This window comes from Rhizobium sp. BK512 (assembly GCF_014194915.1).
Classification (GTDB): Bacteria; Pseudomonadota; Alphaproteobacteria; order Rhizobiales; family Rhizobiaceae; genus Rhizobium.
Window position 1 is genome coordinate 854771 of the sequence record NZ_JACIAS010000003.1, and the last position, 56956, is coordinate 911726.

Annotated in this window: 53 protein-coding genes and 1 pseudogene (2 of these 54 cut by a window edge); 26 read left to right on the forward strand and 28 right to left on the reverse strand. The window is 59.5% G+C overall.

Annotated features, from left to right (window positions below; all coding sequences use genetic code 11):
- A protein-coding gene (locus tag FHX06_RS14865) for an ABC transporter ATP-binding protein (protein ID WP_113014342.1) crosses the window boundary here: on the forward strand, positions 1-1028 show its 3' portion. Its footprint begins 43 nt before the window's first position; the window shows 1028 of its 1071 coding nt (coding positions 44-1071); the start codon falls outside the window, past its left edge; its stop codon occupies positions 1026-1028.
- A gap of 120 nt (positions 1029-1148) precedes the next feature.
- Here FHX06_RS14865 and FHX06_RS14870 read toward each other — a convergent pair whose 3' ends face one another.
- The 3 genes from FHX06_RS14870 to FHX06_RS14880 all read right to left on the reverse strand — a co-directional run bounded on the left by FHX06_RS14870 (position 1149) and on the right by FHX06_RS14880 (position 4219).
- On the reverse strand, positions 1149-1340 hold the full coding sequence (locus tag FHX06_RS14870) for a hypothetical protein (RefSeq protein WP_162710117.1): 192 nt from the start codon (positions 1338-1340) through the stop codon (positions 1149-1151).
- Positions 1341-1446: 106 nt separating this feature from the next.
- Entirely contained in the window at positions 1447-3057 is a 1611-nt protein-coding gene (locus FHX06_RS14875; RefSeq protein WP_113210364.1) for a DHA2 family efflux MFS transporter permease subunit, read from the reverse strand.
- Between the two features lies 1 nt (position 3058).
- Positions 3059-4219 carry an HlyD family secretion protein gene (locus tag FHX06_RS14880; RefSeq protein WP_113210380.1) on the reverse strand — a complete coding sequence of 387 codons (1161 nt, stop codon included), beginning with the start codon at positions 4217-4219 and terminating at the stop codon, positions 3059-3061.
- A gap of 144 nt (positions 4220-4363) precedes the next feature.
- On the opposite strand from FHX06_RS14880, the gene FHX06_RS14885 reads away from it, so the two are divergent.
- Positions 4364-4807 (forward strand): DUF2231 domain-containing protein, encoded by a 444-nt coding sequence (locus FHX06_RS14885; protein WP_113210363.1) that lies wholly within the window; start codon positions 4364-4366, stop codon positions 4805-4807.
- Complete coding sequence (locus tag FHX06_RS14890; protein WP_183879944.1) at positions 4807-6150, forward strand: PQQ-dependent sugar dehydrogenase; 1344 nt, start codon at positions 4807-4809, stop codon at positions 6148-6150. The genes FHX06_RS14885 and FHX06_RS14890 overlap by 1 nt, the downstream gene beginning before the upstream one ends.
- A 306-nt stretch (positions 6151-6456) precedes the next feature.
- Here FHX06_RS14890 and FHX06_RS35595 read toward each other — a convergent pair whose 3' ends face one another.
- On the reverse strand, positions 6457-6690 hold the full coding sequence (locus FHX06_RS35595) for a DUF6894 family protein (protein ID WP_112970285.1): 234 nt from the start codon (positions 6688-6690) through the stop codon (positions 6457-6459).
- A gap of 119 nt (positions 6691-6809) precedes the next feature.
- On the opposite strand from FHX06_RS35595, the gene FHX06_RS14895 reads away from it, so the two are divergent.
- From FHX06_RS14895 to FHX06_RS14905, 3 genes are all read left to right on the forward strand, one after another.
- Entirely contained in the window at positions 6810-7529 is a 720-nt protein-coding gene (locus FHX06_RS14895; RefSeq protein WP_183879859.1) for a Crp/Fnr family transcriptional regulator, read from the forward strand.
- 46 nt (positions 7530-7575) lie between these two features.
- The gene (locus FHX06_RS14900; RefSeq protein ID WP_112545292.1) at positions 7576-7797 is read left to right on the forward strand and encodes a hypothetical protein; all 222 of its coding nucleotides are present in this window, start codon (positions 7576-7578) and stop codon (positions 7795-7797) included.
- A gap of 141 nt (positions 7798-7938) precedes the next feature.
- The gene (locus FHX06_RS14905) at positions 7939-8241 is read left to right on the forward strand and encodes a hypothetical protein (RefSeq protein WP_112545293.1); all 303 of its coding nucleotides are present in this window, start codon (positions 7939-7941) and stop codon (positions 8239-8241) included.
- Between the two features lie 5 nt (positions 8242-8246).
- Here FHX06_RS14905 and FHX06_RS14910 read toward each other — a convergent pair whose 3' ends face one another.
- Complete coding sequence (locus FHX06_RS14910; RefSeq protein WP_113114326.1) at positions 8247-8489, reverse strand: DUF6074 family protein; 243 nt, start codon at positions 8487-8489, stop codon at positions 8247-8249.
- A gap of 225 nt (positions 8490-8714) precedes the next feature.
- Here FHX06_RS14910 and FHX06_RS14915 point away from each other — a divergent pair, with 225 nt between their 5' ends.
- Complete coding sequence (locus tag FHX06_RS14915; RefSeq protein WP_113202019.1) at positions 8715-9494, forward strand: DUF1194 domain-containing protein; 780 nt, start codon at positions 8715-8717, stop codon at positions 9492-9494.
- Positions 9495-9510: 16 nt separating this feature from the next.
- On the opposite strand, the gene FHX06_RS14920 is transcribed toward FHX06_RS14915, so the two are convergent.
- Positions 9511-10431, reverse strand: coding sequence for a TIGR03571 family LLM class oxidoreductase (locus FHX06_RS14920; protein ID WP_183879861.1), 921 nt, complete (start codon positions 10429-10431; stop codon positions 9511-9513).
- 639 nt (positions 10432-11070) lie between these two features.
- On the opposite strand from FHX06_RS14920, the gene FHX06_RS14925 reads away from it, so the two are divergent.
- Positions 11071-11217, forward strand: a complete 147-nt coding sequence (locus FHX06_RS14925) for a DUF1127 domain-containing protein (RefSeq protein WP_112545296.1) — start codon at positions 11071-11073, stop codon at positions 11215-11217.
- Positions 11218-11955: 738 nt separating this feature from the next.
- Here the strand turns inward: FHX06_RS14925 and FHX06_RS14930 are convergent.
- Positions 11956-12876, reverse strand: a complete 921-nt coding sequence (locus tag FHX06_RS14930; protein ID WP_113114323.1) for a lytic transglycosylase domain-containing protein — start codon at positions 12874-12876, stop codon at positions 11956-11958.
- A 101-nt stretch (positions 12877-12977) separates the two neighbouring features.
- Positions 12978-13241, reverse strand: coding sequence for a DUF982 domain-containing protein (locus FHX06_RS14935; RefSeq protein WP_112545298.1), 264 nt, complete (start codon positions 13239-13241; stop codon positions 12978-12980).
- Between the two features lie 317 nt (positions 13242-13558).
- Here FHX06_RS14935 and FHX06_RS14940 point away from each other — a divergent pair, with 317 nt between their 5' ends.
- The 3 genes and pseudogenes from FHX06_RS14940 to FHX06_RS14950 form a co-directional block, all read left to right on the forward strand.
- Complete coding sequence (locus tag FHX06_RS14940) at positions 13559-14329, forward strand: siderophore-interacting protein (RefSeq protein WP_183879863.1); 771 nt, start codon at positions 13559-13561, stop codon at positions 14327-14329.
- A gap of 132 nt (positions 14330-14461) precedes the next feature.
- Positions 14462-14644: a hypothetical protein gene (locus FHX06_RS14945; RefSeq protein ID WP_183879865.1), complete on the forward strand. Its 183-nt coding sequence runs from the start codon at positions 14462-14464 to the stop codon at positions 14642-14644.
- Between the two features lie 41 nt (positions 14645-14685).
- A pseudogene (locus FHX06_RS14950) lies at positions 14686-14910 on the forward strand (DUF2934 domain-containing protein); the annotation flags it as partial.
- A gap of 18 nt (positions 14911-14928) precedes the next feature.
- On the opposite strand, the gene FHX06_RS14955 reads toward FHX06_RS14950, so the two are convergent.
- The 7 genes from FHX06_RS14955 to FHX06_RS14985 all read right to left on the reverse strand — a co-directional run bounded on the left by FHX06_RS14955 (position 14929) and on the right by FHX06_RS14985 (position 21944).
- Complete coding sequence (locus tag FHX06_RS14955; protein WP_112545301.1) at positions 14929-15303, reverse strand: hypothetical protein; 375 nt, start codon at positions 15301-15303, stop codon at positions 14929-14931.
- A 65-nt stretch (positions 15304-15368) separates the two neighbouring features.
- On the reverse strand, positions 15369-15587 hold the full coding sequence (locus FHX06_RS14960; RefSeq protein ID WP_183879867.1) for a hypothetical protein: 219 nt from the start codon (positions 15585-15587) through the stop codon (positions 15369-15371).
- 171 nt (positions 15588-15758) lie between these two features.
- Entirely contained in the window at positions 15759-17762 is a 2004-nt protein-coding gene (locus FHX06_RS14965) for an aldo/keto reductase (protein ID WP_183879869.1), read from the reverse strand.
- Between the two features lie 36 nt (positions 17763-17798).
- On the reverse strand, positions 17799-18884 hold the full coding sequence (locus FHX06_RS14970) for an ABC transporter ATP-binding protein (RefSeq protein WP_183879871.1): 1086 nt from the start codon (positions 18882-18884) through the stop codon (positions 17799-17801).
- A gap of 11 nt (positions 18885-18895) precedes the next feature.
- Positions 18896-19732, reverse strand: coding sequence for a carbohydrate ABC transporter permease (locus tag FHX06_RS14975; RefSeq protein ID WP_112545305.1), 837 nt, complete (start codon positions 19730-19732; stop codon positions 18896-18898).
- Complete coding sequence (locus FHX06_RS14980; RefSeq protein WP_112970297.1) at positions 19729-20589, reverse strand: carbohydrate ABC transporter permease; 861 nt, start codon at positions 20587-20589, stop codon at positions 19729-19731. Before FHX06_RS14980 ends, FHX06_RS14975 begins: the two co-directional genes overlap by 4 nt.
- Positions 20590-20669: 80 nt before the next feature.
- Positions 20670-21944, reverse strand: coding sequence for an ABC transporter substrate-binding protein (locus tag FHX06_RS14985; protein ID WP_112545307.1), 1275 nt, complete (start codon positions 21942-21944; stop codon positions 20670-20672).
- 85 nt (positions 21945-22029) lie between these two features.
- On the opposite strand from FHX06_RS14985, the gene FHX06_RS14990 reads away from it, so the two are divergent.
- The gene (locus tag FHX06_RS14990) at positions 22030-22938 is read left to right on the forward strand and encodes a helix-turn-helix domain-containing protein (RefSeq protein ID WP_112545308.1); all 909 of its coding nucleotides are present in this window, start codon (positions 22030-22032) and stop codon (positions 22936-22938) included.
- A 92-nt stretch (positions 22939-23030) separates the two neighbouring features.
- On the forward strand, positions 23031-23315 hold the full coding sequence (locus tag FHX06_RS14995) for an acylphosphatase (protein ID WP_183879873.1): 285 nt from the start codon (positions 23031-23033) through the stop codon (positions 23313-23315).
- 2 nt (positions 23316-23317) lie between these two features.
- Here the strand turns inward: FHX06_RS14995 and FHX06_RS15000 are convergent, their stop codons facing one another.
- The 5 genes from FHX06_RS15000 to FHX06_RS15020 all read right to left on the reverse strand — a co-directional run bounded on the left by FHX06_RS15000 (position 23318) and on the right by FHX06_RS15020 (position 29734).
- Positions 23318-24298 (reverse strand): ABC transporter ATP-binding protein, encoded by a 981-nt coding sequence (locus tag FHX06_RS15000; RefSeq protein WP_113210353.1) that lies wholly within the window; start codon positions 24296-24298, stop codon positions 23318-23320.
- Positions 24299-24301: 3 nt separating this feature from the next.
- Positions 24302-25126: a carbohydrate ABC transporter permease gene (locus tag FHX06_RS15005; protein WP_113210352.1), complete on the reverse strand. Its 825-nt coding sequence runs from the start codon at positions 25124-25126 to the stop codon at positions 24302-24304.
- Positions 25123-25986, reverse strand: a complete 864-nt coding sequence (locus FHX06_RS15010; RefSeq protein ID WP_112545311.1) for a carbohydrate ABC transporter permease — start codon at positions 25984-25986, stop codon at positions 25123-25125. The genes FHX06_RS15005 and FHX06_RS15010 overlap by 4 nt, the downstream gene beginning before the upstream one ends.
- 64 nt (positions 25987-26050) lie before the next feature.
- Entirely contained in the window at positions 26051-27331 is a 1281-nt protein-coding gene (locus tag FHX06_RS15015; RefSeq protein WP_409564401.1) for an ABC transporter substrate-binding protein, read from the reverse strand.
- Between the two features lie 69 nt (positions 27332-27400).
- Complete coding sequence (locus FHX06_RS15020) at positions 27401-29734, reverse strand: alpha-L-rhamnosidase (RefSeq protein ID WP_183850358.1); 2334 nt, start codon at positions 29732-29734, stop codon at positions 27401-27403.
- A gap of 142 nt (positions 29735-29876) precedes the next feature.
- On the opposite strand from FHX06_RS15020, the gene FHX06_RS15025 reads away from it, so the two are divergent.
- Positions 29877-30896, forward strand: coding sequence for a LacI family DNA-binding transcriptional regulator (locus FHX06_RS15025; protein ID WP_113210349.1), 1020 nt, complete (start codon positions 29877-29879; stop codon positions 30894-30896).
- Positions 30897-30924: 28 nt separating this feature from the next.
- On the opposite strand, the gene FHX06_RS15030 is transcribed toward FHX06_RS15025, so the two are convergent.
- On the reverse strand, positions 30925-31344 hold the full coding sequence (locus FHX06_RS15030) for an RrF2 family transcriptional regulator (protein ID WP_113210348.1): 420 nt from the start codon (positions 31342-31344) through the stop codon (positions 30925-30927).
- Positions 31345-31447: 103 nt separating this feature from the next.
- Here FHX06_RS15030 and FHX06_RS15035 point away from each other — a divergent pair, with 103 nt between their 5' ends.
- The 3 genes from FHX06_RS15035 (at position 31448) to FHX06_RS15045 (ending at position 42231) form a co-directional block, all read left to right on the forward strand.
- Positions 31448-32134, forward strand: coding sequence for a DUF1971 domain-containing protein (locus FHX06_RS15035; RefSeq protein ID WP_113210347.1), 687 nt, complete (start codon positions 31448-31450; stop codon positions 32132-32134).
- Positions 32127-33341, forward strand: a complete 1215-nt coding sequence (gene hmpA, locus FHX06_RS15040; RefSeq protein ID WP_113210346.1) for an NO-inducible flavohemoprotein — start codon at positions 32127-32129, stop codon at positions 33339-33341. Before FHX06_RS15035 ends, hmpA begins: the two co-directional genes overlap by 8 nt.
- A 394-nt stretch (positions 33342-33735) precedes the next feature.
- Entirely contained in the window at positions 33736-42231 is an 8496-nt protein-coding gene (locus FHX06_RS15045) for a GH36-type glycosyl hydrolase domain-containing protein (RefSeq protein ID WP_183879875.1), read from the forward strand.
- Positions 42232-42294: 63 nt separating this feature from the next.
- Here the strand turns inward: FHX06_RS15045 and FHX06_RS15050 are convergent, their stop codons facing one another.
- The 4 genes from FHX06_RS15050 to FHX06_RS15065 all read right to left on the reverse strand — a co-directional run bounded on the left by FHX06_RS15050 (position 42295) and on the right by FHX06_RS15065 (position 44970).
- Complete coding sequence (locus tag FHX06_RS15050; RefSeq protein ID WP_183879877.1) at positions 42295-43353, reverse strand: adenylate/guanylate cyclase domain-containing protein; 1059 nt, start codon at positions 43351-43353, stop codon at positions 42295-42297.
- A gap of 104 nt (positions 43354-43457) precedes the next feature.
- The gene (locus tag FHX06_RS15055) at positions 43458-43904 is read right to left on the reverse strand and encodes an SRPBCC domain-containing protein (RefSeq protein ID WP_112545319.1); all 447 of its coding nucleotides are present in this window, start codon (positions 43902-43904) and stop codon (positions 43458-43460) included.
- 150 nt (positions 43905-44054) lie between these two features.
- Positions 44055-44420 (reverse strand): c-type cytochrome, encoded by a 366-nt coding sequence (locus FHX06_RS15060; protein ID WP_246715549.1) that lies wholly within the window; start codon positions 44418-44420, stop codon positions 44055-44057.
- A 7-nt stretch (positions 44421-44427) separates the two neighbouring features.
- A complete protein-coding gene (locus FHX06_RS15065) occupies positions 44428-44970 on the reverse strand; it encodes a DUF4334 domain-containing protein (RefSeq protein ID WP_409564408.1) in 543 nt (180 codons plus the stop codon).
- Between the two features lie 252 nt (positions 44971-45222).
- Here FHX06_RS15065 and FHX06_RS15070 point away from each other — a divergent pair, with 252 nt between their 5' ends.
- A complete protein-coding gene (locus FHX06_RS15070; protein ID WP_113202003.1) occupies positions 45223-45411 on the forward strand; it encodes a hypothetical protein in 189 nt (62 codons plus the stop codon).
- A 445-nt stretch (positions 45412-45856) separates the two neighbouring features.
- Here the strand turns inward: FHX06_RS15070 and FHX06_RS15075 are convergent, their stop codons facing one another.
- On the reverse strand, positions 45857-46486 hold the full coding sequence (locus FHX06_RS15075) for a glutathione S-transferase family protein (RefSeq protein ID WP_183879881.1): 630 nt from the start codon (positions 46484-46486) through the stop codon (positions 45857-45859).
- A gap of 106 nt (positions 46487-46592) precedes the next feature.
- Positions 46593-47009: a DUF2000 domain-containing protein gene (locus tag FHX06_RS15080; protein WP_112970308.1), complete on the reverse strand. Its 417-nt coding sequence runs from the start codon at positions 47007-47009 to the stop codon at positions 46593-46595.
- 132 nt (positions 47010-47141) lie between these two features.
- Here FHX06_RS15080 and FHX06_RS15085 point away from each other — a divergent pair, with 132 nt between their 5' ends.
- From FHX06_RS15085 to FHX06_RS15120, 8 genes are all read left to right on the forward strand, one after another.
- Complete coding sequence (locus tag FHX06_RS15085; RefSeq protein ID WP_112545486.1) at positions 47142-47609, forward strand: Lrp/AsnC family transcriptional regulator; 468 nt, start codon at positions 47142-47144, stop codon at positions 47607-47609.
- Between the two features lie 370 nt (positions 47610-47979).
- On the forward strand, positions 47980-49674 hold the full coding sequence (locus FHX06_RS15090; protein WP_183879883.1) for an ABC transporter substrate-binding protein: 1695 nt from the start codon (positions 47980-47982) through the stop codon (positions 49672-49674).
- Positions 49675-49693: 19 nt separating this feature from the next.
- Positions 49694-50674, forward strand: a complete 981-nt coding sequence (locus FHX06_RS15095) for an ABC transporter permease (protein ID WP_113202000.1) — start codon at positions 49694-49696, stop codon at positions 50672-50674.
- Positions 50674-51576, forward strand: a complete 903-nt coding sequence (locus tag FHX06_RS15100; RefSeq protein WP_113114307.1) for an ABC transporter permease — start codon at positions 50674-50676, stop codon at positions 51574-51576. Before FHX06_RS15095 ends, FHX06_RS15100 begins: the two co-directional genes overlap by 1 nt.
- Entirely contained in the window at positions 51573-52388 is an 816-nt protein-coding gene (locus FHX06_RS15105; protein ID WP_183879885.1) for an ABC transporter ATP-binding protein, read from the forward strand. The genes FHX06_RS15100 and FHX06_RS15105 overlap by 4 nt, the downstream gene beginning before the upstream one ends.
- Positions 52385-53311, forward strand: coding sequence for an ABC transporter ATP-binding protein (locus FHX06_RS15110; RefSeq protein ID WP_183879887.1), 927 nt, complete (start codon positions 52385-52387; stop codon positions 53309-53311). The genes FHX06_RS15105 and FHX06_RS15110 overlap by 4 nt, the downstream gene beginning before the upstream one ends.
- 14 nt (positions 53312-53325) lie before the next feature.
- Positions 53326-53796, forward strand: a complete 471-nt coding sequence (locus tag FHX06_RS15115; RefSeq protein ID WP_183879889.1) for a GNAT family N-acetyltransferase — start codon at positions 53326-53328, stop codon at positions 53794-53796.
- Between the two features lie 30 nt (positions 53797-53826).
- Positions 53827-55848 (forward strand): beta-N-acetylhexosaminidase, encoded by a 2022-nt coding sequence (locus FHX06_RS15120; RefSeq protein WP_113210333.1) that lies wholly within the window; start codon positions 53827-53829, stop codon positions 55846-55848.
- A 52-nt stretch (positions 55849-55900) separates the two neighbouring features.
- Here the strand turns inward: FHX06_RS15120 and FHX06_RS15125 are convergent, their stop codons facing one another.
- Positions 55901-56956: the 3' portion of an ROK family transcriptional regulator gene (locus tag FHX06_RS15125; protein ID WP_112545331.1), read on the reverse strand. 147 nt of this gene lie beyond the right edge of the window; only the last 1056 of its 1203 coding nucleotides appear in the window; its start codon lies off the right edge, out of view — the gene reads right to left on this strand; its stop codon occupies positions 55901-55903.

The window sequence follows — 56956 nt, forward strand, 5'->3', positions numbered from 1 at the left end:
GCGCCTTCCATGCCTTGAAGAATATCGACCTTTCCATCGCCAAGGGCACCTTCGTCGCACTCGTTGGCCCTTCCGGCTGCGGCAAGTCGACCCTGCTGCGTTCGCTCGCCGGACTGGAGACCATTTCCGATGGCAGCCTGAAGATTGCCGGCGAGATGATGAACGGGGTGCCGCCGCGTAAACGCGATGTTGCCATGGTATTCCAGTCCTATGCGCTTTATCCGCATATGACCGTTGAGGAAAACCTCACCTACAGCCTGCGCATGCGTGGCGTTGCAAAGGCGGAGGCGAAGAAGGCGGCCGAGGAGGTCGCTGCCACCACAGGCCTTTCGCATCTGCTGAAGCGCTATCCGCGTGAGCTTTCCGGCGGTCAGCGCCAGCGCGTTGCCATGAGCCGTGCCATCATCCGCCACCCGAAGGCGTTCCTTTTCGACGAGCCCCTGTCAAACCTCGATGCGGCGCTGCGCGTCCATATGCGCAAGGAGATCCGCGCGCTGCACGATCGTCTGCACGCGACCTCGGTCTATGTAACGCATGACCAGATCGAAGCGATGACCATGGCCGATCACGTCGTCGTCATGCGCGACGGCATCATCGAACAACAGGGCCGTCCGCTTGATCTCTATGACAGGCCTGCCAACAAATTCGTCGCAGGTTTCATTGGTTCACCTGCGATGAACTTCATTCCGGCCGTGGCCGGCGAGGATGGAAAAAGCCTGACGCTCGATCTCGGTTCGGTCAGGCAGCAGATTGCCATCGATCATCAGATCCAGCCGGGCCGCAAGGTTACCGCCGGCATCCGGCCTGAGCATATAGGCATCACCAATCAGGGGCAGGGGAGCTTTGACGTGCCGGTCGCGGTCGTTGAATCCACGGGCTCATCGACCTTCATCACCGCGGCTACGACACCTGAAATGACGATCGTCGAAACGGGCAGGGGATCGGTTCAGCCGGGCCAGACAATCGGCGTCACTGTCGATCCGGTACAGGTGCATCTCTTTGATGAGACGAGCGGCATCAGAATTTGATGTCGCACTCGGGCAAGGTCCCGCAGCTATCCACTGCGGGATCCTGCTTGGCCATGATTTATCAGCGACAAATCTGAATGCTCTCGGCGGCCATGTGCGTCGGCCGAGCCATCGCGATGCTTATTGAGCGAGCGAAGCTGTCGCGGCCTTCTTGGCTGCAACTTCCGTATCATGCGGTCGTTCGCTGGAGTTCGCCCATACAGCCACAGCAAGTCCTGCAACGATGAAATAGGGCAGTTTGCTTGAAAGCTTCAGCTTGCCGGAAACGGCATTGCCGCGGGTGCATTCAAAGCCGGACATTTCTGGGGTCATCAGTACCTGTCTCGTGTGAATATCACGTCGCATACATAGTACATGCGGTGATTCGAATGAACCCCCAGATTAGGGGATATACACGAGGTTGTTGATGTCGGGCAGATCAATGCCCGCTCGGGTGGCTTGAGCCCTCACCGAGGTCGATCTTGCGCAGAATGAAGGCGAGCGGCAAAACTGCCAGCGACAGCCACATCAACGTGTGAAAGACGTCGATATAGGCAAGATAACTTGCCTGGATCTGCACCTGTTGACCGATCCAGCCCATGGCCTGCGATTGTGCATCGATCGCTCCGTTTCCTCTGTCGGCAAAATATTGAGTCGCCCCCTGCAGCGCATGATTGTAGGCGGGGTCGGAGGGGATGATGTGTTCGACCAACCGGCTTTGATGCCATTGTTCGCGATGGGCAAGCACGTTCGATGCGATTGAAACACCAATAGAGCCGCCGGTATTGCGCGCCGCATTGATGAGGGCCGATGCCTGGTCGGTCTGGTCCGGCCTGAGGCCGTCATAGGAAGCTGCGGTCATGGGAATGAAGATCAGCGGAAGGCCGAAGCCGAGATAGATGCGCGACCAGACGAAGAAACCGAAGTTCAAATCGGCATTGAGGCGCGTCATGTCGTACATTGCAGCTGCAATGATCGCCGTGCCGATCGCGATCAGATATTTCGGCTGGACCTTGTTGGAGATCCGGCCCGCCACGAACATCATGAACATCGTGACCAGGCCACCGGGCGAGAGCGCAAGGCCGGCCCAGGTCGCTGTATAGCCGAAATTCTGCTGCAGGACCTGCGGAATGAACTGGGTTGTGGCGATCAGGATCGCGCCCGTTGCCAGCATGACGATGAAGCAGGAACCGAATTGCCGGCTTGCCAGCAAGTGCAGGTCGACGACGGGGCTGGTCGCTTTCATCAGCCATGGGATCGCAAGAAGAAGAGCTGCGATGCAGATTACCGTCGCACCAATGATGAAGTTCGAGTCGAACCAGTCCTCCGTCTGACCACGGTCGAGAACCAATTCGAGCGCGCCGAGAAAGGTCGCGACCAGCAGGAAGCCGACAATATCGAAGCGCACGCCCTTCCGGCGCATCCGCGCGCGTTCCTGACGCAGCGAGTCCGGTTCGTCCACGAGGAAATAAACGAGGATGAAGGCAAAGAGGCCGACGGGTCCGTTGATCAGGAAGCACCAGTGCCAGGAAAAATTGTCCGAGAGGTAGCCGCCGAGCGTCGGGCCGACGACGGGAGCTACGACAACGGCAACGCCGAAGAGTGCAAATGCCTGGCTGCGCTTCGATGGCGGGAAGGAATCGGCGAGGATCGACTGGGAGATCGGAACCATGCCGCCGCCTGCGAAGCCTTGGATCATGCGAAAGATCAGCAGGGATTGCAGGTTCCAGGCGAGGCCGCAGCAGAGAGAGGCAATGGTGAAGGTCGCAAGGCACAGAAGATAGAAGCGCCGTCTCCCGTAGCGCTTGGCAATGAAACTGCTGGCGACGAGAATGATGGCGTTGGACACGAGATAGGTGGTGACGACCCATGACGCTTCATCGGCGCTGACGGCAAGGCCGCCGGAGATGTAGCGCAGCGCCACGTTCGCAATCGTCGTATCCAGAACTTCCATGAAGGTCGCGAGCGAAACGACGAGCGCGATCAGCCACGGATTGGCGATCCTGGCACCAGATGCCGGCGTGCCATCGGCTGTCGTGGCTTCGGTCATGTCAGTTCCTCGGGCGCACGGTTACCGTTGGCACCACGGACATGCCGGGACCGATGGCCACGTCCTTCGGCCAGTTGTCGACGACGATCTTGACGGGCACGCGCTGTGTGACCTTGACATAGTTGCCGGTCGCGTTTTCAGCCGGAAGCAGTGAAAAGGCAGTGCCCGAACCGGGCTGGACGGAATCGACACTGCCGCGAAGCGCATGATCTGGATAGGCGTCGATCGTCACATCGACGGGCTGGCCCGGCCGCATGTCCGTCAGCTGGGTTTCCTTGAAATTGGCCGTCACCCAGATCTCGTCGGGCACGAACATGGAGACTGCCTGCCCAGCCTGGACATATTGCCCTTTCGAGCCACTGAGCTTGACGACACGGCCGGGCTGCGCGGCCGTGATCGTCGTGTAGCTCAGATTCTGTTCGGCCGCTTCAACCTGGGCTTCCGCCTGATGCAGATTGGCGACGGCGCTGGCCCGTTGCGCTTCGGCAGCTGCCTTGTTCTTGATGGCCGAGGTGACGCTTGCCTGCGCTTGAGCGGTACTTGCTCTGTTTTGCCTCAATGTTGAGGCTGCCTGCTGTGCGGCCTGTTCCGAACCGGCGCCGCTTTTGACCAGCTGCTGCTGCCGGTCGTTTTCATCCTGTGCATATTGAAGGGCCGCTTCTGCGGAGGTTTGCTGTGCCTTGGCCTCGTCGATCGCTGCGGCTGCCGCTGCAATCTGCGCTTCGGCGTTGGAGATTGCTGCCTTTGCGACACCGACCTGGCCGTGGGCCTGATCCAGTGCGATCTGATAGTCGCGGGGGTCGATCTTGGCGATGATCGCGCCGGCGTCGACATGCTTGTTATCGGAGACGGGAACATCCGAGACATAACCCGATACCTTGGCAGCGACCGAGAAGCTGCGGGCATCGACAAAGGCATCGTCCGTCGTTTCGTAGGGATGAAAATAGATGAGCCAGATGAAATAGCCGACGGCAGCAAGAACGATCAGGGCAAGAACGACAAGTATGGTCGCTATCGGATGGCGCCGGATGATGGAGGGACGCTTCTCATCTTCCGTTTCGTTCTTGACCTCCCGGTCCGGGGCTTCGTTTTTTGCAGGACCGGAGGACTGATCTTGCCCGGCGGCGGCGCGCTGGTTCTGGGGCACGGCAATGTCTTTCATTATGAAAACCTGAAACCAACGCCGGATCATCGGCTTCGGTTCCGGTCAAAATGCCGCAAGACCTCCTAGAGCAACTGTAGCTGAGGAACAATTCCAGGTGGCGAAGGTTAAGCCAACGCCGGGCGACCTCTATGGATCAAGAACATGACCTATTCGACCACACGCGCCTACATCTCGATCGTGGCGCCACCTCTGCGCTCGATCCCGCTTCATTGTTCAGCCGGCTGCTTTATCGGGGCTCTGCTGACGGACATCACCTATTGGCGAACGGCAGAGATGATGTGGACCAATTTTTCCGCCTGGCTCCTGGCATCGGGACTGTTGCTCGGTGGACTGGCCGCCCTCGCCGCGCTCGTTGACATCTTCATCGGCCGGCTGCCGCTACGCGGTGTGGGATGGCTTTATGTCATCGGTAACATCGCAGCTTTCCTGGTGTCGCTGTTCAACGCCTTCATTCATAGCCGCGATGCCTGGACATCCGTCGTGCCGACAGGGCTGATGCTGTCGGTCGCTGCAACCGCGCTGATCGTCATCAATGCCTGTCTCGGCTGGGTTGTTCTGCGCCAGCGCATCGGAGGGCTCGAATGATGACCCGGTCTCTTGCCCCTTCCTGTTCCGGCGCTTTGGCCTTGTTTCTTATGTGCGGCAGCTGCGTTCTTACGGCCTGCAGTGACAATGAACCGAATCCGACGAGCGAAATCGGCCCAGGTCCAAAGCTGCCGGAGCAGTCGCAATATCTCGTCCCACCGATGCATGTCGCTTCGGTCATCGGATGGAAGGAAGGCGAAACGCCGAAGGTCGCGGACGGGCTGCAGATCAAGGCGCTGGCAACGGATCTGAAGCATCCGCGCTCGGTCTATGTGCTACCGAATGGTGACGTCCTGGCAGTCGAGTCCATTGCGCCTCCGGCTGCATCGATCAAGCGGCCCAAGGATCTTATCATGGGCTGGATCGAATCCATGGCGACCTCGGGCGGTGGTTCCAGCAACGAGGGCAGCAATCGCATTACGCTGCTGCGCGACGCCGATGGAGATGGTATTGCCGAGGTCAAGGACATCTTCCTCGACCATCTCAATTCGCCCTTTGGCGTGGCCCTCGTCGGCAACGATCTCTATGTCGCCGATACCGATGCCATCAGGCGTTATCCCTATCAGCAAGGCGAGACGAAGATCACCGAACCCGGCGTCGTGCTGACCGAGCTCCCCGGCGGGCCGATCGACCATCACTGGACGAAGAGCCTCCTCGCCAGCGAAGACGGCAACACGCTCTATGTCGGCGTTGGTTCGAACAGCAATATCACTGAAAATGGCATCGAGGCAGAGAAGAACCGCGCCGCCATTCTGCAGGTCGACCGCCAGACTGGCAGATTCAGGATATTCGCCGATGGGCTGCGCAATCCCAATGGCCTCAGTTGGGAGCCACAGACCCATATGCTCTGGACGGTCGTCAATGAAAGGGATGAACTTGGCCCCAATCTTGTTCCCGATTACATGACATCGGTCAGGGATGGCGGCTTCTATGGCTGGCCATACAGCTATTACGGCCAGAATATCGATCCGCGTGTCATGCCGCAGAGGCCAGATCTCGTGGCCAAGGCGATTGCCCCCGATTATTCACTGAGCTCGCATGTCGCACCGCTCGGCATGGCCTTTTATACGGCTGACAACCTCCCGGCCGAATATCGAGGCGGTGCTTTCGTCGGCGAGCATGGAAGCTGGAACCGCCACGAATTCAATGGCTACAAGGTCGTTTTCGTGCCTTTCCAGAATGGTAAGCCGAGCGGCAATCCGCAGGATATCGTCACCGGCTTTCTTCAAGGGGAGGACCAGGCACATGGCAGGCCCGTCGGCCTTGCCGTCGACAGATCCGGCGGGCTGCTGATTGCCGATGATGTCGGCAACACCGTCTGGCGTGTGACTGCAGCAAAGTAGGTCGCCGAATAAACCTCTTCTCACGGGGGCGGCCTCGCCGTTCACAAGGCCGGCGATATCCGAAATGCCCTCGCGCATTCGGCGGGACAGGAGGCAATACGGTCTTGCGAAGACGGTCCAGGGATATCGCAAGTCGTTCAGCTGACATCTCGAAGCGGTGGTCGGTTGTGTCAAATTTAAATGCTGGCAAATAGACCGCCAGCTATGGTCCTGCCTCATGCATCGTCTTGCATGTCATGTCAGGGGCGCAAGTTTGGCACGTTCGATCAGTTATTCACCGGCTATCCGGCTTGATTCAGGGTGGGGTCAATCCAGCCATTCGTTTGAAAAGGCGAGGCTTGCAACGGAAATTGGCCGCCCTTCGGACCGGACCGTCAATGATATGATCGTTCTCTCTCCGGCTGGCAGTTCATCACGTGCGATATCCACCAGGATTCGCGCCATTTCCCTGACTACCTCAGCTCGCGACGCAAGTTCCGTTCCCTCATTGTCCCGGATCGGGCCGTCACCATTGTGAAGGTCAAAAAAATATCGGGCCATCTGCTCCCACCATCAGAATATTTCACCATGAAGTGCCGGCTGTCCAATTTGTTCCCCTTTTCTACCCTGTTGGAATATAATCTGTTTTCAGTCGCCGGCTCGAAGAGGGGGAGCCGTTCGTGATCGAGCCGCTCCTTCTCAATCTTGAAAGTCACGATGTCCTCTCTGCTGCCGAAATCGAGCTCTTGCGCTCTATTTTCGGTCGCGAAAGATCCGTGGCCGCGGGCGAAGACCTCGTCTCCGAAGGAAGCCGACCCAATCATTCCACGCTGCTCCTCGACGGATTTGCCGCCAGGTATAAGGTTTTGGAGGACGGCACCCGGCAGATCACCGCGCTGCAAGTAGCCGGCGATTTCGTCGATCTTCATGCCTTTCCGCTGAAGGTCATGGACCACGGCATTCTCGCGATTTCGAATTGCCGTGTTGCATCGGTGGATCACCAGGAACTCAAGGCGATAACCGAGACCAATCCGCATCTGACACGGCTGCTATGGCTTGATACGCTTGTCGACGGCGCGGTGCACCGCGAATGGATTGTTGCGATGGGCCGTCGCTCGAAGAAGGCGCATATCGCCCATCTTATCTGCGAGCTCTATGTTCGGCTGCGAACGGTAAACAGAACGAATGGGCCGAGCTTTCAGCTACCATTGACACAGAACGCCATGGCGGATGTTCTGGGCGTTTCCCTCGTTCACCTGAACAAGACGCTGCAATCGCTGCGGAAGGAGAGGGCCTTCACGTGGGAGGGCAGAGTGATTACCATCATCGACTGGGACAAGCTGCAGAAGATTGCCGGCTTTGACGCCGGCTATTTGTCGCTGTCAATCGAAGCGCGGTAGAAATGTCTTTATTGACGACGTGTCAGGTCCAACATGGGAACGCATCATGATCAGCCGCCACATCAAACCTCGCGACGAAGCGTTGACATCGGATGATCTCGCCACATGCCAGAAAGTGCTGGATATTGTGAAGGCCGAATTCGGGCTTGCTGACGACGATGAGGAAGTGAGCCGGTCGGCTGCCATTATCATCGAACTCTACCGCCAGGGCGTTCACGACGAAGAACAACTGAAGACGTTGGTCTTTGCGACACGCGGCAAGATCTAAGGCCGGCACGTCTTCAATGTGGATGGATAGATCTGGTTTGCCATCCGCCCAAATCCTACCTTTATGGCGCGACATAGGCGCCAGTTTTTGTGATTGAAGCCCGTAGGTGCTGTTGCCAACCCGCCCGCATCAGGAGGTCTTATGAGAAGTTTGATTTTAGCGGCTGCCCTCTTGCTCCCTACGGCTGCCTTTGCGCTGGACGCCGTAGAGGTCAACGCGCGCGACCATTCCTGCCGCGAGCTTGCACAAATTATCCAGCAGAAAAAGGCCGTGTTCGTTCGCATGGGCCTTGGAGGCCGGAGCTTCCGTTCCCCGCCGGCGCGATGCCAGCTGGGCGACAAATACAGCGTGGCCAGAGTGCGCGCAGCTAACGGGGAAATGTGCGTCCTCGACTACGAGTGCGTCTACGACCCGCAATCCTTCTACAACCGCATTCCCAAGTAGTGTTTTTATCGCTCTGCTGCTGCAGCGTAGACGACCTGAAGCTCCATCTGTATCGCATCCATGAACAGGGCGGCCTGCCGCGAGAGTTCAGCATCGCTGCAGCCCTGTTCTCTCAAATTGGCTGCGAACCCGGCCATCTCCGTCCGCCAGAAGCGGTTGGCGGCCTCGCCGTGAAGGTTCTGAAGGGCCTCGGCACAGCGCCTGATATCGGCTGTGCGTCGGTCGGCGGGAAACTGCAGAAGCGGCATGCTATCTCCGTCATTGCTGGGCGAATCGCCAAGTGTCCCGCAGAATGGCTATGAGTTCTTCACAAGTGGTGAAGCCGATCGCGGAGACATGACTCCTCAGATACTGTTCGATTATCGCATGGCACCCGACATCACTGAAAATTGACAGGATGCAATCTGACGGCAGTCGCGGCCACGCCAGGCTATGTTAGAGTTCTCGACATAACGCAGTGATGGGAAGTGATCATGCTGACGACACTTGCGATGCTCGCGAGCCTGTCCGGCGCTGCCGCCACGATCGCGCAATCAAGCCAAAACGAAGTCGACGTCGAGTTGGTGCTGGCCGTCGATACCTCGCGCTCGATGGATTACGAAGAAGTCCGCATCCAGCGCGAGGGTTATGTCGAGGCGCTGCGGCATAAGGAGTTCCTCGACGCTGTGAAAGGAGGGCTGACCGGGCGGATCGCCGTCAGCTATTTTGAATGGGCCGGGTATGTCGTGCCCGGTTCCGTTATCGACTGGCAGGTGATCGAGACGGAAAAGGATGCGATGGATTTTGCCGACAAACTGGAGGCGCGGCCGATTGCCACCCAGCGCCGCACATCCATATCCGCAGCGATCGTTCAAGGCGCAACGATGCTTGCGGCGAGCCCCTATAAGGGAAATCGTGAGGTGATCGACGTTTCCGGCGACGGTCCCAACAATTCCGGCGATCCCGTCACACCTGCACGCGATGCTGCTTTGAAGGCGGGCATCATCATCAATGGACTGGCCATCATGTTGCGGCCATCTGACGTGCCCGAAGGGCTCGACAAATATTATGGTGATTGCGTGATCGGCGGCCCCGGCTCCTTCGTTCTGCCGGTCCACAAGATCGAGGATTTCGCCGTTGCCGTCCGCCGGAAGCTCGTCTGGGAAATAAGCGGACTCGGGCCACCAGCACAGATCCGCAGAATTGCCATGAACCAGCCGACAACGGATTGCCTTGTTGGCGAAAAGCTTTGGCAGAATTTCTTCGACCGCTAGTCGCTCACTCCGCAGATCATCGCGACGCCTGCAGTTCTGTGGCCTGGTTCAGCCGCGGCAGAACTTCCCGTGCGATGGTCTCGAGATCTGCGAGAGCCTTGCGCCCATTGACCAGCAGGTTGAATGCGACGTGGTGAACGCCGAGATTGCGCAGGGCTCGGAGTGCGGCGAGCAATCCTTCTGGTCCGGTTCGATATCCGAGTGCGATCTCGTCGACATGGTCTGATGAGGCATCCACAAGATCGAGGGCCATCGCCTGACCCATGCCACGGAATTCGGTGGTCGTGCGATGCACCGCTCCATGCCACAGTGCTATCCGGTCTTTCTGAGCGCTAAGGGGGCGATGGTAGGTCATCCAGGCGCCGGCGTTTCTGGCAATCCATTCGAGCGATTGCGAGGACGAACCGACGGCCACCAGCGGCACGCGCCGCCCGCTGCGCGGGCGGATCTCGAACTGGTCCTCGCCGGTCTGTGAGCCGGCATGGCCCTCAAGCGCATCGCTGAGTACGGCCCAGTTGGACCGAAACAATTCGCGCCGGTCGTCAACATTGCGGTCGAATGCCGCAAACTCTGACGGACGGTCGCCGGAGCCAAATCCGAGAACGAACCTGCCCGATGACAGTACTTCCATCGACAGGGCCGCTTTGGCGATATGAAGCGGATGACGCAAGGGCAGGACGATCGCACCGGTAGCCAACGCGATAGAGCGGGTAGATGCCGCCAGTGCACCAAGCAATACCCACGGATCGGAATGACCGACGGGATCCGGATAGGTCGGACTGTTCAAGGGGACGTCGCGGACCCAGATTGCGGAGAAGCCAAGCTCATCGGCGCGACGGGCAAGCTCCAGCTGAAGGCCGAAGTCGATGTCGCCCCGTTCTCGCTCCTGCATGGGGAGTACGACACCAATTGTCAGTCGTGAATCTTCAAAGAGCATCGGTCATATCCAGCGCTACCTGCCTGCACTTGGGTAATGCCGACGAGCTTTGCAACAGGACGTGATGTTGCGGCTACCAGAGGGCGGCGGGTGCGTTTGCAAAAAACTGCTCGAGAGCGGAAGCGACCGCGGGGGCGACGGCCACGATCTCCTCGTGAGCGGCGAAGACAAGCAGCCCCAGCATTGAAATCGCCGATCCGACTTCCAGGGCAGATATCGGGTTGGCCGGGAATACTGGAAGGCTGGTCGTTAGAGTGACAACAGATGGCCGGATCGCATTTTTTATATTGTCGTTTGCGGGATGGTGCAGGCGGAGAGGACGTGGGTATGCGAGGCGGGATTTACTGCATATTCCGGGGTAGGTTTCGCAGACTGAGCTAGACATCGATTTGCCCCTGAGCGGCTTTGAAGGATCGTGAGTTCACGTGGGGCTTCGGCGAGCCTCCTTCAACTATACTCATGGATAGGAAACTGCCTCATAAGCAGCCAATGCGCTGCCTATCTATGCGTTTTATGCATGGGTGAGCTGTAGTCTGAACGCTACTCATTTTCGCGGCCCCATATTATATATTCCTCATCAAAGCGAACGAAGCGCCGATACCTGGCAGCTGTCGCTGGACCCACGGAAAGGGGATTGTAATGAGCATCGCACGCACCTTCAATAACTGGCGCAAGTATCGTCAAACGGTTGCTGAGCTTGGCCGTATGTCGAGCCGTGAACTGAACGACCTGGGTATCGCTCGTGGCGATATTCGTGACGTCGCACGCGCGGCTACTGGCCGCTAAGACCCAGTTTTCGATTGATGTCAAACGCGCTCGCCGGATGAAGGCGGGCGCGTTTTTGTATCATATAAGCTATTCTTCTAACGCATAGCGCATGGCAGCTTTGCAAATATATGCCTAGAAGGCCGGCAGCGATCGGCCTATATTCAAACTCAACGAAGCGATGAAACTCCTCCCTCGTCGCTTTGTCCTAGACGCGGCTTACCTCCTCCCGAGCCAGCATCTACGTGGCGGCATCCTCCTCCCGTCGCCACGCGTGATAAGGGCGTCTGCTGGATCTCCTCCCCCGGCAGACGCCTTATTGTTTTCGGGCGATAGCACACTCCCCAATAGTCTCAACAAGCTCAGTGCTTTGCAGGCATCATGCACGATCCGTGCAGTCGCAGGCTGCATTGCAGCAACTGGGGATGCACTCATTTTTTGGCTTGGAAGCGGCTGGCTCCTGGACCGATACTGGTGGTTGTCGATCACGTCCCGTCAGTTGGAGGGACATCCTTTGGCGGTTGCCGCGACGGGCGACCGGGTGCGATCGGATCGCTTGCCGGGAATGTTTCCTCGAGCGATTCCTCGAGATATTCGTCCTGCTCCTGTGCGGATGTATCTGTCCTGTTATGCTTGTTGGCAGTTTCGACAGGTCTGATCATTTCAATCCCCTTGATGCGTAATCTCACCAACTTAGCAAGCCTGGCGGTAGGTCGGCACTAAACTGTCGGATAGGGGCGAGCTGTAATGTGCTTCGGATCAGCGATTCCGGAAGACTGTGCAGGCAACACCGGCCGAGCGGATCGTGCTGCAAAGCTTGGTCGCTTCGGCTCGTGTCTCCCGACCGATTCTCGCGGCATAGCGTGGACGATAGCCGAAGTTTCCGCCCCTCTGGCGCACGATCAGGGCGCGTTCGGCGTTCAGCGGTTCCGGAAGCTTTGCCAGCGATATGGTGAAGAGCCGGTCAGCCACGGACGGGTTGTAATGGGCGGCAAGCTGTACGCCCCATGGCGCCCAGTCGGCCGATCCCGTCAGGACCGGCTCGTTCATCTGCCGCGTCTCGGCAAGCGCCACACATGCCTCGCGGAACGCCATCCCGTCGCGCAGCTCAGGCGCAGCGGCCTCCGGAGGGCTGTCCCGCCAGGTCTCGACGGTCTGTCCGGTAATTGCGAACACATAGTCGCGGGTCTCGATCGGCAGGCGGCCGGAGGAAAGAAACCGGCTGAGGCCGGATTCTCCGGCATTGTAGGCGGCAGCGGCAAGTCCGAGATTGCCGAAACGAAGCCTGAGTTCGTCAAGGTAGGCGGATGACGCTTTGAGCGCCTGGACGACATCGAAGCTGTTTTCCAGCGCTCGCATTCGGGCTGTGCCGGGCATGAATTGCGCGATGCCCTCTGCACCCTTCGGACTGACCGCTTCCGGGCGGAACAGGCTTTCGCGCCAGATCAACCGGGCAAAGAAGGCAGGCGGAATGTTATGGGTTGCTGCGAAACGGTCCATGACGGCGCAGAGATCGGCATTGAAGTGATCTTTTCGAATGCAGAGCGTCTGCCCGTCCTCGGCGTTGCCCCGGTAAAGGCAAGCCGGTTCGGGAACGGATGGCTCGGCCGCGCTGACCGCAGACGCCATGATAACCCACACGGCAGAAACCAGCGCCGTTGCCGTCAGGCCTATGCCCATCTCATCATCGCCAAACCTTGCCTGACAGCATCGTCGCGGTTTTCGGGCGAGACGGCAAGCTTCCTTTGTCAGCCCGCGGCCTAGGCCACGGGCGACGGGTTTCAGTGCACGACCGTCAAGATCGCAATGCCGGCTTCAGCCGCCGCACGGCGAATGGCGTCCTGCAGCTCACCGACATCGATCTGTCCCGTGATCGCATCGACGCAGGCCTTGACGGCCACGACATATTCCTCACCGTCCTCGGACGGCCAGTCCGCTATCAAAACCTCAGCGGCGTCTCTCAACGTCCTGAGGACCCTGTATTTTTCCCGGCCACCCAGCATCAGCACCAGTGGGGGAAAGCGTTCGTATGTGTTCCATTCCATTACACTTGGTCTCCCCAACGTAAGGATATTGGTAACGTTGCAAGAACCATACCGATCGCGTGTGAAAATCGTGCATCCGACAGATTTAGGGTTGTGGGTCGAATTTGACGTGTGGATCATGCACAAAATGGAGCGTGAAACTCAAGTTTTTATTGCGTCCCGTTTTCGCCTTCGCTAAACAGGGATCGTTATTGGCCGAAGATGATCCGGCCACGTAAGCGTTAACGTCACTCAACGCGTATGATCGAACGGCTTTGCGGCTTCGATCTGCGCGACTGTGTCCTGCGGATCGTTTCCCGAAGCCCCGGAAGGACAAAATGGATAACAAACAATCCGCACATCACCCGTTTCCAGCACCCACTATCGAGCGGGTACGCCATGAATTGCGCCGCCGTTCGCTGATTGTCGAGAGTGTGGCCGATATCACGCCCGGCATGCGGCGCATCGTGTTGAAAGGCGATGATCTTGCCGATTTCACCAGCCTTGCACCGGATGATCACATCAAGATCATCGTGCCCGGCGTCGGCGGCGCCGAGGAACGTCGGGACTATACGCCGCGCAGCTATGATAACGCCGCCCGCAGCCTGACGATCGACTTCGCCCTGCACGAGGCGGGTCCGGCCACGCAATGGGCGGTCGACGCCCAGCCCGGCGCGCCTCTTGAGATCGGTGGCCCGCGCGGCTCCGCCGTGGTTGCCGGCAGCGTGAAGAGATGGCTTCTGATCGGCGATGAGACGGCGCTGCCCGCCATCGGCCGGCGGATCGAAGAGAGCGGTGCCGACACGACCATAACGGCAATCGCCGCTGTCGCAGATTCGGGAGAACAGCAATCCTTCCAGACATCAGCGGCACTCACGATCCGCTGGATCTACCGTCCTCTTTCCGATGCAACGAATGCCGAACCGCTGATTGCTGCTCTGGCCGGGATCGACATCCTTCCCCAGACATTCGTCTGGATTGCAGCAGAGGCGTCGGTGGTGCGGGCAATCCGTGCCTATCTTGTCGAAGAACGCGGCTATCCGCTGAGCTGGATCAAGGCCTCAGGTTACTGGGTCAACGGCAAGGCCGATACGACCGAAAAGTTCTGATAGCCGAGAAAATCCTCGGCTCCGCCATATCGCTCCCGCCAGTCGGCCGGAGCGGCCTGGCAAGACCCTCATTTGAACTCTGCGGCGGAACCTCGAACGAATGCCGGTGTTTTCTGAAAAAGGAGATGCGTCATGGGCACGAAGGACACCAACGCCAAAGCCGAACAACGCCGTCCGAGGGATGTCGGACCGATTGCGGAAACAGCGGATCGTGCAGACAGGGAGTCCATTGCCCCGCCGACCATCCAGCCGCCAGGCGCAAGGGATGAAAGCGAGCGGCCGATCGTCGATCCGATCACCGGCGTTGCTCACTGACGAGAAGACGCCGGCAGATTGGAGCGGTTGGAGGTAACAGAATGGCTAGGGACAAAGAAGAAGCAATTCGGCAGCGCGCCTACGAGATTTGGGAGCAGGAGGGCCGACCGGAAGGAGCGGCGCTTCGGCATTGGCTCCAGGCATCCGACGAATTCAGCGACGACGACGAACACGAGACGATGCAGGAATTGATCGATGAGGACGATCGCGACGATGCTGCTTTGCTCCAAGGCGCCGGTGAGAGCGGAGACATTCATACGCGCCGCTAGTCGCGCATAGGTAGATTACTTCTCGGTTCGCTCCAGTAGAATTCGGGCTTCCTCGAAGCGGCGCTTTCGATCGGCATCATCTTCACTCGGCGAATAACAGGTATTCGACACGCAGAACCGCGCGAGATGATGCGGCTTGTCGGCTTTGTCGAATTCGCACTCGAACTCGTCGGTCATCTCTCCCGGTGCGGTCCCCGGTCGCGTCGAATAGGTCATGCGGACGCCGGGTGGCTTGAGTTCCGGGAAAGATTGAACGGTGCCGATCAAAAGCTGATCGCTCATGAAGAAGCCTTTGGCGACTGACTGACATGTCGCCTCCAGATCCGGAGATTGCGCGAAAGCTGCCGCTGGAAACAGGATAATGCCGAATAATACTAGATGTTTACGCAAGCGCGTCTCCTCATTGTATCGTTCTGAGTGAGGTAGCGCCGATACGGCAAAAACAAGTGGGGCCATCAGACGGCGCCGGAAAAATCTTCCGACAGCAGGCCGAGCAATTCACCGCGATCGCGCACACCGAATTCGAACCAGTCGACCAGCGCTTTCGCCTTTGCCATTCCGAGATTGCTGCTACGGACGCAACGCGCGGCCGCACACCATTCCTGGTGAATGCCGTCAAGAAAATTCATCGTCTCCGACGTCAGGACTTCTTTCGGCCAAACCGTTCGCGTCATTGCCTTGCTCCCTGGTGCGGGGCACACACTAGATGACCTATGGTTGAGGGCAATGGCGAGAATGCAACACTGACGGATTAGTTGTCGTCGGCCCGTGCGCCGTCGCGCAACAGAAAAGCGGCAGGCGCTGAGGCCTGCCGCTTATCGTAACGCGTTCTCCGTGAGAGGCTATCAGGCTTCCAGCCATTTCACCTGTTCGGGCGAAAGCTTGATGTCCAACGCCGAAAGGCTGTCTTCCAGTTCGGCGATCGTGCGCGGCCCGATCAGCGGAATGACCGGGAAGGGTTTGGCGATGACATAGGCAAGTGCGATATGGATCGGATGCCGGCCAAGCTCCTTGGCAAGCGCGATCGCGCGGTCACGCCGTTCGAAATTGCGATCCGAATACCAGCAGCGCACGATCTCCTCGTCGCCACGCTTGTCGCGGCCGGCCCGGTCGGTGAAGAAACCGCGGCCCTGGCTCGACCAGGCAAAGTTCGGGATCTGCTTTTCGTTCAGCCACTTTTTCCACTCGTCATCGGAGGCGGCAACACAGCCGGCCCAGATTGGATCGAGCATTTCGGCAAGCGAGAAGTTGTTGGAAAGCGCGGCGGGCGCTGCCTTGCCGTTCTTCTTGGCATAGGCAATCGCCTCGTCGAAGCGCTCGCGCGTCCAGTTCGAGCCACCGAAGATGCCGCGGATGCGGCCGCGCTTGACCTCGGCATCCATGGCATCGACGAATTCACCGACAGGTACATCGGTATTGTCGCGATGCATGAAGTAGATATCGACATAATCGGTCTTCAGGCGGTTGAGAGACTGGTCGAGTTGCTTGCTGATGACATCAGGATAGCAGAGCGGCGAATGGGCGCCCTTGCCGATCAGCACGATCTCCTCGCGTGGTACCTGCCGGCTTGTATGCCAGTCGCCAAAAATGCTCTCCGTCTTGCCGCCGCCATAGACGAAGGCCGTATCGAAGACATTGCCACCGGCTTCATAAAAGGTGTCGAGCGTCAGAGAGGCGGCTGCGAAACTCGGGAAGAATTCGAAACCGAGGGTGACGACCGAAGCGGGCTTGGAAATGCCGGGGATCTGGCGCTGCGGAATGGAGTTGCCGCGCCGGACGGCGTCGCCGGCAATGTTCACGGTGCGCTTGGCGGCTTTCTCGACACCATATTCGAGGCCAACCGAAGCGCGCCATTGGTCGAGCACCTTCAGATTGTTGATCGAGTCCGCCCAGCTCATGCCGGGTGAGCGGAATTCCTTCTCGCCGGCGCGGATCGCGTCACCGGCAGCATCCGCTTCGAAGGAGTAAAGCCAGCGGTCTTCCTTGACTTCGATTGTTTCCTGCTCGCCATTCTTGAAGATCTCGATCTTGCCGACCCCGCCCTTGTGACCGGAGGCGAACCAGAAATCCTTCACCTCGATACGGCCCTGCGAGCCAATGATGCGCAGCACATTGTCCTGCTGCGCCATGATCGAGCATGAGACCTCGGCTATGATTTCGTTGGGGAATTTGAGTACGGCCGACGCCCATTCATCGACACCGGACTGGCCGAGATGGGCCACACCCGAAACCTTTTCCGGATCGAGGAAGGGTTTGTCCGCCGCCGCACCCGCGATCAGCCGGGCCATGGAAACGGGATAGCCCCCGACATCCAGAATGCCGCCGCCAGCCGTTTCATTGGCAAACAGGCGGTGTTCCGGCCTGTATGTCCCCATGCTGAAGCCGAAGCTCGAGCGGATGATGCGGATTTCGCCGATCACGCCGCTCTTGACGAGTTCTACCAGCTTTTCGGTCTGCGGATGGACGCGATACATGAAGGCTTCACCGGCAAAGACGCCGGCCTTTTTCGCCTCATAGTAGATCGCCTCGGCATCATAGGCTGAGAGAGCGATCGGCTTTTCGACCAGCACATGCTTGCCGGCGCGGATCGCCTTGATGGCCCATTCGGCGTGGCCGGTATGCGGCGTGGCGATATAGATCGCGTCGACTTCGTTGTCCCCTAGCAGTGCTTCGTAACCATTGACGATACGCGCGCCAGGAAAGCCGTCGGCGAGGCCCGGCTTATCGGGGTTGCGGGTCGCGATGGCCACGAGCTTGCCGGTGCGTGAATGCGCGACGCCATCGGCAAAGGTGCGGGCGATAGTGCCGGGGCCGATAATGCCCCAGCGGATCGGATTATCTGAAGTCATGACTATCCTCTTTCGTATTTCAGTCTTGGGATCACGTTATCGAAGCCGCTTGCCGGCGGTATCGAACAGGAAGGTGCGGGCGGCGGACAGCGACACCGTCAGCCGCTCGGTCTTGCCGAGGTTGCGGGATTCTGGCTGTTCTATGATGAGCTGGTCGCCGCCGAAGTTTGCGTAGATGTAGCTGGTGTTGCCGAGGTGCTCGGCGACATCGACGGCAACCGTCAGGTCCGCTTCGCCCCGACCTGCCTCACCGAAATGCTCCGGCCGAATGCCGAGTGTGACCGATGTCCCCGATGTGATGGACGGGTCGCGCAATGGTACCTCGAGGCGCACCATTCTGTCGTCCACAAGCACGATTGTCGCCTTGCCCGCCTGTATCTCGGCCACCTCGGCCTTGAGGAAATTCATCTTCGGCGAGCCGACGAAGCCGGCGACGAACTGGTTAGCCGGATCGTCATAGAGATCGAGCGGCGCGCCGATCTGTTCGATATTGCCGGCGCGCAGAACGACAATCTTATCGGCGAGCGTCATTGCCTCCGTCTGGTCGTGCGTCACATAGATCATCGTCGTGCCGAGCTGCTTGTGCAGCCTGGAGATCTCGACGCGCATCTGCACCCGCAGTTCCGCGTCGAGGTTCGACAATGGCTCGTCGAAGAGGAAGACCTGTGGTTCGCGCACGATGGCCCGGCCGATTGCGACGCGCTGCCGCTGGCCGCCGGATAGCTGCTTCGGCCGGCGTTTCATCAGTTCAGTAATCTGCAGGATCTCTGCGACATGGCGCACACGCCGTTCGGTATCTGCCTTCGGATTGCCATTCATACGCAGGCCGAAGCTCAGGTTCTCCTCGACGGTCAGATGCGGATAGAGCGCGTAGGATTGGAAGACCATGGCGATGCCACGGTCGGCCGGCTCGACGTCGTTGACAACACGGCCGCCGATCTTCAGTTCACCGCCGGTAATATCCTCAAGGCCGGCGATCATGCGCAAGAGCGTGGACTTGCCACAGCCGGAGGGGCCGACGAAGACGACAAATTCGCCGTCCTTCACGTCGAGGTCGGCGCCGTGAATGATTTCAAGCGCGCCGTAGCGTTTGACGATATTGTTGAGTGAAAGCTCTGCCATAGGCACCTCGATTATTTGATTGCGCCGGCCGCAATGCCGGCGATGAAGTGACGCTGCAGAGCCACGAAGACGACGAGGATCGGTGCCGTCAGAAGCACTGCACCCGCCATGATGCCGCCCCAGGAAACCTTGGTGAGGCCGATCAGCACGCCGAGTGCGACAGGAGCCGTCATCATGCCCGGCTTCGAATTGATCAGCAGCGGCCAGAGATAATTGTTCCACGAGGCGAGGAAGAGGATGATCGCCAGTGCCGCCATGGTCGGGCGCGCCAGTGGCAATGCAATGCGCAGGAAGATCTGCCACTCCTTGACGCCCTCGACGCGGGCCGCATCGAAAAGATCATTCGGCATCATGGAAAAGGATTGCCGCATGAAGAGCACGCCGAGCGAATTGAAGAGCGGCGGCACGATGAGTGCGATCCAGGTATTGGCGAGCTTGAACTCACGCGCCACCATGATGAATTGCGGAATGACCACGACGAAATAGGGAAGCGTGATCGTGCCGAGAATGATGGCGATGACAAGTGACCGGCCGACGAAGCGGTAGCGGGCGAGCGCCCAGCCGGCCATGGAGGTCAGCATCACCGACAGAACGGTATAGACGGTGGCGACGACGATTGAGATCATCATGGCGCCGATGAAGTTCGTGTCCGCCTGCAGGTTCTGGAAGTTCGCGACAAAATTGGTTGAGGGCCAGAGTACGATCTGCGGGCTGAAAATGCCGTAGTCCGGCATGGTCGAGAAGACGAACATCATCCAGAGCGGAAAGAGCCAGATGATCGCCAGCGGCAGAAGGAAAGCGTGCAGGGCAATCTTGCGCAGGAGAAGCGATTGCGACTTGGATCTCATTTCGGTTCCCTCCCGACCCAGAGATTGAGAAGCGAGATCACCACTGCGAGTGCTGCCATCGTATAGGCAATTGCCGAAGCGTAGCCGAAATTCAGCGAGGTGAAGCCCTGGCGATAGAGGAGCAGGCCCAGTGTCTCGGTGCCGCCGCCTGGACCACCGCGATTGGTGATCAGGAAGGGCTCGGCGAAGAGTTGCATCGTGCCGATGACCGACAAGACCACGCAGAAGAGGATGATCGGCTTCAGGAGGGGCAGGGTGATGTGGAAGAATTGCTGCAGCTTGCTGACGCGATCGAGTGTTGCCGCCTCATAGACATCCTCGGGGATCGATTGCAGGCCAGCCAGAATGATGATGGCGTTGTAACCCGCCCATCGCCAGGTAACGGCGATAATGATGACGACCATGGCGGCATTGGCATTGTCGAACCAGGAAACGGGGGCAAGACCGGCTGCCCCGATCAGCTTGTTGATGATGCCGAAATCGAGATTGAACATCAGCCTGAACACCGCTGCATAGGCGACCTCGCCAACCACGACCGGCGCAAAAAAGGCGAAACGGAACAGGGCGCGCGCTTTCAGAAGCGGCGAATTGAGCAGTACGGCCATGATGGTTGCCAGCGTAATCATGACCGGCACCTGAATGACCAGGATGATGAGCGTGTTATAGACGGCGTTATAGAAGGCCGGGTCGGCGAAGAGGCGCCCCCAATTGGCCTGCAGGCTGAATTTCCACGGATTGATGCGTGTGTTCTGGAACGAAATCAGAAATGAATTGATGATCGGCCACACCCAGAAGGCGGCGAAGACCAGAAGATAGGGCGCTAGGAACGCATAGGCGCTCCGGTTTCTGATCGGCATGGTACCTCCTTACCGAAACGAATGCGCCTGCCGCCTCCCGCGGCAGGCGAGGCCGGGCGCTTAGGCACCCGGCTTGCCATTCATTGAGCGATAGGAAGACCCGTCGCCGAGGCGATCTGTTTGGCGGCGTCGTCGAGAGCCGCCTTCGCATCGGGATAGCCGCCGGCGAAATACTTCGTCTGCGTCGTCTTGTAGATTGCGTCCGCGTCAGTCTGGAAGGCCGTGCCGCGGCTCGGCACGATCTTCGGCAGGGTAGCGAGGATGTCGGCCCAGATCTTCTGGCCGCCCCAATAGGGCTGTGGCTCGTTGACGAAGGGATCCTGCACGGCCGAGAGCAGCGACGGCACGAGGCCGAACGACTTCAGCATCGTGACCTGGCCCTCATTGGTGGTGAGTGCGTATGTCAGATACTTGAAGGCTGCTTCCTTGTTCTGCGAATTGGCATTGATGGCGAGCGAGGAGCCGCCGAGGTTGGCAGCATGCGGGCTGTCGGCGCTCATGCCGGGCATGGCGTAGACACCCCACTTGCCCGACAGATCGGGAGAGCCGGAACGGATCGTGCCTTCATACCAGCCGCCGAAGACCTGGCTTGCGACTTTGCCGGCGGTGTTGGAGGAGATCTTTTCGTCCCAATTTGCTGCCGTCAGCGTGCCGGCATCCTTCATCGCCTTGACTTTTTCCAGCGTCTGGACGCAAGCCGGCTGGTTGACGGTGATCGACTGGCCGTCGGTCGAGAAATAGCCGCAGCCCTGTTCGTTGGCGAGCATGCGGAACCATTCGCTGTCGCCGTTGAAATCGGCCTGGCCCATCACGACGCCGGGATTGGCTGCCGAGATCTTCTTGCCGGCGGCAATGAAATCGTCCCAGGTTGCAATCGACTTCGGATCGACACCGGCCTTTTCGTAGTAATCGCGACGATAGAAGACGGTAACCGGACCGGAATCCCACGGCATGGCATAGGCGACATCGCCGATCTCAAGCTCGGTGCGCTTGAAGTCAGGGAATTTCGACTGCATGTCGGCGTTGTAACCGAGATCCTTCAGATTGGCGAAGCAATCCGGGAAACGGCTCCAGAAGATTTCCGCCTCGAAATTCTCGATCGTCACGATATCGGGAAGGCCGTCGCCGCCGGCGGCGCAGGCGGCGAGCGTCTTGTCGAAGACCTGCTGGTTGCCGAGATCCTGGACATCGACCTTGATGTCGGGGAACTGCTTGTTGAAGCCCTCGATCGTCGATTTGAGAGCGGAAGCTGCGACGTTCCAGCTCCAGATGGTAAGCGTAGCGGATTGCGCATAGGCAGATCCGGATGCAAGCAGCACGAGCGCTGTCGTTGCCGTTATGAGTTTAGAGCGCATGAAAATCCTCCCTTTTCAATTGCTGTCGCTGAGCGAACAGGGCTAATCTAACGCGGCGGAAACGGCTGTCTCATAAAAAGGGAATATCGAATTGGCGGAAAGTAAGGTCGTCGGCAAACCTGTTTACCAGCCTGGTGCGAGCACCATTGAAGGCATGCCGATGGCGCTTCAGATGTTTTACGCCCATCCGCCGGTCATGGCGATGCCGCACTGGCATGCGCAGGTCGAGGTCAATTATATCATGCGTGGCGACGTTCACTACCGCATGAATGGCCATGAAGTCAGCCTCAAGGCCGGTCAGATGTGCCTGTTCTGGGGCGGGCAGCCGCATCAGATGGACGAATCCTCAGATGATTCTCTCTATGCCGGCGCGCATTTGCCGCTCGTTTATTTCTTCAAGATGCGCCTGCCTCCGACCATAGGCACCCGTCTGATGAAGGGGGAGATCCTGCTGACATCTGCGACCGATGCGGCCGACGAGGCAAATTTTCCGCGTTGGTATGACTATGCCAGGTCCGGCGACCCGCGGAAAACGCAGCATGCCGTTGACGAATTGCTTCTCCGCATCGAGCGGATTGCCTTGGATTCCTACTCAATGACGCCCGACGATAGCGCCGACGAACTTGAGCAGCCCAACGCACATTTGTCCCGCAGCGTTGCTCGCATGTGCGACTTCATCGCGAGCAATTTCCTGCAGGATATCGATACGGTCGAGATTGCCCGCGCGGTCGAGCTCCATCCGAAATATGCGATGAACCTGTTCAAGAAAACGACCGGCATGACGATCAGCAAATATCTCAATCTGCTGCGTCTTTCGCATGCCCAGGCACAGTTGATGGGCGAGGGCTCGAATGTGCTTCAGATCGCGATGGATAGTGGGTTCGGGTCGATCAGTGCATTCAACAAGTCGTTCCGGAATATTGCCGGCATGTCCCCATCCGACTTCCGGCGCGATATACGCTCAGTGATAGGAAACATCTCCGTCGCCGGTTGAGATGCCGTTCGATCTGCCTCTCGGAACCGTTTGCGCGATTGGAACGAGCGACAGCCTGGAATGACTACCCGGATGTCAGAGAGGACTTCAAAATGACAACCAGCCAGGATGCTTTTCGTGTACGCATTACCGGCGGGGTGCAGGGCGTCGGTTATCGCGCCTGGGCCCGCGATCAGGCCCTGCAGCTCGGCTTGACCGGCTGGGTGCGGAATGAGGCCGACGGCTCGGTCAGCGCTCTGATTGTCGGCTCTCCAGCCGCCACCGGTTCCATGCTTGAGCGTTTCTGGAGCGGTCCCGCCGGTTCCTCCGTATCGGAGGTGAAAACAGAGGAGGCCGCGCTCGACGAGGTGCCGAGCGACTTTCGTATCGTCCGGTAAGATCAGGAGAACCTGTGTTCCTTCTCGGCGAGTGGCGAGGCGAATTGCATTTCTCCGATCTTGATCGGCCGGTCGCCATCCGTTCGTACGACAAGCGTCTGCAATTCCGGTACATCGAGATAGACTACCGTGTCGGCACCGAGCCGCTCGATGTGACGTACCTTGCCCTGCCACTTTCCTTCGATCGATGAGAGCGCGATATGCTCCGGCCGGATACCGTAGGTCCGGCAATTCTCCCGCGCAGCGATCTCTCCGTCGAACAGGTTCATCTTCGGAGAGCCAATGAAGCCGGCAACGAAGGGGCTCGCCGGATTGTTATAGAGCGTCATCGGCGTCCCGACCTGCTCGATCTGGCCGCCGTTCAGAACGACGATCTTGTCGGCCATCGTCATCGCCTCGACCTGGTCATGGGTGACGTAGATCATCGTGGCACCGAGCTTGGCATGAAGCTCGGTCAACTCGATGCGCATCTGCGAACGCAGCGACGCGTCGAGGTTCGAAAGCGGCTCGTCGAACAGGAAGACCTTGGGGTTGCGGATGATCGCCCTGCCGATTGCGACGCGTTGCCGTTGTCCACCCGAAAGCGCCCTTGGTTTGCGATCGAGCAGATGCGAAAGCTGCAGGATATCGGCGGTCTGCTTCACCCTTTCGGTGATTTCCGCCTTTGGGCGCCTGGCAAGCGAGAGGCCGAAGCCGATATTTTCCGCCACGGTCAGATGCGGGTAGAGGGCATAGGACTGGAAGACCATGGCGATACCGCGCTCGGATGGCTCGGCATCGGTCACGTCCTTGCCGTCGATGAAGACCTGCCCCGATGTTGTCGTCTCCAATCCCGAGATGATGCGGAGCAGCGTCGATTTCCCACAGCCGGACGGGCCGACGAAGACGCAGAACTCACCCGGCTCAACAGTGAGATCAATGCCCTTCATGACTTCCAGGCTGCCAAAATTCTTGCGGACACTTTCGAGAACAACTGATGTCATGGCCTATCCCTTGACTGCGCCGGCAGTCATGCCTGCAACGATCTGGCGGTTGAAGAAGATGAAGACGATCAGGGGCGGAATGGTTACCAGGAGGATGTTCATGAACAGCAGGTTGAACTGGGTCTGGAACTGGCCCTGGAAGTTATAAAGCGTCAGCTGCACAGTCACGTTCTCGCGGCCCGGCAGATAGTAGAGCGGGTTGGTGAAATCATTGAAGATGGCAATAGACTGGACGACAATGACAGTCACGGTGACGGGCTTCAAAAGTGGCAGAATGACGCGAAAGAAGATTTGGAACGGCTTTGCCCCGTCGATGATCGCTGCCTCATCGAGATCCCGCGGAATGGTTGCGATGAAGCTGCGAAACAGCAGAACCGTGAAGCCGAGGCCATAGGCGACCTGGATGAGCACCATGCCCGACAGTGTCTTGAAGAGGCCGAGCAGCTGCAGTACCCAGATGGTCGGAACAATGGCCGGCGGGATCATCAGGCCGGCGAGCACACATCCATAAATGACCGTATTCCAACGCGAGGGGCGGCGCTGCAGCACGTAGCCGACCATCGCGCCGAACAATACCAGCAGGCTGACGGCCGCCACGGTGATAACGGTCGAATTGAAATAGGCGAGCAGCAGCATGTAGTTGCGGGTCTGCACGACCTCCATGAAATTCTGCCAGAGCTGCCACTCGGCCGGCCAGCTGAATTTCAGCGCAGCCGCATCCTGTTTCGTCTTGGCCGCCGTTACGAAGATGAAGAGGAAAGGCAGCACGAAGATCACGCTGCAGGCGGCCAGTGCCGCAATCCCGGTATAAAGCTGGCGGCGGCTCATAGATCCACCTCCTTGCGATTGAACCAGGCCGTCAGTGGCAGGACGATGAGGCCGATGAGCAGGAAGAGGATCACGTTACCGGCCGTCGAAAGGCCATAGAAGCCTGCCTGGTATTGTTTGTAGATGACGCTTGCGAGAACATCAGAGGAAAAGCCCGGCCCGCCGCGGGTCATTGCCCATATCAGGTCGAAACTTCTGAGCCCGCCGATCAGCGAGAGCGTCACGACCGTCACTGTGGCGGGCCGCACCAGCGGGACCGTGACACGGAAAAACATCTGCGTACGGGTCGCGCCATCGATACGGGCGGCTTCATAATAGTCCGGGCTGATTGAGGCGAGCCCGGCAATATAGATCACGGTCGCAAGGCCGATGCCTTTCCAGAGATCGACGAAGACGATGGAGTAGAGCGCAAGAGCCGGATCGGTCAGCCAGCCGGGGCCGTGGATGCCAATGGCTGCAAGCGCGACATTGATCAGCCCGCGGGTCGGATGCATGAGCACCGAGAAGGTGATGCCGACGCCGATCGTCGAGACGAGAACCGGAAAGAAGATCACGGTGCGCAGCAGACCTTGTCCCCACAGGCCTGAGGTCAACAGCACTGCGAGGAGGAGACCGAGGACGGTTTTCGTGCCCGACGTCAGAACCGCGTAGATGATGGTGTTGACCAGGCCCTGGATCAGGAAGGGCTCGCGGAAGAACTGCCGGTAGTTCTCGAGACCGATAAACTGCGTGGTGAAGAGATCCCAACGTGTGAGACTGAACCAGAACGATGCGATCGTTGGCACCAGGAAGAGGACGGTGAATATCACCGCCGCCGGCAGTACGAACCAATAGGGATAAGGCGACTTGCGTGTTGTCATGCGGACACCGTGAAGCGTCCCCCACTCAGAGCTCGACGCGGTGAGCGGGGGAGCGGCTGGAAGGTTACCAGTTCGGCAGGCCAAGCTGCTTGGCCTGCTTCTCGACATCCTGATCGTAGAGAGCGGCTGCGTCCTTGGCAGAGCGTATGCCGGTCCCGACCTCGACGGTAATCTGCTCAAGCGCCGGTCCCTTCACCGGCGACAGGAATTCGAGTGCCGGACCATTGTGCCCGTCAGCATTGAAGTAGGGCAGCATGTCGGAAACGACCGGCGGAATATCCTTCGGAAGTTCGCATCCCTTGACGAGATAAGGACCTGAGGGAACGGCTTTCGCCATCAGATCGCAGGCTTCCTTGGAGCCGACGAAATCAAGGAATTTCTTGGCCTCTTCCAGGTTTTCGGACTTGGCGGAAGCATAGAGCGCCGAGGGCATCCAGACGGTCAGGCCGTTCTTGGCAGCGTCCGTCCCGGGTTGGGCAAAGAAGCCCAGGTCCTTCAGGTTGTCAGGGAAATTCTGCTGGATGGTGCCGATGCCGAAGGTGAGATTCGGATAGTGCGCGGCTTCTCCCGTGGCCACCATCCGCATACCGTCGTCAAAGGTGGCCGCGCCGAAGTCCGCATTGAGGAACCCGCCTTTCGCAACCTCCTCGAGATGTTCGAAACCGCGCAATGCGGCAGGTGTGGTGGCATATTTGATCTTGTTGGCGGTGTAGTCGCCCGCGAAGTTCGGAACCTCGGCCTGAACGTTATAGAAATCCGCCAGCACGAAGAGCTGCGACGTCCAGGTCGTGCCGTAAGTCTGGGCCACGGCTACCTTGCCGGCTGTCTTGATCTTCTCGTTGTTGCTCATGAACTCCGCCCAGGTCTTCGGCGGGGTGAGGCCGAGATCGGCGTAGATCTTTCTATTATAGAAGATGCCGCCGCCCATGGCGGGACCAAAAGGAAGGCCGCGAACGTGGCCGTCGGGGCTGGTGACGACCTTCTTGAAACTGTCGAGAATGCCGGCTTCAGACGGAAGGTCGGAAAGATCTGCGATCGTCTCCTGCGGCTTCAATGCCTGGAAGAGTGAACCGCTATTATACTGAAAAATATCAGCCATTTCGCCCGTAGCAAGCCGGGTCTTGATGATGTTATCACCCTCAGAGCCACCGGCACGCTGTTCGACGTCGAATGTGACGTCCGGATGCTTTTCCATATAGGCTTTGGAAACGGCATCGAACGAGGCAATGGATTCCGGATTGGTATCGATCAGCACGCTGAGGGTCACATCTGCATGTGCCACTCCAGCGGCAAGAGCCATGATGCTGGCTGCAAGGATGCTGCACTTCGTCATTCGCATAGTCATTTCCTCCTCTTGAAGACCGGAATGCGTTGGGCTGATTGCCCGCGGATCGAAAACCCGCGGGCAATCGCATCAGATGGAAAACGTAATCGTATGTTCTCCTGCATCGAGCCTGGTCTCCTCACCTTGCTCGATCGGGGCGCCATTTGCCTGCAGCGACTTGCGATCGCCTCTCCCTTGCAGACGCGCGGTCACGCCCTGCGGCAGCACCAGGCGGCATGTGACGGTTCCCTCCTCCAGGGTCCATCCAGCTTCGATGCGACCGAAGCGCGTGTCATGCCAGGCCGAAACCGGCGAGAGAGCAGGCAGAATCGCGGGGTCGAAGGCCACTTCCTCGAAGCCGGGCTTGTCTTCCAGCGGCTTGATGCCGGCAACATCTTCGAAGAGCCATTGGCACACCGCGCCGTAGGCATAGTGGTTATAGCTGTTCATATCGGGATCATAGATCGTGCCGTCCTCGGCAAGCGCATCCCATCGTTCCCAGATCGATGTCGCGCCGCGTTCGACCTGATAAAGCCAGCCTGGGACCTTCCGGTTGAGGAACATCTTTTCGGCAAGATCCAGCATGCCGAGCCGCGTTAGCGCCGGCAGCAGGGCAGGGGTACCAATGAATCCGGTACCGATGACGCCGTCGGTCTCTTCTGCCACTCTGCGGAAATAGCCGCGAGCGGCTTCCTCATATTCGGGTGGGACAAGGCCATGGAGGAACGCCAGAGACCAGGATGTCTGGTCGTTATGGGCAATGCGGCCGGAGGGCGAAAAGAACTCGTTCCTGAATGCTGCCCTGATCTCGGCGGCACGCTTTTCCAGCCGAGCGGCCTCGCCAGTCTCTCCGAGAATGTGGGCGATTTTTGCTGTCAGCTGCGTTGAAATGAAATGGTAGAGGGTGGCTGCGCAATCATCCGCTACGGTCGGCCGTGGCTTCCTGTTGTCGCCAACCGGCTGGAGCCAGTCACCGAAGGTAAAGCCATGCTCGCCCCAGACGGCGGGCGGGCGTATGATCGGTCCGTCCGAAATTCCCCAGAGATACTCGAGCCAGCCCAGCATCGCCGGGAAGCATTCTTCCAGCACTGCGCCATCGCCGTAATGCAGGTAGAGCTGCCAGGGAATGATGACAATCGCGTCGCCCCAGCCGGTCGAGCCAGCCCAGTCGCCCCGTCCGTCGATCGGGTGTAATCGAGTGGGATCGGGTGAAAAATGCGAAACGGCGCCATTGGCGCGCTGGTCGTGGATCACATCGCGAAGATATTTCTTGAGGAAGGACTGGCTGTCGGCAAGCCAGCAGGACGCTCCGGCGAAGACCTGCGCATCGCCGGTCCAGCCGAGGCGTTCGTCGCGCTGCGGGCAATCGGTGGGCACTTCGATAAAATTGGAGCGCTGCGACCAGATGGTGTTGTCGACGAGCTTGTTGACGGCGGCAATGCCTGATGTGAAACCGCCGGCGCTTGTCGGCACCGAGGTTACCGGGACCATGGTGACCGCGATCACTTCGGCCTGGCCGGTGACGGTAATGCGTGCATAGCGAAAGCCCATAAAAGTGAAGAGCGGCGCATATTCCTCTTCGCCTTCACCCGACAGCGTATAGATCAGCTCGGCACGCGCGCTGCGGTAATTGCGATTGTCGAAAAAGCGGTCAGCGCCGAGCACTTCGGAATGCTCGACGCGCACCTGCGCTCCGGCAGTACCTTCGAGCCGCAGCCTTATATAGGCGCCCGCATTCTGCCCGAAATCATAGACGATCCGGCCGTCGCTCTCGGTCCAGCGATCGACAGGAGCGAGGCCGGGCAGTTCCTTGACTGCGCCGGTCTCATGCGGAACGAGCAAAGCCTTGTCGAATGAGAGAACATCGATACCGTGGCTGTCCCGCGGGCGGATGCGGGCGTCATAATCTTCGCCATAATAGATCCCGTTGCGCGTAACGGGAGTGAAGCCGCTCTTCCAGCTGTCGTCGGTTTTAAGGAGCGCTTCGCCGCCCGCGCTTAATTCTGCGATCGCCCCCGTCTGCTCGCCCCAGCAATTGATGATCGGATTGGACGCCCACATCAGTTGGCTGCGATACCAGCCGTCGCCGAGCCAGATCTCGATGCGATTGTCGCCGGGCTGCAGGAGTTTCGCGACATCATAGGCCTGATAGGCGATCCGGTCATCATAACAGGTCCATCCGGGCGTCAGAAGGTCATCGCCCACGCGCTGTCCGTTGATGAAGGCACGATAGAGGCCGAGCGCGGAGATACGCAGCGTTGTTTCGGCAGGAACGGCGTCGAGTGCGAATTCACGCGACACAAACGTGCCCGATGTTGCCTGGCCACCGTCGCAGGACGGGCCGATCATTGACGCCGTGAACCGGAAAGCAGAACCGGCAAGGCCGTCCTCCCCGGCGATGCCGTGGGCCGAAACAGTCTTCATTGAGAACCTCCCTCAACCGCCAATTCCTCCGGCGGTTGCTCCGTGTGTATCGTTCTATGTATATCATTCTACACTATCGATTGCCGCGCAAGAGCTTTTGTGCGTATAGTTTTCCCCAAACTTGAGAGTAAGGCATTTTGGAATGAAAAATCAGGCCGTTAACGTGACGAGGGATAGGATCACCATCCGGGACGTGGCGCAGGATGCCGGTGTCTCCGTCGCTGCGGTGTCGAAGGTTCTGCGCAATGCCTACGGCGTTAGCGAAGTCTTGCGAACAAAGGTCGAGACCTCGATCGAGAAGCTGAATTACCGACCTTCAGTGGCAGCGCGCGCCATGCGCGGCCGCACGCAGACAGTCGGTGTGCTGGTCATCGAATTGTCGAACCCGTTCCTGGCCGGGGTCATCGAGGAGGCGAATGCCACGCTGGCCGAAAACGGTTTCAAGGCGCTGATCGGGATTGGTCGTTCCACGAGCCCGATCGAGGCATCGATGATCGAGTCGATGATCGACAACCGCATGGATGGCGTACTGATCATCGCGCCTCGCATATCGGGCAAGGTACTGGAGCGCTATGCACGTCAGATCCCGATCGTCGTTATTGCTCATCACGAGCTGCACGCCCAGACCTATGACACCGTTAATTCCGATGATCGCAAAGGTGCAACTTTGGCCGTGGAAGCGGCATTGCAGTCGGGCTACGAGAACATCGCGATGCTGAGCTATGAGCTCGCTGATTCACCGCCGACCATCGTCGCCCTCCAGCGCGAGAACGGTTATCTTGACGGCATGAAGGCGGCGGGTCTGGCGGCTCGCATCATCCGTCTGCCTCTGGTGGGAGCCGACCGCCGCGCCGCGATCAATGATTTCCTGGCCTTGAAGGACCGCCCGCGCGCGGTCTTCGTCTGGTCGGATCTTGATGCCGTGCCGCTCATCAATGCCGCGCGCATGAGCGGTATACGGGTTCCGGAAGATCTTGCGATTATCGGCTACGACAACTCGCCGATGGCGGTCATACCGCTCGTCGGCCTGACCAGCGTGGACCAGAACGCCGCCGAACTGGGCAGAACCGCTGCCGAGGTATTGCTCAGCAGGATTGATGGCCGCGAAGAGGCTCGTCACGTGCTGATCGAACCGCATGTCGAGATGCGCGGAAGCACCTGAACGCTACAGCCTTTCTGCGGTCTGCAGCCTATGCCGCGGCAAAGAGCGTTCTTAAGACGTCTTTCCGCTCTATAATGTCGGCAACGCTATAGCGATCGAAGACCCCGACAAAAGCGGCCGTCGCTTCCCGCAGGATAGGGGGCATGCCGCAGCCTTGTCTGATGGAGCAGGAAGAGCACTCGAGAATATTGTCCAGACCTTCGGTATGTCGGAGCAAACTGCCAAGATTGATGGAGGCCGCCGGACGATCGAGCCGGATCCCGCCATTTCTGCCTCTGATCGATTCCACGAACCCGGCTTTGGCGAGATCCTGAACGACTTTCATCAGGTGGTTCTGGGAGATGTTATATGCGTCGGCGACCTGTCTGATCGAACAGATCTCTCCCTCATGTGATCCAAGGTAAATCATCACGCGGATCGCATAGTCTGTGTAGCGTGTGAGCTTCATCGCACCTGCGTCAAAACGCCCGAAAAGAAATGATGCATTCCAATAGCATCTTTTATCGGCATCGTATACATGCATTCAAGATGCATGGTTATGGAGCAACGCGATGGATACGGCCAAATTGGAAGAGGGGCAGATCCTCCCGGTACTGGAGCGGTTTTACGAAAAGGTCCGGCGTGATCCGATGCTTGGCCCGGTTTTCGCCGTGGTTGCGGATTGGCCGGAGCATTTGCAGCGACTAACCGACTTCTGGTCTTCGCTGATGCTGACATCAGGCAAATACAAGGGCAATCCCGTCGCGATGCACCTGATCCATGCCGACAGGATAGAGCCCGCGATGTTCGAACGCTGGCTTGCGATATGGCACGAGACAACGAACGAGATGTTGCCGCCTTCGGTTGCGCAGGAGATGCAAATCAAGGCGGGGCGGATTGCCTCGCGCCTGAACCTGGCGCTGACTGGGGAGGTGCTTGAATTACGGGCCCCAGATGCAGTGCTGGCGCTGACGCCGTACAAGACGACAAAGATCTTCGATGAAACGACTGTACCGACGGCGCTTCTCGAAAGCCATCGGCTCAAGTCCGGCGCTTGGGCGCTCATCCGCGTTCTGAGGGGCGGCGTGCGTCTGGTGACAGGGCAGACCGTGACCTCCTTGAGCCCCGATTGTATCGGCCGGGTCCTGCCTGAGGTCGAGCATCATCTGGAGCTCCACGGCCCGGTTCAATTTCAGATCGAATTCTTCGATCGCGATCCTCTCCACACTGATAGCATTGAAAGGAAAGAATATGCCTAAGCCACTTTCGCCGCGCACCATCGAACTGGTGAAGCAGAGCGCCCCGGCGGTCGCCGCCCATGCAAGCGACATCACGAAAACAATGTACGGGCTGCTCTTCAAGGATGAGCACATCAAGGCGCTGTTCAATCAGGCCAATCACGGTGAGAATGGTTCTCAGGTTCATGCACTGGCGGCGGCAATCGTCGGCTATGCACAGAATATCGACAACCTCGCACCGCTCGTGCCCGTCATCGAACGGATCGCCCACAAGCACATCGGTTTTCATATCCTCGCCGAGCACTATCCCTACGTCGCCAAATCGTTGCTGGCGGCAATTCGTGAAGTCCTGGGCGAAGCAGCATCCGAGGAACTTATCGATGCCTGGGGTGAAGCCTACTGGTTCCTTGCCGACACTCTGATCGAAAGAGAGGAGCAGATACGAGCCGAACTCGAAAAGCGGGCAGGCGGCTGGAACGGATGGCGCGAATTCAGGGTTGCCGAAAAAATCAAGGAAAGCGACGTCGTGACCTCCTTTGTCCTGCGTCCTGTCGACGGAAAAACGGTGGCCTTGCATCGTGCCGGCCAGTACCTGACCTTCGATTTCAGCCTTCCCGAAGGCGTCAAGATGAAGCGGAACTATTCCATCTCATCCGGCCCGAACCAGGATTTCTACCGCATATCGGTCAAGCGGGAAGAAAACGGCAAGGGCGCGTCGCGCTATCTGCACGATAATGTCGAGGTGGGGGCGATCTTGAAAGTCACTCCGCCTGCCGGAGATTTCTACCTGCCCGAAGAGCCGACCAGCGAAATGGTTCTGCTGTCCGGCGGCGTGGGTCTTACGCCCATGGTCAGCATGCTGGAAGCGATCGCTGCCGATTATCCCGAAGTCGAAGCGCATTTCGTACACGGCGCGCTCAACAGCTCGACGCATGCGATGGACAAGCACGTCCGCTCCCTTGCGCAAAGCCACGGCCGGGTATCGGTCAGCACCTTCTACAGTGAACCGACGGCTCAGGATGCCGCGGGCTATTCTCATGACGAGGATGGTTTCGTTACCGGGAAATGGCTGGCCGCAAATACGCCGATTGAAACGGCCAATTTCTATCTCTGCGGACCGAAGCCGTTTCTGAGGGCAATAGTCGGTGAGCTGCTGGGCCTTGGCGTTTCGCGCGATCGCATTCACTACGAATTCTTCGGACCGACCGATGAGGCGCTGGCCGCCTGAAGCTATCTGCTCGGCCGTCCGATCCAGCACCTCCAGATTCGCGACCAGGCGAAGCCAGCTTAGGCTTCGCCTGGTCGCTTTCGTTATAAAGACCGTCTTGACACCATAAATTGGACGGAGATGGCAGCCGCTTGTCAGGCGAGGAGTTCGCCTTTTCGGCAGGTTGCCGATCCCTGGCGAGGCCATTTTATCCGGCGAGCAACCCGATTAATCGCCTGTTCATTTTGTGGTCGCTATTGACCGCTATCCGCCATTTCGAACAATCCCAGTTTGAATGTAAACTCCCTTTCAAAAGCGATGAAGATGCCTAATTCGAAACGCTCGTGCTCCTGCTCGCATCCAGTTCCGCAAGAATGCATTCGTTGGACACGAACCCAGTAGAAGAGAAAACACTATGACCTCTCAAAATGTTATGGGTGCTACGAGCGTGCATGTTCAAGCATCGTCCGCGGATCCTGATTTCGGCATTCGCGCGCCGCTCCTGTCGAACGACCAGCTGAGGGCCAGGGCTGCGCAGTTTGCGGAAAGCCGCGCCCTTGATGTAACGAATTTCAAGAATTTTGATTTCTTCCAGCGCCACCGGGAGAATGAGGCCGAGATCCTGAGGGTCTACCGCGCCGCTGCCGCTGACGTCGATGCCGGCGAGAGCATTACGCCCGCCACCGAATGGCTGCTCGACAATCACTACATCGTCGAAGAGGCGATCCAGGAAGTCCGTCGCGACTTTCCGAAGAAGTTCTATCGCGAGCTGCGCAAGATTACGCTCGACGGGACGGAAGTGCCGCGCACGCTGGCGCTCGCCTGGCTCTACATGGCGCATGCCCACAGCAATATCAGCAATGCCGGCATGGCAGCCGTCACGGAAGGGTTCCAAGATAAGGAAACGCTGCGCATCGGCGAACTCTGGGCGCTACCGTCGCTCGTCCGCTATGTGCTGATCGACAACCTTCGCCGCGTCGCGTCTCATATCGACAAGAGCCGCCTGATGCGGGCAAGCGCCAATGCCGCGGCGACCCAGGCGATCGCGCTCGGCGACGCAGGCGCGGCCGATCATCTGGAGACGCTGGCTGCCAGCCTCGACGATACGACCTTCGTCACCCAGCTGCATTATCGCCTGCGCAATGCGCTCGAGCCGACCGAATCCGCGCTGAGCTGGCTTGAGAGCAAGCTTGCCGCAAAGGGGACCGACGCCGAAGCCGTGATGTCGGCGGAACAGACTCGTCTTGGCGCGGCCAATGCCCTGATGGGCAGTATCATCAAGAGCCTGCGCGAGATCAACGATACCGACTGGTCCGAATGGGTCGAAGAGGTCAGCACCATCGACAAGCTGCTCTGGCAGCAGACGGATTATGCCGAGCTCGATTCCGGTTCCCGCAACAGCTATCGCCGCCAGATCGAAAAGCTCGCAAAGCGCTCCGACAAGACGGAAATGGATATCGCCGAGGCGGCCGTGCACCTGGCTGAGCGCGCGAAGGCCGACAGCCAGGACCGTTCGGCTTCAGCCGGCAATGTCGGCTATTATTTCGTCGGCAATGGACGTCCGGCGCTCGAAACCGAGATCGGCTTCCGGCCACCGCTCGGCTTGCGCTTCATGCGCGTGATCCGCAAGCTCAACTGGCTGGCGATCGCCGTACCGGTTCTGCTGCTGACGCTGCTGGCACTGGTCATCACCGATGCCATTTTCGTTGACGCCGGCATGCCGCTTTTTGCGACGATCGTGCTGCTGCTGATGTTTGCGCTTCCGGCTTCCGAGGGAGCGACCGGCCTCTTCAACTTCTTCGCCACCTTCTTCATCACGCCCGACCGCCTCGTCGGCTACGAATTCAAGAAGGGCCTGCCGGCGGAAGCCCGCACGCTCGTCACGATTCCCTGCCTGATCGGCAAGCGCGAACATGTCGATGAACTCGTTCGGAACCTCGAAGTTCATTACCTCGCCAATGCGCGCGGTGAGATCTACTACGCGCTTTTGAGCGACTGGCCGGATGCACAAGAAGAACAGAACGCCCGCGATCTGGAAGTGCTCGACTATGCGTTGAGCAAGATTGCCAATCTGGAGGCACGTTACGCCGAAGACGGCAAGCAGCGCTTCTACCTCCTGCATCGCCGCCGCCAATATAATCCCGCCGAAGGCGCCTGGATGGGCTGGGAGCGCAAGCGCGGCAAGCTGCACGAACTCAATATGCTGCTGCGTGGCGAGCCGAATACGAGTTTCCTGCCGGGCGCCGATGTCGTGCCGCAGGACGTGAAATATGTGATGACGCTCGACAGTGACACTCGTATCGTCCGCGATACGGTGACCAAGCTTGTCGGCAAGCTCCATCATCCGATCAACCGCCCTGTCTTCGACGAAAAGAAACAGCGTGTCGTCGATGGTTACGGCGTGCTCCAGCCCCGCGTGACGCCGTCGCTGACGACAGGCAAGGATGCATCGACCTTCCAGCGCGTCTTCTCGGTCAATCGCGGTCTCGACCCTTACGTCTTTGCCGTCTCTGACGTTTATCAGGACATTACCGGCGAAGGCACGTTTACCGGCAAGGGGCTCTATCACGTCGATGCTTTCGAGGCGTCGCTGAAGGGCCGGATCAAGGAAAACTCCGTTCTGAGCCACGACCTGCTCGAAGGTTCGATGGCGCGCTGCGCACTCGTGACGGACTGCGAACTGGTCGAGGATTTTCCGATCCGTTATGAGGTGGAAGTCTCGCGCCAGCATCGCTGGGCCCGCGGCGACTGGCAACTTCTTCCCTATATCTTCGATGATCGCCGTGGCGTGACTGCGCTCGGCTGCTGGAAGATGTTCGACAATCTTCGCCGCTCGCTGACCCCGATCGCCTGGTTCCTGGCATCGGTTCTCGGCTGGTACTGGATGGACCCGCTTGGTGCGCTCATCTGGCAGATCCTGCTGATCTTCAGCCTGTTCGTTGCGCCGACCCTGTCGCTGATCAATGGTATCATCCCGCGCACCAGCGACATCATCCTTCAGGCGCACCTGCATACGGTCTGGAAAGACATCGAGAATGCCAACGCCCAGGTGGCGATGCGCATCGTCTTCATCGCCGACATTGCCTGTGTGATGGCCGACGCCATCATCCGCTCGCTCTACCGACTGTTCGTCAGCCGCAAGCTGATGCTGCAGTGGCGTACGGCCGCGAGCGCCCAGGCCATGGCGCAGACGACCATCCTCGGCCACTACAAGGTCATGTGGCGGGCTCCAGTGCTTGCCATCCTGGCATTGCTTTTCGTCATTTCCTCCGGCGACAGCGCCTGGATGGTCGGTCTTCCCTTTGTCATTCTGTGGGCGCTCTCGCCGGCTATCGCCTGGACGGTCAGCCAGACGGCGGAAACCGAAGACCGGCTCGATGTGCCGGAGACTGTCCGCAACGAATTGCGCAAGATCGCAAGGCGTACCTGGCGCTATTTCGACCACTTCGTGGTTCCCGGCCAGCATTACCTGCCTCCAGACAATGTCCAGCAAACACCGCATGCCGTCGTGGCCATGCGCACCTCGCCGACCAATATCGGCGTCTACCTGCTCTCGGTGATTTCGGCGCGTCGTTTCGGCTGGATTTCCTTTGAAGACGCGGTCAAGCGTATCGAACAGACGATCGAAACCGTCGACAGGCTCGAGAAATATCGCGGCCATCTCTTCAACTGGTATCATACAGACACCCTGAAGCCGCTTGGCCGGCGATATGTATCATCGGTCGACAGCGGCAACTTTGCCGGCCATCTGATTGCAGTATCGTCAGCTTGCCGCATCTGGGCGCAGTCGCCGCTTGCCCATATTCACACTGACCTCGATGGCATCGGCGATGTAGCGGCCATTCTTCGCGAGGTGTTGAACGAGCTTCGGGAAGCAGACAGGTCTGTCCGATCCCTTCACGATCGTCTGGATGGCCGGATCGCCGACCTCGAAGCTGCGGTTGCCACCGGCAAACGCGAGAAGGAGTTCTCATCGGGCCTGATCGAGCGGTTCGCCGGACAGGCGCGGGAAATTCGCGAACTCGCCGGCAGCCTCGACCGGGAGGTCAAGACGGCGCAGAGTGACGAGGTTGTTCATTGGGCCGAGAAGCTCGTGGCAACCTGCGAGCTTCATCAGGTGGATAAAGCCTTCGATCCTGCGCAGGTGGATGTCATCAGCGAAAGGCTGACGCGCGTCGGCAACCGTGCCCGCGAAATCGCCTTCGACATGGATTTCAGCTTCCTCTATCGCCCCGAGCGTCGGCTCCTGTCGATCGGCTTCCGGGTGGAGACGGAAGAAGTCGATGCGGCCTGCTACGACCTTCTTGCTTCGGAAGCGCGCCTGACCAGCCTGTTTTCCGTCGCCAAGGGCGATCTTCCGACGGAGCACTGGTACAAGCTCGGCCGTCACGTCGTGCCTGTCGGCCCGCGCGGGGCGCTCGTTTCCTGGTCCGGTTCGATGTTCGAATATTTGATGCCGCCGCTCGTCATGCAGGAGCGCAGCGGCGGTATTCTCAACCAGACCAACAATCTGATCGTTCTCGAACAGATGAACTATGCCCGCAAGCTCGGCACCCCCTGGGGCATCTCGGAAGCGGCCTTCAATGCTCGTGACCACCAGATGAACTATCAGTACAGCAATTTTGGCGTGCCGACGCTCGGTCTGAAGCGCGGTCTCGGCCAGAATGCCGTCATCGCCCCTTACGCTTCGCTGCTGGCGAGCCAGTACAATCCGGTCGCAGCACTCGAAAACCTCAACAGGCTGCGGGCCGTCGGCGCGCTCGGCATGTATGGTTTCCATGATGCCGTGGACTTCACGCCGAACCGTGTGCCTGAGGGCAAGCAGTGCGCTGTGGTCTACAACTACTATGCGCACCATCACGGCATGTCGATTGCGGCCGTTGCCAACGTCGCCTTCGACGGCATGCTGCGCGAACTCTTCCACGCCGATCCGGTCATCGAAGCAGCGGAGCTGCTCCTGCAGGAAAAGGCACCGCGCGACATCCCCGTCATGGCGGCCAAGCACGAAACCGATGCGCCTGCCACCATCCAGGGCGATCTCATGCGCCCGGAAGTGCGCCGCCTGGAAGACCCGGCATCGCGCGAACGCGAATTGCTGCTGCTCTCCAACGGTCGCTATTCGACCATGCTGACGGCGACAGGATCCGGCTATAGCCGCTGGAAGAACCTCTCCGTCAACCGCTGGCGGGCCGATCCGACCGAGGATCGCTGGGGTTCCTTCATCTTCCTGCGCGACACCGCATCGAACGAGTGGTGGTCCGCGACGGCCGAGCCGCGCTCGATTGCCAACGAGCACGTGCGCGTCAGCTTCAGCGACGACAAGGCCGAATTCGTCAAGACCGTCGGTGAACTGACGAGCGAGATGGAGGTCTTCGTCGCGAGCGATCACGATGCGGAAGGTCGCCGTCTGACGATCACCAATACCGGCACGGAAGATCGCGTGATCGAGGTGACCTCCTATATGGAGCCGGTCGCGACACTCGATATCGTCGATACGGGCCACCCGGTCTTTGCCCGCATGTTCCTGAAGACCGAAATCGCCGCGGCCGGCGATGCGATCGTCGTCGAGCGCCAGAAGCGTGGCCTGACGGATCCGGATGTCGCCATCGCGCAGCTTGTCGTTGATACGTCAGGCGAAAACGGTCCGACGCAATACGAGACTGACCGCATGCGCTTCCTCGGTCGTGGCCGTACCCTGACCGAAGCTGCGGCTTTCGATGCCGATGCCAAGCTGTCAGGCACGGACGGTTTCACCATGGATGCCTGCGTGTCGCTGCGCCGTACGTTTCGCGTGCCGGCCGGCGAAAAGGTCAGCGTGACCTTCTGGACCATTGCGGCCGGCGAACGCGCCGAACTCGAAGCGGCGCTCGAGCACTATCGTCAGCCGGAAAGCTTTGCCCAGGGCCTCGTCCAGACCTGGACGAGAACGCAGAGCCAGTTGCGCCAGATTGGCGTCAACTCGAAGGAAGCGGCCGCCTATCAGCGGTTTGCCCGCTACATCATCTATCCCGACATGGCGCTGCGCGCCGACAGCAAGCTGGTTCGGGAGGGCCTCAAGTCGCAGTCCGTGCTCTGGGGCGCAACGCTCTCCGGCGACACACCACTGATGACGCTGCGCATCACTGATGAGCTCGGCACCGATCTTGTCAAGGAACTGCTGCGCGCCCAGGGCCTCCTGCAGGCCCGCGGCGTAGAGGTCGATCTCGTTATCTTCAATGAGCGCGCCGGTGAGGCGGCTGGCGAGATGCAGCGCACGATCGACCAGCTTTGTGACGCCGCGCGTCACGCCAGCGAGATTGCCGGCATCCAGCGCAACATCTACGTGTTGCGCAAGGATCTGACGACGCCGGAAGCCTATGATGCCATCATTGCCGCCTCGCGTGTCGTGTTGCGCGGCCGCGACGGCAGCCTGATCGACCAGGTGCAGAAGGCCCGCTCCGTTGCCGGCTCCCCGGCGCTGCTCGGCCAGTGGGGCGATTCCACCCTCGTTCCGAGGATGGTTCGCAACGCAGGCGATGCGACCTCGGCCGATGGCAGCGATCTCGCCTTCTGGAACGGCTACGGCGGCTTTGCGGCCGATGGCAGCGAATATGTCGTGCGCCTCTCGGGCGGCGAACAGACGCCGCATCCGTGGGTCAACATCATGGCCAATGACAGTTTCGGCTTCCATGTCTCGGCCGAAGGCGCCGCCTTCACCTGGAGCCAGAACTCGCGCGACCATCAGCTGACACCCTGGACCAACGACATGGTCACCAACCGGCCGGGCGAGGCCTTCTACCTGAAGGATCTCGATCGCGGTTCGGTCATCGTGCCCTATGCGTCGCTGGCGCAGCGTTCCGACACGCGCTTCGAGGCCCGTCATGGCCTCGGCTACTCGGTGTTCTCGACGGTTCAGGACGAAATCGCCCTGGAGGTTACGCAGACCCTGCATATGCAGAAGTCGGTCAAGCTGACGCAGCTGCGCATCCGCAACGAAGCGGGTGAGACGCGCAAACTGCGTCTCTATGGTTATGCCGAATGGATCCTCGGCAACAACCCGACGAAGAGCAAGCCCTTCATCATCTCGAACTTCGACAGTGCGAGTGGGGCGGTCTTTGCGAATAATCCGTTCAGCGTGAACTTCGGCACGCGTGTCGCCGCATTTGCGGCAAGCGAAACGCCGGCGAGCGTTTCCACCAGCCGCCGCGAGTTCATCGGCCGTCACGGGACGATCCAGCAGCCGCGCACCGTTTCTGCGGGCTCGCGTCTCTCCAACGCTTTGGATCTCGATGGTGATCCGGCAGCCGCTATGGCCTTCGATCTGACGATCGGGCCTGGCGAAGTGCGCGACATCTGCTTCTATATGGGCGATGCCGCCTCGCAGGAGGACGCGGCCGCTCTGATCGCCGAGATCCGCACCGTCGGCTTCGAAGAGGTTCTCGGTCAGACCCGCGATTTCTGGAAGAACTTTACCGGCAAGACGCGTGTTTCGACACCGGATCAGCGTCTCGACTTCATGGTCAACAGCTGGCTGCCCTATCAGACCTACGGCTGCCGTATCATGGCGCGCACCGCCTTCTATCAGTCGAGCGGTGCCTGGAACCTGCGCGACCAGTTGCAGGATTCGCTGGCCTTCCTTCTGCATTCGCCGGAAATCGCCCGAAAGCAGATCCTCAACACCGGCCGGCGCCAATTTCCGGAAGGCGACTTCCAGCATTGGTGGCTGGCAGACAGCGGCGCCGGCGTTCGCACGAACATCTCCGACGATCCGGTCTGGCTTGCCTATGCTGTCGATCAGTATTGCACGGCGACAGGCGACGGCGCGATCATGGACGAGATGCTGCCCTTCGTCGAAGGCGCGCAGCTCAGCCCTGGTCAGTACGATGCTTTCATCCAGCCGCGTGTTTCCGACAATACGGCATCGCTCTACGAGCATGCGGCCCTCGGCCTCGAGCTTGCGATCAAACGCACCGGCGTCAACGGCTTGCCGCTGATGATGAGCGGCGACTGGTGTGACAAGATGGACCGGGTGGGCATGGCCGGCCGTGGCGAAAGCGTCTGGCTTGGATGGTTCCTCGCCGGTGCGCTGCGCCGCTTCATTACCTATGCCGAAGCTCGTGGCGACACACAGCGTGTCAGCCACTGGACCGCCCATCTGGAGAAGCTCAAGAGCGCGATCGAAACGGCGGGCTGGGACGGCGAATATTACCGCCGTGGCTATTACGACAACGGCGCGCCGCTCGGCTCCAGCCAATCCGAAGAGGACAAGATCGATTCGATCGCCCAGTCCTGGAGCGTGCTGTCAGGCGAGGGCAATCCGGAACGCAGCGGCATGGCGATGAAGGCCGTCCTCGACAAGCTCGTCGATGAGGAGGGCAAGTTCATCCGCCTGCTGACGCCGCCTTTCGTCAAGCCGGTCAACGATCCCGGCGTGATCAGGGCCTATCCGCCCGGTGTTCGCGAAAACGGTGGCCAGTACACCCATGCCGCCACCTGGGCCGTGCTCGCTCTCGCCCGCATGGGGCGTGCCGAGGACGCCTGGCGCGCCTTCGAGATGCTGAATCCGATCAATCATTCGCTCGATAAATCGTCTGCGGACGTCTATCGCATCGAGCCTTATGTGATCGCCGGCGACGTTTATGGCGAAGGTGCTCTCAAGGGCCGTGGTGGTTGGAGTTGGTACACAGGTTCGGCCGGCTGGCTCTACCGTGTGGCGGTCGAGGGCATCCTCGGCATCCGCTCGGAGAATGGCCGACTGCACGTCAAGCCGGTCCTGCCGGCCGGATGGGACGGCTTCTCCGCCGAACTCGATCTGCCGAGCGGGAAATATCAGGTTTCCGTTTCGAAGGTGGACTCGGATCGCTGCTCCGTGACCATCAACGGCGCGGCAGTTGATGATCTGAACGAAGGATATCTGCTGGCGGCCAAGTAAAACTCGTTGCCGGGGCAGTCTGACTGGTGTCACTGCCCCGGCGATTGTCGCGACCAGGCTCGTTCAATCCGTCGGCAGGGTGAAGACGGTGCAGGGATCGGCGATGCCGCGCAATCGGTGTTCACCCAGTGGAACCAGCCGCGTTGTCGTCTCTGCCGCAAGCGCACCTGATATCAGCACACGATGACCAAGGGACTTGCAGAGCCCTTCCAGCCGGCTGACCAGATTGACTGCGGGGCCGATGGCCGTAAAATCCAGCCGGTCGGCAGCACCGATATTGCCCCAGAGCATTTCGCCGAAATGCAGCGCCACGCCGAAGGGCAACGGGACCAGGCCCTGTGCTTGCCGTGTGGCGTCGAGATGGACCATGCCTGCACGGGCGGCAGCGACAGCGCGCAGAGATGCTTCGCAGGCCTCAGCGGGCGTTCCGGTAACGGGAAAGATCGCCAGAACTCCGTCCCCGATGAACTTCAGCACCTCGCCCCCGAAAGCATGCACTGCACCCGCAATACGATCGAACCACGCGTCGAGGGTGGCGATCATGAGGGAGGGGTCGGTCGCTTCCGAGAGCGCCGTGAAATCGCGGAGGTCAGCACAGAGCAAAGCGGCGCGAATGGTTTCACCATTGTTGCGGCCGAGCGCCCCGGCCTGTACCTGTGCGGCACTGCGTTTGCCGAGATAAGCTTCAAGAAGGGTTGTCAGCGCTGTACGGGCGGTTAGTGCCGTTAAGGGTGCCGCTGCAAAACGCGCGGCTTCGTCCAGCCGCTCTGTCTCGGACGGGGTGAACGAGCAGGATCCGGCCCAGCCCAATATCGGATTGTCGGAGCCGCGACCGATCTTTCCTTCGTATATTGGTCCAAGTCCGGCAAGCCACTCGCCCGCAGCCTTGTTGAGCGAGCTGCCGGCAAAATCGAGTGCCTCGATGACGGCGCCGGTTCCTGCCCTCCACAACCAGGTCCGACGCGCAATGATCGGATGCGGAATGGAAAGAGTGAGAGCCCCGCCCGCAAGTGGCAGACCGTCTGCAAGCAACTGGCGGCCAAGCTCGGCTATGAATTGTTCGGGGCTGGACGAGGCACTGGCCTCATCGACCAGCCAGGCGAGGTGGGCGGGCAAATCCATCCCTCGATCATGCCATAGCGCCCGCCTGATGTCAGCCAGACGACTGCCACAGTCGGACGCGCTTTCTTCGTGAAGCTGGCCTCCCGTTCAAACGAAAAGCTAGGTCACTTCCTGCCGTGAAAGATATCCGGTCCCGGGTCGCGTCCCGCCGTCACTGCTTCCAGGCGGCCAAGGTAGTGAGCCCAGCCTTCGGCATGGCCGGCGCATTGCTCGACATTGGGCAAGCCGGTATGCGTCAGACGCAGGAGCGTTCCATCAGGCTGTTCGATCAGATCGATCTCGACGAGGCTCGACCCCGGCGGCACCACGTCGCTGCCATCCCAGCCGAAGCTGTAGGCCAGGCGGTGGACCGGCACCACTTCACGGAACGATCCGCGCGCGAAACGCGCACCGGTCACGTTGACGAGATAAAGCCCTCCCGGCTGGGGCTCGATATCCGCCTCAGTTCCCATCCAGCGGAGGATCTTTTCCGGATCCGTCAGCAGGGCGAACACTGCCGCAGGCGGCGCAGAAAGATGCGTTTCGCGGCGAACAACGAGGGCTTCCTGCATCGTTTTCTCCCAAAATTGGTCTGCGCCGATTGAGGCCACGACGCGGTGTCCTCAATTATTTTAGGGGGAAGATCTCTCCCAGCAAGGGCGTCGTGAGTGATCGTCTTGAGAATTATGGTTGCCGTCAGGCCTATGCAGATGACGGGTGAACTACGGATTTGCCTTTAGAAAGGCGATAAGATCGTCGACTTCGAAGCTCCACAATCCCCAGAGGCGCATCTTTGTTCCGGGGACTTTTCTGTTCGGCGCGGCCAGAAATTCTGCAAGTTCATGCTCGTTCCACACGAGCCCCTCTTCGCCGGCTTTCTTCAAGGCAGAGGAGTAGGCGTAGTCGTCTAGGCCAGCTGCCCGCCTTCCCACGACACCCTTCAGTGAGGGGCCAAATGTACTTCTGGTGTCATCGACAATGTGGCATGAAGAACAGGCCCGAAAAATTCTCACGCCACGATCTGCATCAGCCGCGAAACTATTGCTCGCAACTGAAGCTGCCGCAATTGCCAATGCGATTGTTTTCAACGTCGTTCTAGGCCTGCGCATCGATCCTGGTGAGTTTGAAGAAGAACCGCCTTTCGTCGTCGCGCACGCACATCATGCCAGCCAGCGTGCTATCGTTCACCCGTCTGAAATGGTCGACGATCGGTTGCCTGTCGTAAACCATTGCAGCGCTCGCGACGTGCTCGAATGCCCGAACTTCCAGGGCTGCTGTCGTGCCCCGCGCGCGGAACGCCTTGTGCAGAAGCGAAAACAGGCTTCGGGCAAGGGACGTCCGTCCCAACGGCGCAAGCCTGATTGCAAGCCCGAGAGGAACGAAGCGTGGATCAACGGCCACAAGCCTCCCGGGAAGCCACTGAAAGAGCAGGGCGTCCGCTCGCCTGTCGGGGTGAAAGCGCTTGCCGAACCATCGCAAATTCTCGAGAACGCCGTCCAGTGGATGCCCCGACGGAATGCCGGCGCCTCTCCAAAGCCCGGTCATCTCAAGCGGATCGACAGGCTCGAGCGACCGGAACCAATCCGTCATGTCTTTCTGCAGGTCCGTTTGCACGGCTTCACCTTTTTCTATGGTCACACCAGAAATGACGTAGCGCTTGTGTGCGGAGATTCCGAGGGTCGAATCCTCTCTCTGTCCGGAACTTTCGAAGTTCGTGCTGGTTGGACTGAACATAAAGAGCGTCAATCGCAAGACGGTGTCCGGAAAAATGGGTGTTCATTGTGGCTTTTTCGCCCTGGCGTTGGCGATACCAATCCGCGCTTATGCGTGAAAAACTGCCCCGGGATACCTGGCCAGACACACGATTGATCGGATGCAATGAGGCCGGTTATGACCAAACTCGACAAGCAACATCGCGAACATTTGGAAACACCTCTAGACGCCCCGGAAAACAAGGTCGGGCGCGGCCCGCCTATCAAGGGGTCGAGCGAGCAAGATGCCATAAGGCCGGGCATCAACGATCCCCGCCTTATGCCGATTGGCAAGCCAGGCATTCGCGTTCGCGAAGGAAAGCGATGACCTGCCTAAAGCTCGTCGCAGGTTGGGGGAACCGGGAGTGACGCCGATGTGGACTTCGCGGCAAATACCCTTGGCTAGGCGCCCGATGCATCGCCTTTTTGGTAAGCCATTCATGTTTGGGCTTGCCTTCGGGCTTCTTATCGCCGCTCCCCATACTGCCATGAGCCAAGCCGGCAGCAAGGAGCAGCAACCGGGATGTCAGGCCGATAACCCGTCGTCAGTCGAGACCGATCGGCAGACGGAGAATGAGGGATCGGAAAGCAAGATATCTCGCTGCAAAGGCGTATTGACGCCTCCGCCGACGGGCGATCGCGGGATGGTTGAACCGGCCCCTCCAACCGGGGACATGCCGGTCATTCGACCGGGCGACACACCCCAACAGGCACCTGCGCCCAAACAACAATAGGCAAGACAGCGCCACTCGGCGTTGTCGGATGCCCGATATCTACGGGAACATGTCGTAACCGCCGCGGCGGAAGGACGGTCGTGCCTTGAGGCGCTCGAAATAGGCCGCAACCGCCGGTAACCTAGGTCGTTCGATGGGCGTGTGAAACCATCTGTTGACCGAAAGGCCGATCAGGATGTCGGCCAGCGTGAATTCGTCTCCCGCTACGAAAGGTGCTGTCGTCGCGAGGGTGTTCTCCAGGATTTCCATCTTGCGATTCCAGTTCCTGGCACTGTCGGCAATGACGGAGGGGTCGGAATAGGCGAGGTCCTTGCGCACAAGGCCCTGGAATGCGCCGCGCCAGGCACTGTTGAGGTCCGTCGCTTGCCAATCCATCCATCGTTCGACGAGCGCCCGTTTCCATGGCGAGGGTGGCAGGAGATCGTCGCGGCCGTACCTGGACGCAAGATAACGGCAGATCGTATTGGACTCCCATAAGATGCCGTCATCGCTATCGATGACCGGCACGAGACCATTCGGATTAAGCGCAAGGAATTCCGGTGTGCTGGTCGAGGCAAATCCCGTTCCCCAATCTTCCAGCACATAGTCGATGCCGATCTCTTCGCAGGTCCACAGCACCTTACGAACATTGATGGATGATTGCCTGCCAAGAACTCGAAGGGCGCCCATGATCCACTCCTAACCGGTGGGCCTTGGTTATCGAATGAAATCTTACTTTGCACCACCAAACATGTCGCGGCGACAACAAAACCTGCACTTGTGTATGCCCGGCAATTTACCGCAGCAATTTCAGGGAGCCGGTCAGCGACCTTACCCATTTAGCCGGTCCGGCAAGACCCAGTCCATCGATCTCCTCATCGCTCAAGTCCCTGTTCGGGAACTGACGCTGGTAGTCAGTATAGTCGTGCAGTGAGCGGGCAAAACCAGGAAACGGTACGATGGCGTGTTCCTCCGGCTGGTTCAGCGCCTTCAACAGGATCTGTCGGATCGTCTCGCCATCGGCCTGCAGGATCGGCACCGGTCGATTGGAGACGATATCGGTGGCCCTGCCAGCACGGTCGCTGAGCCTCTCGGCGCCAAGGAGCGGCATTTTGGCGCCTACGCCAATGCCGATGGCGCTGACTGTATTTGCAATGAGAGCGGACGGGAGTTTGGGGTCGACGACAATGGCAATGCGGATATCGGAGAGCATCTGAAAGACCTGAGATTACGATGGCGACAGCCTAAGTGATCGCAGCAGAACAATCCTGTCTGATATTGCTGTCCTTGGCCGAAACTTGGTAGGATCAACCTGCTTTGTGCAATTTGTAGGTAGATGCTTCCCATGACGACATTTGAGCCGGTTGAACTGAAAATCCTTTCGAGCCTGCAGGCCGAGGGACGACTGACAAATCAGGAATTGTCCGAGCGTGTCGGCATGTCCACATCCCCTTGCTGGCGAAAGGTGCGGCAGCTTGAAGAGACAGGTGTGATCCGGGGTTACAAGGCGGATCTCAACCGGCGCAAACTCGGGCTCGGCGTCCTTGCCTTCATTCGAGTGAAGATAGATGGTCACAACGAGGCAGAGGCGGACGCCTTTGCCGCCGAGGTTGCACGGCTACAGGAGGTCGTCGCCTGCTACAGCATTGCCGGAGATTCGGATTTTCTATTGCAGGTGGTCTCGGCTGATCTCGATTCCTATGCCGATTTCGCCATGTCGGTCGTGCGCCGCCTACCGCGCATCAAGGAAATGCAGACCACGTTTGTTCTCAAGGAAATCAAACCGTTCGAAGGTTTTCCGGTAGGGTTTTAAGAAGCTGATCCGATCTGATGATCAGTGGAATAGCCGTCCAGCGGGTGCTGGACGGCTAGAGGGTACTGAAAAGCGGGCCGTCATGGCTTCAATATAGCTGGATCAAATAATCACATTTCAACAGATCCAGAATGATCGGTGACGCTTGCGCGAGACTTTTCGCAACGCACAATAAGTATGACAATTTTATTTGCTAGGCCGTGCCACAGTTGATGAGCCGTTCGCCGCGCTGTGTATCAGCACAAAAAATTCAGTTTCCAGGAAGCCGAAATTTTTAGTTTCCACCCGATTGACCGGATCGGAAACCTTGCGTTAGCTTGATTAAATCAATTTGATTGAATCAAAAAATAACAACTAAGGGAACGAAAAAATGGGACTGGATAAGAGCGTATTCCGCAGTGTTTCCGCGCGCGCCGCGTGGGCCGCGGCCACCGCCCTGACGGTGGTGATGACCTTTGGTATATCGGCTGCTTCGGCTGCCGAAACCGTGCTGACGATGCATATCGAAGAGCAGTCGAGCTGGGTGCAAAACTTCAATCCGTTCGATCTTGCCGGTCGTCGGCAGAGCACCATGGATTTCATCTATGAGCCGCTGGTCATCTTCAACGCGCAGGATGGCGGCAAGCCGGTCTGGCGCTTGGCGACAAGCTACAAGTTTTCCGACGATATGAAGTCGATCACCTACGAGTTGCGGCCCGGCGCGAAATGGTCTGATGGACAGCCGCTGACCTCGGCCGACGTCAAGTACACAATCGATCTGATGCTGAAGAATGCCGCGCTCGACACGGTTGGTGTCGGCGAGACCGTTGCATCCGTTGAGGCGCCGTCGCCGACGGAGGTGACGATCAAGCTCAAGGCCGTCAATTCCGACTTCCCGGAATCGCTTGCCGATCTTGCCGTCGTTCCCCAACATGTCTGGAAGGATGTTTCAGATCCGGTTGCTTTCAAGAATGAGAAGCCGATCGGTTCCGGTCCGATGACGGAAGTGCGCCGGTTCACGCCGCAGGTTTATGAACAGTGCCGTAACCCGAACTACTGGGATGCCGCTTCGTTGCATGTCGATTGCCTGCGACTGCCGCAGATTTCCGGCAACGACCAGATGCTCGCGATCCTGCCGGAAGGCAATATGGATTGGATCGGCTCCTTCATCCCCGAGATCGACAAGACCTTCGTGGCGCTCGACGCCGATCACAACGGCTACTGGCAGCCACCGGCTGAAACCGTCGCCTTCCAGATGAACTTCAAGAGCAAGGACGAGGGCAATCTGGAAGCCTACAAGGATCTGAACTTCCGTCACGCCTTCAGTCTCGCCATGGACCGCAAGTCGATGGTTGACATTGCCGGCTTCGGCTATCCCGTCGTCAACGAACATGCCTCCGGCCTGCCGCCCCGCTTTGAAGGCTGGCGCAACAAGGCTGCCGAAGGCGACAAGGATGCCTTCATGGGTTTTGATACCGAGAAGGCCAGCAAGATCCTCGACGACGCAGGCTACAAGAAGGGTTCGGACGGCTTTCGTACGACGCCGAGCGGCAAGCCGATCAATTTCCCGATCATCGTTCCCAATGGCTGGACAGACTGGATCGATGCCGTGCAGATCGCCGTCGAAGGCCTGCGCGCAGCCGGCATCAATGCTTCGGTCACGACACCGGAATACGAACAGTGGCGCAAGCAGATTCTCGACGGTAGTTTCGAGGTCGTCATGAACTCGCGTGCCGATGGGGCGACTCCATTCCGCGGCTATTACCAAAGCCTGTCGACGGCTTATGCCGGCCGCGTCACAGGTGCTCCCTCGCGCTATTCCAACCCGAAACTCGACGCGCTCTTCGATCAATATCTGAAGGCGACGTCCGACGATGATCACAAGAAGATCTTCAACGATATTCAGCTGCTGGTGGCCGAAGATTTCCCCGTCGTGCCTGTCTTCAATGGCCCGACCTGGTATCAGTTCTCCAGCAAGCGCTTTACCGGCTGGGTAACCGACAAGGACCCGGTCATGAACCCGGAAGATCACGATAACAACCGGATGCGCCTCATGCATCTGCTCCGCCTGAAGCCGGTCCAATAAGACCGGCGAGGCAAGGGACATGCGTGTTTCCGGACGGCGCCTTGGCGTCTATGCAGTCGCCCTGGCGTTCGCCATCGTGATGAACTTCATACTTCCCCGGCTTATGCCGGGGACGCCCGTCGATGCCATGGTCGCGCAGCTCGGCCCGCGGGCGACACCTGCAGCCGTCGAGGCGATCAAGGCACGCTTCGGCGCAGTCGATCAGCCGGTGCTCCTGCAATTCGTCGACTATATGAAGGGACTTGCAACCTTCGATCTCGGCGTCTCGGTCAAATATTACCCTCAGACGGTTGTCCAGGTCCTCAGCCGCTCGACAATCTGGACGATTTTCCTTGTCGTCACCGCCATCATTTTTTCGCTCAGCGTCGGTGTGGTTCTGGGTGCAATTTCCGCCTGGCGGCGCGGCGGACGTTTCGACACGATCATCTCCCCGCTCGCGGTCGTGATGATTTCGGTGCCGCCTGTCATCGTGGGTTTGACGACGCTCTTCATGTTCGGTGTGTCGCTGCGGTGGCTGCCCGTTGGCTACGCCTATGATCCGAACCTCGATCCGGGGTTAAACTTCACTTTCGCCGGCAGCGTCTTCATCCACGCCATCATGCCGGTGCTGACGCTGTCGCCGTTCCTGATCGGGGAGTTTCAGACGACCATGCGCTCGTCGATGATCTCGGTGCTCGGGGAGGATTACGTCACAATGGGCCGTGCAAAGGGCCTCAGCCATCTGAGTGTGATGTTCGGCTATGGCGCGCGCAATGCCATGCTTCCGGTCCTGACGAACCTCGCTCTGATGCTCGGCGCCGTCTTCGGCGGTTCGATCGTCACCGAAATCGTCTTTAACTATCCGGGACTCGGCTTGACGCTCTATACCGCAAGCATCGCCCGCGACTATCCGGTCATCCAGGGCCAGCTCCTGCTGATGACGCTCGCAACGCTCGGCGCGAATTTCCTCGTCGACATCATCTACGGGTTCATCGACCCCAGGCTGCGGGATGCCGTGTAATGGGAGCCACGCTCAGATCCATTCTTCGTCAGAAGAAGGCCGTCGCCGGCCTGATCATCGTCGTCGGCCTCTGGCTGATGGCATTGCTTGCCCCTGTCATCGCCCCTGGCGAGCCGGGCGCACGTGTCGGCCGTTCGCACCAGCCGCCTTCCATCGAGCATGTGCTTGGCACGACGAAAATGGGCCGAGACGTCTATCGCCAGTTCGTCTGGGGTGCCCGCAGTTCGCTGTCGGTCGGTTTTGCAACGGGCATTGCCATCACCGTCATCGGCACCGCGATCGGCCTCGTCGCCGGTTACGCCGGAGGCAAGACGGACGCGGCGCTGGATCTTGCGACAAACGCAGTTCTAGTCGTTCCAAACATGCCGCTTCTGATCCTGCTTGCCTCCTTTGCCGGCACGGTCGGGCCGATGACGATCATGACCATCATCGCGCTGACCTCCTGGCCATGGGGCGCGCGCATGACGCGCTCTCAGACCATGGCGCTGCGCAACCGCGATTTTGTCACCGCATCGAAAATGATCGGCGAACCGGCATGGCGTATCATCTTCGTCGAGATCCTGCCGAACCTGACGCCGCTGATCGGCATCAACCTCGTCGGCAGCATCATCTACGCGATCGTCGCACAGACGACGCTCGAATATCTCGGCTTCGGCGATCCACTGAAAGTTTCCTGGGGCACGATGCTCTATAATGCCCAGAATGCATCGGCGATCATGGTCGGCGCGTGGTGGGACGTCGGCGTGCCGGCCATCGGCATCGCGCTGACCGGCCTCGGCCTTGCGCTGCTTAACTTTACCTTCGACGAGATCGCCAATCCGCAGCTTCGCTCCGGTCCGGCACTGACGCGCTGGTTCCGGCTCACCCGTGCCCGCAACCGTGAACTGGAGGCACGCCGATGACCAGCAATCTCCTGGAAATCGAAAAGCTCAATGTCGACTACCTGCTCGACAGGGGAGAGTTCCGCGCCGTCAAGGATGTCTCCTTCAATATCGGCAAGGGCGAGATCTTCGGGCTTGCCGGCGAATCCGGCTGCGGCAAGAGCACAATCGCCTATGCCATCACGCGACTGTCCAAGGCCCCGGCCTGGATCAGCGGCGGTAGCATCCGCATGGATGGGCAGGATCTTCTGAAGATGCCCGAGCGCGATCTGCAGAAGATCCGCTGGAAGCGCATCGGTATGGTCTTTCAGAGCGCGATGAACTCACTCAATCCGCTAATGCGGGTCGAAGCGCAGTTTCATGATGTGCTTCAAAGGCACACCGGCTGCTCGCGTCAGGAGTCGCGGGCGCGCGGAGAGGAGATGTTCCGGCTCGTGGGCATACCGTCGCAGCGCATCAGCGACTATCCGCATCAGTTTTCGGGCGGTATGCGACAGCGCATTGTCATCGCCATTTGCCTGGCGCTGAGGCCCGAGCTCATCATCATGGACGAGCCGACAACGGCGCTCGATGTCGTCGTGCAGCGCGAAATCCTCGAACAGGTCGTCGACCTGCAGCGAGCTTACGGGTTTTCGGTACTGTTCATCACCCATGACCTGCATCTGATGGCGCAACTCTGCCAGCGCATTGGCGTCATGCTGAAGGGCGAACTCGTTGAGGTCGGAGATGTCAGCCAGGTCAGTCAGGCGCCGTTGCATGATTATACGCGCAAGCTCTGGAACGCCATTCCCCAGCTTCCGAGCACGCCCCATCTTTCAGGAGCACTGGCATGAAGCCCGAGACACATCCGTCCGCGGCCGCACCCGTCATACGGATCGAAGAGATCAGGCGACAATTCGGGCCGGTGCATGCACTGAAAGGCGTTTCCTTCTCGCTCCATCCCGGCCGCGCACTGGCGCTTGTCGGCGAGTCCGGCTGTGGCAAGACGACCTGTGCCCGTATCATCGCGCGTCTCGACCGGCCGACCGGCGGCAAGCTATTCTTTCGCGAGCAGGATCTGACCGCGCAGGGGACGGCGAGGGATGAACGTCTCTATCGCAAGGACGTTCAGATGGTCTTCCAGGATCCGTTCTCGTCACTCAACCCCGCCTTCACGGTCAGTCATCACCTTTCCCGGCCACTGCAACTTCATAGCCAGGACACGTCGCGGATAGCTCTTGAGGATGGCATTGCGGAATTGCTGACGAGCGTCGGTCTGGACCCGGCCGTGTCGAAGCAGAAATTTCCGCATGAGCTTTCCGGCGGCCAGCGGCAACGCGTCAACATTGCCCGGGCGCTTGCGGTCGCGCCGAGCGTGCTGGTTGCAGACGAGCCGACGTCGATGCTCGATGTTTCCATCCGCAAGGACATTCTCGATCTGCTTGCCCGGGTGAAGAGGGAGAACGAACTGGCGATGCTCTATATTACCCATGACATCGCAACGGCGGCGCATGTGGCCGAAGAGATCGTCGTGATGTTTGCCGGTCAAATGGTCGAATGGGGTGATACAGAAACAGTGCTCTCCAACCCCCGCCATCCCTATACCCAGCTCCTGCTATCGGCGGTGCCCGATGGCGGACGCCCTTTCGTGACAGGCGGCAGTGCACGCTTCCTCGAGCAGGCAGAGCGCGTCCGTTCGCTCAGCCGTCCGGAATCCACGGTGATCGAACAGATCGGCCCCAATCATTTCATGCGCGCACTCGGCGCCCAAAGCTAACAGGACATACGCCAATGGATTATCTCGTGAACCTGTCCACTCTTCCGCAGGACACAAAATCACCCGACGCGATGGCAAAAGCGGGCGTCACTATCCGCCGGGCACTGCCTCCTGAACTGAAGCTGATTGTCCGCTGGATCGGCGAGCATTTCGGCGACGCGTGGGCAAGCGAGGCAACGGTTGCGATGACGCGCCAGCCGCCGACCTGCTTCATCGCTACGCGCGAAGGCAAGCTCGTCGGCTTTGCCTGCCACGAGGCGACCGCTCCCGATTTCTTCGGGCCGACCGGTGTCGATGAAAGCATGCGTGGACTCGGCATCGGCAGGGCGCTGCTCTTTGCCAGCCTCAACGACCTGAAGACCATGGGTTATGGTTACGCGATCATCGGCGATGTCGGCCCATCCGCCTTTTACGAGAAAGCCGTCGGCGCCACTCCCATCCCCGATTCCGCTCCCGGCATCTATGCCGGCATGCTCAAGAGCTGATCACGACAATCCGAACAGAAAGAAGCAAACATGTCCAAACCGCGACATCCGGCCCTGCGGCTCGAAACTCTCTGGAATCCGCCAGCCGACGGCAAGGATTTTTCCTATGTCCTGCAGCTCAAGAATCTGGCCGCCGAGCCACTCTCGGGCTTCTCGCTCTGCGTCAGTGGCCCAGGACGGGTCGATCCCGCTGGACGCGTGGAGGGTGCAACAGTTTTGAAAAGGTTGTCGAACTTCACCGAATTCCAGCCGCCGGAAGGTTTCGTTCTCGGCAAGGGCGAGACCTGGACGATATCAGTCCACGCGCTGAGCTGGCAGTTTCGCCATTGGACGGATGGTGCGACCAGCGCCTATCTCGCTCTTGCCGACGGTAGCACCGTTTCGCTCGGGATCGAACCTACGCGGTCATCTGCCAGCAATGCGCCCCTGAAGCGTGGCGCGGAGATTTTCCCCGTGCCGGCCATGGCGCCGGTGCAGGTTTCGATCATTCCCTGGCCGAACCATGTGGCTGTCGCTTCACGGCGACCCTTGCCGGCAGGCTTTGCACTGCAGGCTGAAGATGCGGATGCGATAGGTGCAGCTGATAGCTTCAAGACCCTAGTCTCCCATCTCTTTGCCGTCGAAGGTATCGTCCGCTCGCCTGCGGAAGGGGCTGCAACTGTCAGCTTGAAGAAGTCTGCCGGTCTCAGTCCCGAGGCATACCGGCTGACATTCGAAGAGGAGGCGATCACCGTCGAGGCAAATGGCCAGACCGGCTTTCTCTACGGCCTCGTGACCCTCGGCCAGATCTGGCGGGGTGCGCGCCTGCATCCGCAGACTTTCCAGTTCCCGGCTTCAGGCGAAATTGTCGATGAACCATCGATGGCCTGGCGCGGTCTGCATCTGGATGTTGCTCGTCAGTTCTACGGCGAGGCGGAAATCAAGAAACTGATGGCGGTACTCGCCTGGAACAAACTCAACCGCTTCCACTGGCACCTCTCCGATGACGAGGCGTGGCGCGTGGAGATCGACGCATACCCGGCATTGACCGAGATCGGTGCGTGGCGTGGCCACGGTCTTGCCCTGCCGCCACTGCTCGGCTCCAGCCCGGCCCGTACAGGCGGCTACTACACCAAGGACGCCATCCGCGAGATCGTCGCTTACGCCCAGGGGCTCGGTATCGAAATCGTACCGGAGATCGATATACCCGGCCACTGCTACGCAATGCTGCAGGCCATACCGGAGCTGCGAGATCCGCAGGAGGCCGGTAGCTACTATTCCGTTCAGGGCTTCCCCGATAATTGCATCAACCCCGCTCGTGAAAAGACCTATGAGGTAATCGAAACGATCTTCTCGGAACTCATCGAGCTTTTCCCCTTCAAGACCATCCACATCGGTGCCGACGAAGTGCCGCTCGGCGCTTGGTCAGGCTCACCGGAGGCGCTCACAAATCTGCGTTCTCTCGCCGGTGACGAGGTTGCCGATGCGCATGCGAAGCGCCTGAATGTCATTACCAATACTCATGGTGCCGACGATATCCATGGTTCTGGTGCTGCCTACCTTCAGGCCGAGTTTCTTGAGCGGGTTCAGCGCTTCCTTGCTTCCAAGGGCTGTATCACCGGCGGTTGGGAAGAAGCGGCGCATGGCGATGTCATCGATAAATCGAAGAGCTATCTTTGCAGCTGGCGCAATGTCGAAGTTGCCGCCGAACTTGCCAATCGAGGTTACGAGATCGTCGTCTGCCCCGGGCAGGTCTATTATCTGGACATGGCGCTGCGGCCGGATTGGGACGAGCCGGGTGCGAGCTGGGCCGGCACCTCGGATGCCGAAAAGATCTATACGTTCGATCCGGTGGGCGGCTGGACTGAAACTCAGAAGCAGAAGCTTCGCGGTATCCAGGCCTGCATCTGGTCCGAGCCGATGACGGATCGTGCCGTCTTTGACCGGCTCGTCTTCCCGCGCCTTTCGGCACTTGCCGAAACGGGCTGGACGAAGCCGTCTGCGAAATCCTGGGAACGTTTCAAGGCACTCGCAGGGCTGATGCCACTGCTCTACGGGCTGCAGCAGTCTTGATCGATTGATGAAACGGAGACGGCTGATCTTCACCTCCCGGTCGAGGAGGAGATCAGCCGACCGGCTTCTGCAACACGTCGAAGCGCGGATTGGTCTCCGAGAAGATCGGCAGGGCGGCCGCTCCGAGGATCGCGGTATCCTTGCCGGTCATGCCGATCATGACACGCGGAATGGTTCTCTCTTCAGCGGGGTCGATCGGTACGTGCAACGGCTCCAGCCGCGCGGCTAGCCGGCGCATCATGATGGTCGAGATGCTGCCGCCGAGCACAATTGTCTGCGGATCGAAGGCAAGCTCGAGGAAATCGATAGTCTGTCGCAACGGCTGCACGGCCTGATCCAACCATGTATCGAGGCCATCGCCGCTTCTGGCGATTAGCGCGTCGAGATCGTCGGGCGAAAGCTCATCCGCGTTGGTTATGCCCATAACCTCATAAGCGACGGTCGGCGAAACGTAACGGTCGAGACACCCACGCTTGCCGCAACTGCAGAGCCGGCCGTGCGGCTCGACGATGATGTGGCCGATCTCGCCGGCATTGTGACGGCTGCCCTTGTAGAGGTGTCCATCGAGAAACATCCCGGCGCCGATGCCGCCGCCACCCGCTAGGAAGAGATAGACGAAGCTGCTGAAGCCGCGGGCGACACCATGCAGGCGTTCGCCGATAGCCGCCGCCGTCGCGTCATTCTCGACGAGCACCGGGACCTTGACGCGCCGTTCCAGTTCGTAGCCAACCGGGAAGTCCTGCCAGCCGGGCAGGTTCAGTGGGCTCAGCGAGGTGACGCCGCCATCCGCGTAACGGCCAGGCAGGGCCATGCCGACACCCAGCAACCTATTGCGGTCGAAGGAGAAGGCCTGCTGCAGATCCTCGACAATAGACCCGAGGACTGGCATGGCCTGTTCGGGATCGGGATGTTCGACATGGCGCTCGATGCGTGCACACACGGCGCCGGAGAGATCAGTCAGCACACCGCTGGCGCGCTGGCGGCCAAGTTCGAGACCGATGGAATAGGCGCCGTGTGGGTTGATCGAGTAGGGGATGATCGGTTGGCCGCGCGCAAGCTTCTGCGCTTTGGCGGGCACGAGCAGGTGGGAACGCTGCAATTCCTCGAC

Coding starts and splice junctions, on each gene's coding strand:
- FHX06_RS14870 (WP_162710117.1), bottom strand. CDS start 1,340: ATGACCCCAGAAATGTCCGGCTTTGAATGCACCCGCGGCAATGCCGTT.
- FHX06_RS14875 (WP_113210364.1), bottom strand. CDS start 3,057: ATGACCGAAGCCACGACAGCCGATGGCACGCCGGCATCTGGTGCCAGG.
- FHX06_RS14880 (WP_113210380.1), bottom strand. CDS start 4,219: ATGAAAGACATTGCCGTGCCCCAGAACCAGCGCGCCGCCGCCGGGCAA.
- FHX06_RS14885 (WP_113210363.1), top strand. CDS start 4,364: ATGACCTATTCGACCACACGCGCCTACATCTCGATCGTGGCGCCACCT.
- FHX06_RS14890 (WP_183879944.1), top strand. CDS start 4,807: ATGACCCGGTCTCTTGCCCCTTCCTGTTCCGGCGCTTTGGCCTTGTTT.
- FHX06_RS35595 (WP_112970285.1), bottom strand. CDS start 6,690: ATGGCCCGATATTTTTTTGACCTTCACAATGGTGACGGCCCGATCCGG.
- FHX06_RS14900 (WP_112545292.1), top strand. CDS start 7,576: ATGATCAGCCGCCACATCAAACCTCGCGACGAAGCGTTGACATCGGAT.
- FHX06_RS14905 (WP_112545293.1), top strand. CDS start 7,939: ATGAGAAGTTTGATTTTAGCGGCTGCCCTCTTGCTCCCTACGGCTGCC.
- FHX06_RS14910 (WP_113114326.1), bottom strand. CDS start 8,489: ATGCCGCTTCTGCAGTTTCCCGCCGACCGACGCACAGCCGATATCAGG.
- FHX06_RS14915 (WP_113202019.1), top strand. CDS start 8,715: ATGCTGACGACACTTGCGATGCTCGCGAGCCTGTCCGGCGCTGCCGCC.
- FHX06_RS14920 (WP_183879861.1), bottom strand. CDS start 10,431: ATGCTCTTTGAAGATTCACGACTGACAATTGGTGTCGTACTCCCCATG.
- FHX06_RS14925 (WP_112545296.1), top strand. CDS start 11,071: ATGAGCATCGCACGCACCTTCAATAACTGGCGCAAGTATCGTCAAACG.
- FHX06_RS14930 (WP_113114323.1), bottom strand. CDS start 12,876: ATGGGCATAGGCCTGACGGCAACGGCGCTGGTTTCTGCCGTGTGGGTT.
- FHX06_RS14935 (WP_112545298.1), bottom strand. CDS start 13,241: ATGGAATGGAACACATACGAACGCTTTCCCCCACTGGTGCTGATGCTG.
- FHX06_RS14940 (WP_183879863.1), top strand. CDS start 13,559: ATGGATAACAAACAATCCGCACATCACCCGTTTCCAGCACCCACTATC.
- FHX06_RS14945 (WP_183879865.1), top strand. CDS start 14,462: ATGGGCACGAAGGACACCAACGCCAAAGCCGAACAACGCCGTCCGAGG.
- FHX06_RS14960 (WP_183879867.1), bottom strand. CDS start 15,587: ATGACGCGAACGGTTTGGCCGAAAGAAGTCCTGACGTCGGAGACGATG.
- FHX06_RS14965 (WP_183879869.1), bottom strand. CDS start 17,762: ATGACTTCAGATAATCCGATCCGCTGGGGCATTATCGGCCCCGGCACT.
- FHX06_RS14970 (WP_183879871.1), bottom strand. CDS start 18,884: ATGGCAGAGCTTTCACTCAACAATATCGTCAAACGCTACGGCGCGCTT.
- FHX06_RS14975 (WP_112545305.1), bottom strand. CDS start 19,732: ATGAGATCCAAGTCGCAATCGCTTCTCCTGCGCAAGATTGCCCTGCAC.
- FHX06_RS14980 (WP_112970297.1), bottom strand. CDS start 20,589: ATGCCGATCAGAAACCGGAGCGCCTATGCGTTCCTAGCGCCCTATCTT.
- FHX06_RS14985 (WP_112545307.1), bottom strand. CDS start 21,944: ATGCGCTCTAAACTCATAACGGCAACGACAGCGCTCGTGCTGCTTGCA.
- FHX06_RS14995 (WP_183879873.1), top strand. CDS start 23,031: ATGACAACCAGCCAGGATGCTTTTCGTGTACGCATTACCGGCGGGGTG.
- FHX06_RS15000 (WP_113210353.1), bottom strand. CDS start 24,298: ATGACATCAGTTGTTCTCGAAAGTGTCCGCAAGAATTTTGGCAGCCTG.
- FHX06_RS15005 (WP_113210352.1), bottom strand. CDS start 25,126: ATGAGCCGCCGCCAGCTTTATACCGGGATTGCGGCACTGGCCGCCTGC.
- FHX06_RS15010 (WP_112545311.1), bottom strand. CDS start 25,986: ATGACAACACGCAAGTCGCCTTATCCCTATTGGTTCGTACTGCCGGCG.
- FHX06_RS15015 (WP_409564401.1), bottom strand. CDS start 27,331: ATGACTATGCGAATGACGAAGTGCAGCATCCTTGCAGCCAGCATCATG.
- FHX06_RS15020 (WP_183850358.1), bottom strand. CDS start 29,734: ATGAAGACTGTTTCGGCCCACGGCATCGCCGGGGAGGACGGCCTTGCC.
- FHX06_RS15025 (WP_113210349.1), top strand. CDS start 29,877: ATGAAAAATCAGGCCGTTAACGTGACGAGGGATAGGATCACCATCCGG.
- FHX06_RS15030 (WP_113210348.1), bottom strand. CDS start 31,344: ATGAAGCTCACACGCTACACAGACTATGCGATCCGCGTGATGATTTAC.
- FHX06_RS15035 (WP_113210347.1), top strand. CDS start 31,448: ATGGATACGGCCAAATTGGAAGAGGGGCAGATCCTCCCGGTACTGGAG.
- hmpA (WP_113210346.1), top strand. CDS start 32,127: ATGCCTAAGCCACTTTCGCCGCGCACCATCGAACTGGTGAAGCAGAGC.
- FHX06_RS15045 (WP_183879875.1), top strand. CDS start 33,736: ATGACCTCTCAAAATGTTATGGGTGCTACGAGCGTGCATGTTCAAGCA.
- FHX06_RS15050 (WP_183879877.1), bottom strand. CDS start 43,353: ATGGATTTGCCCGCCCACCTCGCCTGGCTGGTCGATGAGGCCAGTGCC.
- FHX06_RS15055 (WP_112545319.1), bottom strand. CDS start 43,904: ATGCAGGAAGCCCTCGTTGTTCGCCGCGAAACGCATCTTTCTGCGCCG.
- FHX06_RS15070 (WP_113202003.1), top strand. CDS start 45,223: ATGACCAAACTCGACAAGCAACATCGCGAACATTTGGAAACACCTCTA.
- FHX06_RS15075 (WP_183879881.1), bottom strand. CDS start 46,486: ATGGGCGCCCTTCGAGTTCTTGGCAGGCAATCATCCATCAATGTTCGT.
- FHX06_RS15080 (WP_112970308.1), bottom strand. CDS start 47,009: ATGCTCTCCGATATCCGCATTGCCATTGTCGTCGACCCCAAACTCCCG.
- FHX06_RS15085 (WP_112545486.1), top strand. CDS start 47,142: ATGACGACATTTGAGCCGGTTGAACTGAAAATCCTTTCGAGCCTGCAG.
- FHX06_RS15090 (WP_183879883.1), top strand. CDS start 47,980: ATGGGACTGGATAAGAGCGTATTCCGCAGTGTTTCCGCGCGCGCCGCG.
- FHX06_RS15095 (WP_113202000.1), top strand. CDS start 49,694: ATGCGTGTTTCCGGACGGCGCCTTGGCGTCTATGCAGTCGCCCTGGCG.
- FHX06_RS15100 (WP_113114307.1), top strand. CDS start 50,674: ATGGGAGCCACGCTCAGATCCATTCTTCGTCAGAAGAAGGCCGTCGCC.
- FHX06_RS15105 (WP_183879885.1), top strand. CDS start 51,573: ATGACCAGCAATCTCCTGGAAATCGAAAAGCTCAATGTCGACTACCTG.
- FHX06_RS15110 (WP_183879887.1), top strand. CDS start 52,385: ATGAAGCCCGAGACACATCCGTCCGCGGCCGCACCCGTCATACGGATC.
- FHX06_RS15115 (WP_183879889.1), top strand. CDS start 53,326: ATGGATTATCTCGTGAACCTGTCCACTCTTCCGCAGGACACAAAATCA.
- FHX06_RS15120 (WP_113210333.1), top strand. CDS start 53,827: ATGTCCAAACCGCGACATCCGGCCCTGCGGCTCGAAACTCTCTGGAAT.